The sequence below is a fragment of the Aestuariimicrobium ganziense genome (assembly GCF_015352975.1).
Lineage (GTDB): Bacteria > Actinomycetota > Actinomycetes > Propionibacteriales > Propionibacteriaceae > Aestuariimicrobium > Aestuariimicrobium ganziense.
In genome coordinates this window covers 1-52971 of the sequence record NZ_JACYIZ010000010.1, presented here as the reverse complement: position 1 = coordinate 52971, position 52971 = coordinate 1, and the positions used below count along the sequence as shown (strand labels likewise).

The 52971-nt window shown below is 69.3% G+C and carries 54 protein-coding genes and 1 pseudogene; 23 read left to right on the top strand and 32 right to left on the bottom strand.

The window, feature by feature from the left end; all coding sequences use genetic code 11:
• The first annotated feature begins 39 nt into the window (after positions 1-39).
• The 3 genes from IE660_RS15105 (at position 40) to IE660_RS15095 (ending at position 4239) form a co-directional block, all read left to right on the top strand.
• Positions 40-645 carry a DUF4126 domain-containing protein gene (locus IE660_RS15105; RefSeq protein ID WP_203569209.1) on the top strand — a complete coding sequence of 202 codons (606 nt, stop codon included), beginning with the start codon at positions 40-42 and terminating at the stop codon, positions 643-645.
• A 7-nt stretch (positions 646-652) separates the two neighbouring features.
• Positions 653-1915, top strand: a complete 1263-nt coding sequence (locus tag IE660_RS15100) for an NAD(P)-binding protein (protein ID WP_203569208.1) — start codon at positions 653-655, stop codon at positions 1913-1915.
• 104 nt (positions 1916-2019) lie between these two features.
• Positions 2020-4239, top strand: a complete 2220-nt coding sequence (locus IE660_RS15095; protein WP_203569207.1) for a HelD family protein — start codon at positions 2020-2022, stop codon at positions 4237-4239.
• A 7-nt stretch (positions 4240-4246) separates the two neighbouring features.
• Here IE660_RS15095 and IE660_RS15090 read toward each other — a convergent pair whose 3' ends face one another.
• Complete coding sequence (locus IE660_RS15090; RefSeq protein WP_328701992.1) at positions 4247-5137, bottom strand: methylenetetrahydrofolate reductase; 891 nt, start codon at positions 5135-5137, stop codon at positions 4247-4249.
• A 49-nt stretch (positions 5138-5186) separates the two neighbouring features.
• Between IE660_RS15090 and IE660_RS15085 the strand changes: the two genes are divergently transcribed.
• Positions 5187-6299: a polyprenyl synthetase family protein gene (locus IE660_RS15085; RefSeq protein ID WP_203569206.1), complete on the top strand. Its 1113-nt coding sequence runs from the start codon at positions 5187-5189 to the stop codon at positions 6297-6299.
• 104 nt (positions 6300-6403) lie between these two features.
• Here the strand turns inward: IE660_RS15085 and IE660_RS15080 are convergent, their stop codons facing one another.
• From IE660_RS15080 to IE660_RS15070, 3 genes are read right to left on the bottom strand one after another with little or no spacing between them, the layout of a single operon-like run.
• Entirely contained in the window at positions 6404-6652 is a 249-nt protein-coding gene (locus tag IE660_RS15080) for a hypothetical protein (protein ID WP_203569205.1), read from the bottom strand.
• The gene (locus tag IE660_RS15075) at positions 6649-7398 is read right to left on the bottom strand and encodes a thiamine phosphate synthase (RefSeq protein WP_203569204.1); all 750 of its coding nucleotides are present in this window, start codon (positions 7396-7398) and stop codon (positions 6649-6651) included. The genes IE660_RS15080 and IE660_RS15075 overlap by 4 nt, the downstream gene beginning before the upstream one ends.
• On the bottom strand, positions 7395-7715 hold the full coding sequence (locus IE660_RS15070; RefSeq protein WP_203569203.1) for an MFS transporter: 321 nt from the start codon (positions 7713-7715) through the stop codon (positions 7395-7397). The genes IE660_RS15075 and IE660_RS15070 overlap by 4 nt, the downstream gene beginning before the upstream one ends.
• Positions 7716-7830: 115 nt before the next feature.
• Between IE660_RS15070 and IE660_RS15065 the strand changes: the two genes are divergently transcribed.
• The 3 genes from IE660_RS15065 (at position 7831) to IE660_RS15055 (ending at position 12366) form a co-directional block, all read left to right on the top strand.
• On the top strand, positions 7831-10005 hold the full coding sequence (locus IE660_RS15065) for a Stk1 family PASTA domain-containing Ser/Thr kinase (RefSeq protein WP_235998149.1): 2175 nt from the start codon (positions 7831-7833) through the stop codon (positions 10003-10005).
• Positions 10006-10071: 66 nt separating this feature from the next.
• A complete protein-coding gene (locus IE660_RS15060; protein ID WP_203569201.1) occupies positions 10072-11028 on the top strand; it encodes a DMT family transporter in 957 nt (318 codons plus the stop codon).
• Positions 11029-11076: 48 nt separating this feature from the next.
• Positions 11077-12366: a hypothetical protein gene (locus IE660_RS15055; protein ID WP_203569200.1), complete on the top strand. Its 1290-nt coding sequence runs from the start codon at positions 11077-11079 to the stop codon at positions 12364-12366.
• Positions 12367-12380: 14 nt separating this feature from the next.
• Here IE660_RS15055 and IE660_RS15050 read toward each other — a convergent pair whose 3' ends face one another.
• From IE660_RS15050 to IE660_RS15020, 7 genes are read right to left on the bottom strand one after another with little or no spacing between them, the layout of a single operon-like run.
• Entirely contained in the window at positions 12381-13028 is a 648-nt protein-coding gene (locus IE660_RS15050) for an MBL fold metallo-hydrolase (protein WP_203569199.1), read from the bottom strand.
• 28 nt (positions 13029-13056) lie between these two features.
• On the bottom strand, positions 13057-14115 hold the full coding sequence (locus IE660_RS15045; protein WP_328701991.1) for a threonine aldolase family protein: 1059 nt from the start codon (positions 14113-14115) through the stop codon (positions 13057-13059).
• A gap of 13 nt (positions 14116-14128) precedes the next feature.
• On the bottom strand, positions 14129-15520 hold the full coding sequence (locus IE660_RS15040) for a class II 3-deoxy-7-phosphoheptulonate synthase (protein WP_203569198.1): 1392 nt from the start codon (positions 15518-15520) through the stop codon (positions 14129-14131).
• A 47-nt stretch (positions 15521-15567) separates the two neighbouring features.
• Positions 15568-16221, bottom strand: coding sequence for a response regulator (locus tag IE660_RS15035; protein ID WP_203569197.1), 654 nt, complete (start codon positions 16219-16221; stop codon positions 15568-15570).
• Between the two features lie 16 nt (positions 16222-16237).
• A complete protein-coding gene (locus IE660_RS16495) occupies positions 16238-17377 on the bottom strand; it encodes a sensor histidine kinase (protein ID WP_203569196.1) in 1140 nt (379 codons plus the stop codon).
• Positions 17364-18242: a 1-acyl-sn-glycerol-3-phosphate acyltransferase gene (locus IE660_RS15025; protein WP_203569195.1), complete on the bottom strand. Its 879-nt coding sequence runs from the start codon at positions 18240-18242 to the stop codon at positions 17364-17366. The genes IE660_RS16495 and IE660_RS15025 overlap by 14 nt, the downstream gene beginning before the upstream one ends.
• Positions 18243-18245: 3 nt before the next feature.
• The gene (locus IE660_RS15020) at positions 18246-19019 is read right to left on the bottom strand and encodes a lysophospholipid acyltransferase family protein (RefSeq protein ID WP_328701990.1); all 774 of its coding nucleotides are present in this window, start codon (positions 19017-19019) and stop codon (positions 18246-18248) included.
• A gap of 112 nt (positions 19020-19131) precedes the next feature.
• Here IE660_RS15020 and IE660_RS15015 point away from each other — a divergent pair, with 112 nt between their 5' ends.
• Positions 19132-19581 carry a hypothetical protein gene (locus IE660_RS15015; protein WP_203569193.1) on the top strand — a complete coding sequence of 150 codons (450 nt, stop codon included), beginning with the start codon at positions 19132-19134 and terminating at the stop codon, positions 19579-19581.
• A gap of 122 nt (positions 19582-19703) precedes the next feature.
• Here IE660_RS15015 and IE660_RS15010 read toward each other — a convergent pair whose 3' ends face one another.
• From IE660_RS15010 to IE660_RS14995, 4 genes are all read right to left on the bottom strand, one after another.
• On the bottom strand, positions 19704-20819 hold the full coding sequence (locus IE660_RS15010) for an ROK family glucokinase (protein ID WP_203569192.1): 1116 nt from the start codon (positions 20817-20819) through the stop codon (positions 19704-19706).
• A 43-nt stretch (positions 20820-20862) separates the two neighbouring features.
• Positions 20863-21996 (bottom strand): C40 family peptidase, encoded by a 1134-nt coding sequence (locus IE660_RS15005; protein WP_203569191.1) that lies wholly within the window; start codon positions 21994-21996, stop codon positions 20863-20865.
• Between the two features lie 153 nt (positions 21997-22149).
• Positions 22150-22389 carry a hypothetical protein gene (locus IE660_RS15000; protein WP_203569190.1) on the bottom strand — a complete coding sequence of 80 codons (240 nt, stop codon included), beginning with the start codon at positions 22387-22389 and terminating at the stop codon, positions 22150-22152.
• Positions 22377-22946 (bottom strand): hypothetical protein, encoded by a 570-nt coding sequence (locus IE660_RS14995; protein ID WP_203569189.1) that lies wholly within the window; start codon positions 22944-22946, stop codon positions 22377-22379. Before IE660_RS14995 ends, IE660_RS15000 begins: the two co-directional genes overlap by 13 nt.
• Positions 22947-23095: 149 nt before the next feature.
• On the opposite strand from IE660_RS14995, the gene IE660_RS14990 reads away from it, so the two are divergent.
• Both IE660_RS14990 and IE660_RS14985 read left to right on the top strand, forming a co-directional pair.
• Positions 23096-24856 carry a DEDD exonuclease domain-containing protein gene (locus tag IE660_RS14990; protein ID WP_203569188.1) on the top strand — a complete coding sequence of 587 codons (1761 nt, stop codon included), beginning with the start codon at positions 23096-23098 and terminating at the stop codon, positions 24854-24856.
• A 53-nt stretch (positions 24857-24909) separates the two neighbouring features.
• Positions 24910-25185 (top strand): Lrp/AsnC family transcriptional regulator, encoded by a 276-nt coding sequence (locus tag IE660_RS14985; protein ID WP_203569187.1) that lies wholly within the window; start codon positions 24910-24912, stop codon positions 25183-25185.
• Between the two features lie 248 nt (positions 25186-25433).
• Here the strand turns inward: IE660_RS14985 and IE660_RS14980 are convergent, their stop codons facing one another.
• On the bottom strand, positions 25434-25943 hold the full coding sequence (locus tag IE660_RS14980; RefSeq protein WP_203569186.1) for a peptidylprolyl isomerase: 510 nt from the start codon (positions 25941-25943) through the stop codon (positions 25434-25436).
• 1182 nt (positions 25944-27125) lie between these two features.
• Between IE660_RS14980 and IE660_RS16675 the strand changes: the two are divergent.
• Together IE660_RS16675 and IE660_RS14970 are read left to right on the top strand one after the other, a co-directional pair.
• A pseudogene (locus IE660_RS16675) lies at positions 27126-27293 on the top strand (sunset domain-containing protein); the annotation flags it as partial.
• Between the two features lie 107 nt (positions 27294-27400).
• Complete coding sequence (locus IE660_RS14970; RefSeq protein WP_203569184.1) at positions 27401-28069, top strand: prepilin peptidase; 669 nt, start codon at positions 27401-27403, stop codon at positions 28067-28069.
• A gap of 7 nt (positions 28070-28076) precedes the next feature.
• On the opposite strand, the gene trpD is transcribed toward IE660_RS14970, so the two are convergent.
• From trpD to IE660_RS14955, 3 genes are read right to left on the bottom strand one after another with little or no spacing between them, the layout of a single operon-like run.
• A complete protein-coding gene (trpD, locus tag IE660_RS14965) occupies positions 28077-29153 on the bottom strand; it encodes an anthranilate phosphoribosyltransferase (protein ID WP_203569218.1) in 1077 nt (358 codons plus the stop codon).
• A complete protein-coding gene (locus IE660_RS14960) occupies positions 29150-29590 on the bottom strand; it encodes a DNA-binding transcriptional response regulator (protein ID WP_203569183.1) in 441 nt (146 codons plus the stop codon). The genes trpD and IE660_RS14960 overlap by 4 nt, the downstream gene beginning before the upstream one ends.
• Complete coding sequence (locus IE660_RS14955) at positions 29587-30651, bottom strand: cytochrome c oxidase assembly protein (RefSeq protein WP_235998140.1); 1065 nt, start codon at positions 30649-30651, stop codon at positions 29587-29589. The genes IE660_RS14960 and IE660_RS14955 overlap by 4 nt, the downstream gene beginning before the upstream one ends.
• Positions 30652-30943: 292 nt before the next feature.
• Between IE660_RS14955 and ctaE the strand changes: the two genes are divergently transcribed.
• From ctaE to qcrB, 4 genes are read left to right on the top strand one after another with little or no spacing between them, the layout of a single operon-like run.
• Positions 30944-31597, top strand: a complete 654-nt coding sequence (gene ctaE / locus IE660_RS14950; RefSeq protein WP_456237017.1) for an aa3-type cytochrome oxidase subunit III — start codon at positions 30944-30946, stop codon at positions 31595-31597.
• A 16-nt stretch (positions 31598-31613) separates the two neighbouring features.
• Positions 31614-32420, top strand: a complete 807-nt coding sequence (gene qcrC, locus IE660_RS14945) for a cytochrome bc1 complex diheme cytochrome c subunit (protein ID WP_203569182.1) — start codon at positions 31614-31616, stop codon at positions 32418-32420.
• A complete protein-coding gene (qcrA, locus tag IE660_RS14940) occupies positions 32417-33502 on the top strand; it encodes a cytochrome bc1 complex Rieske iron-sulfur subunit (RefSeq protein ID WP_203569181.1) in 1086 nt (361 codons plus the stop codon). The genes qcrC and qcrA overlap by 4 nt, the downstream gene beginning before the upstream one ends.
• Positions 33502-35220, top strand: coding sequence for a cytochrome bc1 complex cytochrome b subunit (qcrB, locus tag IE660_RS14935; RefSeq protein ID WP_203569180.1), 1719 nt, complete (start codon positions 33502-33504; stop codon positions 35218-35220). The genes qcrA and qcrB overlap by 1 nt, the downstream gene beginning before the upstream one ends.
• A gap of 88 nt (positions 35221-35308) precedes the next feature.
• On the opposite strand, the gene IE660_RS14930 is transcribed toward qcrB, so the two are convergent.
• Together IE660_RS14930 and IE660_RS16490 are read right to left on the bottom strand one after the other, a co-directional pair.
• Complete coding sequence (locus IE660_RS14930; RefSeq protein WP_203569179.1) at positions 35309-35920, bottom strand: isochorismatase family protein; 612 nt, start codon at positions 35918-35920, stop codon at positions 35309-35311.
• Positions 35917-36264, bottom strand: a complete 348-nt coding sequence (locus tag IE660_RS16490) for an MGMT family protein (protein ID WP_203569178.1) — start codon at positions 36262-36264, stop codon at positions 35917-35919. The genes IE660_RS14930 and IE660_RS16490 overlap by 4 nt, the downstream gene beginning before the upstream one ends.
• 63 nt (positions 36265-36327) lie before the next feature.
• On the opposite strand from IE660_RS16490, the gene IE660_RS14920 reads away from it, so the two are divergent.
• The 3 genes from IE660_RS14920 to IE660_RS14910 are packed head-to-tail and all read left to right on the top strand — an operon-like array spanning position 36328 to position 38686.
• Entirely contained in the window at positions 36328-36657 is a 330-nt protein-coding gene (locus IE660_RS14920; RefSeq protein WP_203569177.1) for a nucleoside triphosphate pyrophosphohydrolase family protein, read from the top strand.
• 60 nt (positions 36658-36717) lie between these two features.
• Positions 36718-38175 carry a GuaB1 family IMP dehydrogenase-related protein gene (locus IE660_RS14915; protein ID WP_203569176.1) on the top strand — a complete coding sequence of 486 codons (1458 nt, stop codon included), beginning with the start codon at positions 36718-36720 and terminating at the stop codon, positions 38173-38175.
• A 4-nt stretch (positions 38176-38179) separates the two neighbouring features.
• Positions 38180-38686: an NUDIX domain-containing protein gene (locus IE660_RS14910; RefSeq protein ID WP_203569175.1), complete on the top strand. Its 507-nt coding sequence runs from the start codon at positions 38180-38182 to the stop codon at positions 38684-38686.
• 146 nt (positions 38687-38832) lie between these two features.
• On the opposite strand, the gene IE660_RS14905 is transcribed toward IE660_RS14910, so the two are convergent.
• The 8 genes from IE660_RS14905 to IE660_RS14870 form a co-directional block, all read right to left on the bottom strand.
• Positions 38833-39228, bottom strand: coding sequence for a cytochrome c oxidase subunit 4 (locus IE660_RS14905; protein ID WP_203569213.1), 396 nt, complete (start codon positions 39226-39228; stop codon positions 38833-38835).
• A 41-nt stretch (positions 39229-39269) separates the two neighbouring features.
• On the bottom strand, positions 39270-40997 hold the full coding sequence (gene ctaD, locus IE660_RS14900) for an aa3-type cytochrome oxidase subunit I (protein WP_203569174.1): 1728 nt from the start codon (positions 40995-40997) through the stop codon (positions 39270-39272).
• Positions 40994-41848, bottom strand: coding sequence for an aa3-type cytochrome oxidase subunit II (gene ctaC, locus IE660_RS14895; protein ID WP_268883544.1), 855 nt, complete (start codon positions 41846-41848; stop codon positions 40994-40996). The genes ctaD and ctaC overlap by 4 nt, the downstream gene beginning before the upstream one ends.
• 81 nt (positions 41849-41929) lie before the next feature.
• Complete coding sequence (locus tag IE660_RS14890; RefSeq protein WP_203569173.1) at positions 41930-42292, bottom strand: HesB/IscA family protein; 363 nt, start codon at positions 42290-42292, stop codon at positions 41930-41932.
• A 150-nt stretch (positions 42293-42442) separates the two neighbouring features.
• Positions 42443-43858 carry a phosphoglucomutase/phosphomannomutase family protein gene (locus IE660_RS14885; protein ID WP_207731156.1) on the bottom strand — a complete coding sequence of 472 codons (1416 nt, stop codon included), beginning with the start codon at positions 43856-43858 and terminating at the stop codon, positions 42443-42445.
• Between the two features lie 96 nt (positions 43859-43954).
• Positions 43955-45040 (bottom strand): glycerate kinase, encoded by a 1086-nt coding sequence (locus IE660_RS14880; protein WP_203569171.1) that lies wholly within the window; start codon positions 45038-45040, stop codon positions 43955-43957.
• Between the two features lie 33 nt (positions 45041-45073).
• A complete protein-coding gene (gene pspAA, locus IE660_RS14875; protein ID WP_203569170.1) occupies positions 45074-45373 on the bottom strand; it encodes a PspA-associated protein PspAA in 300 nt (99 codons plus the stop codon).
• Positions 45370-46266, bottom strand: a complete 897-nt coding sequence (locus IE660_RS14870; protein WP_203569169.1) for a PspA/IM30 family protein — start codon at positions 46264-46266, stop codon at positions 45370-45372. Before IE660_RS14870 ends, pspAA begins: the two co-directional genes overlap by 4 nt.
• 258 nt (positions 46267-46524) lie before the next feature.
• On the opposite strand from IE660_RS14870, the gene IE660_RS16020 reads away from it, so the two are divergent.
• On the top strand, positions 46525-47241 hold the full coding sequence (locus IE660_RS16020) for a DUF3043 domain-containing protein (protein WP_203569168.1): 717 nt from the start codon (positions 46525-46527) through the stop codon (positions 47239-47241).
• On the top strand, positions 47241-47459 hold the full coding sequence (locus tag IE660_RS14860; protein WP_203569167.1) for a hypothetical protein: 219 nt from the start codon (positions 47241-47243) through the stop codon (positions 47457-47459). The genes IE660_RS16020 and IE660_RS14860 overlap by 1 nt, the downstream gene beginning before the upstream one ends.
• Here the strand turns inward: IE660_RS14860 and IE660_RS14855 are convergent.
• Genes IE660_RS14855 through IE660_RS14845 form a run of 3 tightly spaced genes read right to left on the bottom strand, consistent with a single transcriptional unit; the run spans position 47429 to position 49697 of the window.
• A complete protein-coding gene (locus IE660_RS14855; RefSeq protein WP_203569166.1) occupies positions 47429-47770 on the bottom strand; it encodes a hypothetical protein in 342 nt (113 codons plus the stop codon). The two genes, IE660_RS14860 and IE660_RS14855, sit on opposite strands and share 31 nt — an antisense overlap.
• Complete coding sequence (gene gcvT, locus IE660_RS14850) at positions 47767-48900, bottom strand: glycine cleavage system aminomethyltransferase GcvT (protein ID WP_328701989.1); 1134 nt, start codon at positions 48898-48900, stop codon at positions 47767-47769. The genes IE660_RS14855 and gcvT overlap by 4 nt, the downstream gene beginning before the upstream one ends.
• Positions 48897-49697, bottom strand: a complete 801-nt coding sequence (locus IE660_RS14845; protein WP_203569165.1) for a sugar phosphate isomerase/epimerase family protein — start codon at positions 49695-49697, stop codon at positions 48897-48899. The genes gcvT and IE660_RS14845 overlap by 4 nt, the downstream gene beginning before the upstream one ends.
• A 159-nt stretch (positions 49698-49856) precedes the next feature.
• Between IE660_RS14845 and IE660_RS14840 the strand changes: the two genes are divergently transcribed.
• A complete protein-coding gene (locus IE660_RS14840) occupies positions 49857-51374 on the top strand; it encodes a leucyl aminopeptidase (protein WP_203569164.1) in 1518 nt (505 codons plus the stop codon).
• Between the two features lie 4 nt (positions 51375-51378).
• Positions 51379-52800 (top strand): dihydrolipoyl dehydrogenase, encoded by a 1422-nt coding sequence (gene lpdA, locus IE660_RS14835; RefSeq protein ID WP_328701988.1) that lies wholly within the window; start codon positions 51379-51381, stop codon positions 52798-52800.
• The last annotated feature ends 171 nt before the right edge of the window (positions 52801-52971 follow it).

Genomic DNA, 52971 nt, shown 5'->3' with positions numbered 1-52971 from the left:
CACCGACCTCGCCCAAGCCGCTTGACATAGGAGAAACCCATGGAGCTGCTGCCACTGACCTTCGCCTCGGGTTGGGCGTCCGGAATCAACGCCTACGCCACCGTGTTCGTGCTCGGGCTGGTGGCGCGCTTCACCAGCCTCGGCGGTGACCAGGTGCCCGCCGGTTTCATGCGCACAGACGTGCTGATCATCATGGGCATCCTCGCGGTGCTCGAACTGGTCGCCGACAAGATCCCCTACCTCGACTCGGTGTGGGACTCGATCTCGACCTTCATCCGCCCGGTCGCCGGCGCGGTGATCGGCGCCCTGATCGGCGGTGCGAACGGTGACCTGCTGACGATCGCCCTGGCCTCGGTCGGTGGCGTCACCGCCCTGCTGTCGCACCTGTCGAAGACGGGGCTGCGGCTGGCGATCAACACCTCGCCAGAACCGGCCAGCAATGTCGGCGCCTCGATCGCGGGCGACGTCGGCGTGGTCTCGGTGGCCAGCCTCGCGGTGATGTACCCGACCGCCGCGGCGATCGTCGCCGGGGTGCTGTTGCTGCTGGGCATCGTGCTCACCGTGATGGTGTGGGCGAGGATCCGGCGCGGCTGGCGGGCGCTGAAGCGCTGGCGCGCCGAGCGCGCTGTCGGCGCCGGCGCCTGAGGTGGCTGTGGCTGAAGGAGCCGCCCGCCCCGGACGGGTGCAGATCACCGGCGCGAACCTGGCCGGACTGGCGCTGGCCGCCCGGCTGGCCCGCCACGGCCACCGGGTGACGGTGGTCAGCGCGGGGGCGCCGGGTGAGCGCGCCGCCGGGTATGCGCTGGGTGGGCACCCCGACGTCATCGTCGATGACCTGCCGCTGGCCACGACCCTGCCCGCGGCCTGGCGCGACCTGGCCAAGAAGTCCGGGCGGCCGATGGCGGGCTTCCTCAACGCCGCCCACCTCGACCTGGTCGAGGCCCCTGCGGCAGTGCACCGGTTCGCCGATGGCACCGAGCTCGCGCTTCCGGCCGATCGGGGAGGTCAGGTCAAGGCACTCGAGGCGGTGTTCGGACGAGCCCAGGCGCTGGCTTGGGCCGGCCTGGTGGACGAGTGCGATGCCCTGTGGCAGGCGCTCAGGCGCCACGGGGCGGAGGCGCCGTTCGTGGCCGACGACGCCCCTGCCGAACTGCAGCCGAAGCTCACCATGGGTCAGCTCGCCGACCGGCTGGACGATGCCCGGCTGCGCCAGTTGTGGCTGTCTGCCGCGAGCCGGGCCGGATCATCCGACCCAGTGAGGGCACCGGCCCTGCTCGCGAGCCGCTGGAGCCTGGAGCGGACCTTCGGTCGGTGGCAGCTGCTCGACCAGGACTCGGGTCTGACCCAGCCCCTGTCGGTGCTGACCGCGCTGTTGCTGACCCGGCTGGACGAGGCCGGGGTCGAGGTGATCGAACTGGTCGACGGCTACGAGTTCACCGCAGACGTCGTCGTCGACTGCCTCGCGGTCGACCCGCCGCGACGCCGCTGGCCATGGCAACCGCGGATCGAGGCGGTACGCCCACCGACGATCGGGCACGAGGTGGTCGACGCCGACGACGCCCTGGGTGGGCACGTGCGCGAGGTGGTCGAGCACTCCCCCTCCGGCCACCCCGTGGTGACCTGGACCCGTCGTCTCGACGCCGACTCGGCGCTGGTCACCACCCACGACCACACGCGTACCGGCGACCCCGATCCGCACTGGGGTTGGGCGGCCGACTCGATTGATGGGTGGATGAGGCGTCCGCCGCTGCACATCGAGGGCGGGCACTGGCAGGTGGGTGCCGCCAGCCACGCCGGCAACGAGCCCTGGGCCGAACTGCTCAGCGCCGCCCTGGTCAGCTACCAGGTGCACGAGCACCTCACCGGCGCCGACATCCGCCCCACCAATCGCGACGCCCCCCGGCCCCCGCGCTGAATGCCCACGCCGACCCAACCCGCAGCGGCGAACCCTGACACCGTCGTGGAACGCAGCCGTGGCGCCCGGTAGGGTGGAGAGTCAGTCAATTTGCGAGGAGCTTTGTGACTTCTTCACAGCCGCCCGCTGGCCGTGCCGGTGCCACCCCTGCGGGGCCCGAGACCGTGCGTCGTGAACTCCAGGCCGAGCAGCGCCATGTCGACCGGGTCTATGAGGCCCTCGACGTGGCCACGGCGTCGGCGCGACAGGTGGCCAAGCAGGGAAGCCAGCTCTACCAGTCCGACCGCACCAACTTCGTGCGTGAGGAGGACGGCACCGCCCTGTTCGAGCGCGACGCCTTCGCCTTCCAGTCCGCTCGCCGGCTGGCCGTGCTCGACGCCGAGCACGAGGGCCTGGTCTTCGGACGCCTCGACCTCAACGAGCCCGAGACCCGCTACATCGGGCGGATCGGCGTCCGCGACGACGACTACGAGCCGCTGGTGATCGACTGGCGCGCCCCGGCCGCCGAGCCGTTCTACCGCGCCACCCCGGCCGAGCCGATGGGTGTCGTCCGCCGCCGCGTGCTGCGCTGCCGCAACGACAAGGTGATCGGCATCGAGGACGACCTGCTCGACGCCGGCTCGAACACCGACCTGGTCGTGGTCGGCGAGGGTGCGCTGATGGCCGCCCTCAAGCGGGCACGCGGTGATGCCATGCGCGACATCGTCGCCACCATCCAGTCCGAGCAGGACGAGGCGATCCGCGCCCCCTACCAGGGGGTGACGGTGATCGCCGGCGGGCCCGGTACCGGCAAGACAGTGGTTGCCCTGCACCGCGCCGCCTACCTGCTCTACAGCCACCGCCGCCGCCTCGAGAAGGGTGGCGTGCTCGTGGTCGGACCGTCGGCGCTGTTCATGAACTACATCGAGCGGGTGCTGCCCAGCCTCGGTGAGGACTCGGTCACCCTGCGTGCGGTCGGTGACCTCGCCCACGACGTGCTCGGCTTCGCCGCCGACGACGTCGACGACGCCGCCGCTGCCACCCTCAAGGGCAGCCTGAGGATGCTCGACGTGCTGCGCGCCCTGGTCCGCGAGCCCGTGGGTGACGCCGACCTCAGGCTGCAGGTCAGCGTCAAGGGTGAGGTGCTGACCCTCGAACCGCGTCGGCTCCGCCAGATCCGCAACGAGGTGCTGGCCCACCAGGTGGTCAACCGGGCCAAGGCGCACGCTCTCAAGCTGGTGCTGAACGCCTTGTGGGACCGCTACACCAATGAGGACGAACTGGCCCGCGAGCAGTTCGACGACCTGGTCGGCTCGTCCGCGCAGTTCACCATGTTCAGCCACGCTTGGTGGCCCTCGCTCGAGGCGGCCGACGTGCTGCTGCGGCTGGCCGACCCCGACGTGCTCGCCACCGTTGCTCCCCGGCACTCCGAGCAGGAACGGGAGGCGCTGGCCTCGTCCTACCGGCAGGTCGCCGAAGGACGACGCGGCTGGACCGTCGCCGACGTCGCGCTGCTCGACGAACTGGTCTCGATGGTGGGACTGCCCGACCACGAGCACGACGAGGACCGCTCTGTGGTCTTCGAGGGTGGCGGCGACGTCGCCGAACTGGTGAGTACCGCCGACCTGCTCAGCCGCCAGCGCGAGGTCGACCCCGACCAGGACCCGTGGGAGACCTATGCGCACGTGCTGGTCGACGAGGCCCAGGACGTCACGCCGATGCAATGGCGGATGCTGCGACGCCGTGGTCCGCAGGCGAGTTGGACGTTGGTCGGTGACCCGGCCCAGAGTTCCTACCCGCACGCCGACGAGACCGACGAGGCGCTGCGCACCCTCGTCGGACGATCGCCGTTCCGCGAGTTCCGGCTGTCGACCAACTACCGCTCCCCCTCGGAAGTGTTCGAGTTGGCCGCGCAGGTGATCACCCGGGTGCACCCCGACGCCGACCTGCCGCACGCCATCCGCACCACCGGCATCCAGCCGCTGCTCAGCGCCACCGACCCGGCGCGGATGATGGACTCGGTCAGCGAGCACGTGAACGAGTTGCGTGGCCAGGTGGAGGGGACGATCGGTGTGGTGGTGCCCCCGTCGCTGTTCGGAGATGTGTCGAAGGCCTTGGCCGAGCGCACCCAGACCGAACCGATCCGCGTGGTCACCCCGTTGCAGGTCAAGGGGTTGGAGTACGACGCCGCCCTGGTGGTCTCACCCGACGACATCGTCGCCGAAGCCCCCGGTGGTGAGCGGGTGCTCTACGTGGCGCTGACCCGCCCGACCCAGCGCCTGGTCACCCTCGACCTGGTCGAGCGGGGACGAGCCCCCGCCCGCTGGCGCGAAGCACTGGTCTGACGGACCCTCACCAGTGCCGCTCCAGCAGCCTCGCGTAGATCTCGCGGGTGGCCTGCGAACGGTTCTGGGTGAAGAAGTGCAGGCCCGGGGCCCCGCCGCGCAGCAGCGTCACCGACAGCTCCGTGGCGATCCTGGCGCCCACCACCCGCACCTGCGCCGGGTCATCGGCGACCAGCTCCAGCCGGTGGGTGACCATCTCGGGCACCTCGTGGCCGGACAGTTCGGCGAAGATCTTCACCTGGCGCAGGTTGGTCACCGGCATGATGCCCGGGATGATCGGGATCGGGCAGCCCAGCGCCCGCACCCGCTCGACCAGGTCGAAGTACTGGTCGGGCTCGAAGAACAACTGGGTGATCGCGAACTCCGCCCCCGCCTGCCACTTCTCCACCAGCAGCCACGCGTCGAAGTCGGGGTCGCGCCGGTCGACGTGCGGCATCGGGAACGCCGCCACACCCACGCAGAAGTCCCCCACCTCCTTGACCAAGCGGATCAACTCGGTGGCGTTGGCCAAGCCTTCCGGGTGCTGCACCCACGGCACGGTCGGCCCACCGGGCATGTCGCCCCGGATCGCCAGGATGTGGTTCACCCCCTGGTCGGCATAGGTCTGGATGACGTTGCGCAACTGCTCGACCGGCTGGTCGACGCAGGTCAGGTGCCCCATGGTCTGCACGTTCGTCCGGGCCTGGATCTCGCGGGTGGCCCGCAGCGTCCGCTCCCGTGTCGAGCCGTTGGCGCCATAGGTCACCGAGACGAAGTCGGGGTTGAGCGGCTCGAGTCGCTCGATCGCCCGCCACAGCGCGCCGTACTCGTCCTCGTCGCGCGGCGGCATGAACTCGAACGAGAACAGCGGGCGGTCTGCCTGGGCAAGCATCTGGGCGATGGTGGGACGGTCGAGCACCCGACCACTCTAGGGAGAACCCGCGCGCCCAACCCAATAGGCTGCCCACGTGGACACCTTCGACCCGCGCGACCCCGTCGGCCCAGCCTTCCGCGATGCCGTCGGTGAGGTGCTCGACAGCTTCCTCGCCGAGCGTGCCGCTGCCCTGCTCGAGATCAGCCCCGCACTGGAGGACCTGACCCGGCGGGCGCTGGAGTTCAGCGCCGGTGGCAAGCGGCTGCGCCCGGCCTTCGCGTGGTGGGGCCACGTGGCGGCCGCCGGCGAACCCGACGACCCGACCGCCCTGCTGCGGGCTTGTGCCTCACTCGACCTGCTGCACGTCTCGGCACTCATGCACGACGACGTCATGGATGGTTCCGACACCCGCCGTGGGGTGCCTTCGGCCCACCGCCAGTACGAGGCGCTGCACCGTGACCTGCCCGGTGGACGAGGTCAGGCCGAGGCGTTCGGACGAGCCGGCGCGATCCTGCTCGGCGACCTGCTGCTGGTCTGGAGCACCGAGTTGTACGACTCGTCCGGCCTGGCGCCTGAGGTGTTGCGCCGCGCCCAGCCGCTCGTCCACGCGGTGCGCTCGGAGGTCACCGCCGGGCAGTTCCTCGACGTGCTGGCCCAGGCCACCGGCGGTCACCCCGGCGACCCGGACGCGCTGCGCCGTGACCTCGCCGTGGCCGAGTTGGTGCTGGAGTTCAAGTCTGCCCGCTACTCGGTACGCCGGCCGGTGCAGATCGGTGCCGCTCTCGGCGGCGGGGACGAGGCGCTGGTCGACGCGTTGGGACGCTTCGGGTCACCGCTGGGACGAGCCTTCCAGCTCAGGGACGACCTGCTCGGGGTCTTCGGCGACAGCCAGGTCACCGGCAAACCGGCCGGCGACGACCTGCGTGAGGGCAAGCGGACGACGCTGATCGCCCATGCCCTGGCCGAGGCCGAGCCGGCGGATGCCCGTCACCTCGACAGCCTGCTGGGTTCGTCCGACCTCGACGAGGAGCAGGTCGACCAGGGCCGGCGGGTGATCGAGTCGTCCGGGGCACGTGCCCAGGTCGAGGCCGACATCCAGACCGGCTGGCAGCAGGCGCTCGATGCGTTGGCCGGAGCCGACCTCACCGAGAGCGGCCGCACCGCCCTGGTCGCTCTGGCCGAGGCGACGGTCCAGCGCCAGCACTGACACTGGGTGGTCGAGCAGGTCGCGGGGACCAACCACTTCCACGCTGGCTGGTCGAGTAGGTCGCGAGGAACGCGCGACCGTGTCGAGACCGGCAGAAACCCGCCTCAGGCCTCGGAGTCGTCCACCTCAGCGTCGGGCGTCTGGTCGTCCTCCGACGTCGCCCGGGTCGACTTCACCGCCTCCTGCGACAGGTGGCTGTGCCGGTTGGGCAGGGTGACCGTGCCGTTCTCGAGGTCGATCTGCAGCGGCCCTCGCCCCCCACGCTTGGTGGGGACGACCGCGATCTTGTCGAAGTCCATCTGCTCCCGGGCGTGACGCTGCCCGGGGTTGAAGATCTCGAAGAAGCCGGTCACTGGGCCCTCGGGCCGTCGTGGGGCCCAGGAGGCGCCGGCGGCTGGCCCAGCAGCGCACCGCCCCCACCGAGGGCTGCCATCACGTACGAGCGCAGGTCGTTGCTCTCACGCCAGACCTGACCGATCCGCTCGGCCAGCGCACCGGCCGCAGCGGCCGGGTCGGCGGCCTTGGTCACCGCCGACGACACCGCGATCCGCACCGCTCCCGCCTCGAGCACCTCGTCGAGGTTGTCGGCGTTGATGCCACCCACGGCGAACCACGGCAGCGAGTTCACGTCGACCACCGGGTGCGCCACGGCAGCCTCGCCGACCAGCCCCAGCCCCGGCACGTTCTCGCCGTAGACCGGTCCGACGAACAGGTAGTCCGCACCGGTGGAGGAGAGTTCCTCGGCACGATGCACCGATCGTCCGACCAACGAGAACTCGCTGAGCTTGGCCCGCGCGCTGGGCAGTTCGCCGTCGCTGGCACCCAGGTGCAGGAAGTCGGCGCCGTAGGCGGCGGCCAGTTCGACGTCGCGTCCGACGACGAGCATTTTGCGGTGGTCGAAGGCGACCTGTCGGGCCGACTCGAGCACCTTGACGCTCTGGTCACGATCAAGACCGGTCTCGCGCACCTGGATCAGGTCGACCCCGGCGTTGAACAGGTCGTTGCAGAGGCGCGCAAAGTCATCGGCCGCGCTCAGGTCGGTGATCACCTGCAGCTTGGCGGTGCGCAGGATCTGGCTGAGGCCCATCAGTGCAGTCACGGCTCAACAATAGGCGGGGGCACCGCCCGGCGACCACGCAAGCTCGCCAAGAGCGCAACCGCGGGCGTCTTGACCGCCGACGCGGCCAGTAGTCCGGCGGGGATTCCCCAGCGTGAGGCCACCATGCCCAGACCCGGTCCCCCGGCGATCTGGCCGAGCGCATCGGCCTGGCCGATGATCGACAGGCTGGTCGCCCGAGCGGACGAGTCGATCTCGCGATTGAGCCACGCGGCGCGCACCGGTGCCGCCACCGACTGGGCCGCACCGATCGTCCACAGGAAGGCCACCGCCACCCAGAAGTTGCCCGACAGCGCCATTGGTGCAACTCGCGGGCCCAAAGGCCTCGTCAAGAGCCCGGCTTGCGCCTAGGATGGGCGCCACGGGCTAGCACGGCCTTCCTTCCCCGACCGTGTCTGGAGTCTTTTCGTGACCATGACCAGCGTCAGCGACCCCATGGTCGGGCGTCTGCTCGACGGGCGCTACGAGATGCTCGCGCGCATCGCGCGTGGCGGCATGGCAACGGTGTACCGAGCCATCGACCGCCGACTCACCCGCACGGTGGCGATCAAGGTCATGCACGACGGCCTCAGTGGCGACACCGACTTCGCCCGCAAGTTCGACCGCGAGGCCCGTTCCGCGGCGACGCTGTCGTCGCCCCACGTGGTGAGCGTGTTCGACCAGGGCGTCGACGACGGCCGCCCCTACATCGTCATGGAGTGCGTCGAGGGCTGCACGCTGCGCAACGTACTGGTCAAGGAGGGGGCGATGGAGCCCCTGCGCGCGCTGGACCTGTTCGAGTCGATCGCCTCGGCGCTGGCCACCGCCCATGAGCACCGCATCGTCCACTGCGACGTCAAGCCCGAGAACGTGCTAATCAGCGACCGTGGCCAGGTCAAGGTCGCCGACTTCGGACTGGCCCGGGCGGTCACCAACGCCACGGCCACCGCCACCCAGGGCCTGCTGATCGGCACGGTCAGCTACATCCCGCCCGAACTGGTCACCCACGCTCGCTCCGATGCCCGCTCCGACGTGTACGCCGCCGGCATCATGCTCTACGAGATGCTCACCGGCACCAAGCCGTACGCCGCCGACGTGCCGATCAACGTGGCCTGGATGCACGTGCACAACGACGTACCACCGCCGAGTGCCCAGATGGTCGACGACACCGACTCGCGCCGGATCATCCCGCCCTACCTCGACGCCCTGGTGCTGGCCTGCACCCGCCGGATGCCGTCGGACCGTCCTCGTGACGGTCGCGTGCTGTTGCACCTGGTCCGTCGTGCGCGGCGTGCGCTCAACCGCGGCATCATGGACGACCCCGCGCTGACCGAAGAGATGTCGGCATCGATGCGGCACGACCCGGCCACGCTCGAGAGCACCGTTCCCGACCCGCACGCCGGCGAGGACACCGACCCTGGTGGCATCGTCGCCGTGGTCGCTCCCCCGGTGCCGGTCAGTCATCGGGTGGTCAGCGCTGGCAGCCCGGTCTCGTCGCACTCGTCGTTGTCGGCTCCCACCGGTGGGTTCCGCGTGCGCTCGTCCACACCGATCAGCCCGGTCGACGCCGTGGGCTGGTCCGGTGGCACCGTCGTCCCACCACCGCGGACGAGCCCGGGTTCGCCCCGTTCCGCCACCCGGCAGCCAGTACCGCGCACGCGCACGCCTCGCTCGGCACTGACGCCGATCTTCCCCCACATCTCCCACGACCCGGTCCACAAGCGTCGTCGGCGTGGCCTGCTCATCCTTGTGCTGGTGCTGCTGTTGGCCATCGGTGGTGGCGTCGGCGCCTTCGCCTGGTTCGAGAAGCAGAGTTGGACCTCGGCACCCACCCTGGGTGGCCTGACCCAGAACGAGGCCCAACAGTTGGCCACCGCCAACGGGTTCACCATCACCTTCGACCCCGAGTTCTCCGAGACCGTCCGCAAGGACACGGTGATCAGGATGAGCCCGGAGCCCGGCGCCCGGGTCAAGAAGGGATCGGGTCTGCACGCAGTCGTCTCGTCCGGACCGGAACGGTTCACCATGCCCAAGCTGACCGGCATGGCGCTGGAGGGCGCGAAGGCCGAACTGGTCAAGAACAACCTCGTCGTCGGCAAGGTGACCCAGGCCTGGCACGAGTCGGCCAAGAAGGACACCGTGGTCAGCGCCTCACAGCAGGCAGGCAGCCCGCTCAAGCGCGGCACCACCGTCGACCTCGTGGTCTCGAAGGGCCCCCAGCCGATCCCGATCACGTCGTGGGCGGGCAAGAAGACCACCGAGGCCAAGGCCGCCCTCGAGAAGGCCGGCTTCAGCGTCAGCATCACCGAGAAGAACTCCGACACCGTCGCCAAGGGCCTGGTCATCTCCCAGACCCCCGACAAGGGCGAGGGCGCCAAGGGCACGAAGGTCAGCCTGGTCTCGTCCAAGGGCCCGGTGATGGTGCAGGTGCCGCGGGTGGCCGGTGCGGACGAAGCCACCGCCCGCACCCGTCTGGCCAACGCCGGACTCAAGGTCTCGGTGGTCTACACCACTCCGGCGTGGCTGCGTCTGAACGTGGTGGCAGGGCAGGATCCGGCCGCCGGGAAGATGGCCGTCAAGGGCTCGACCGTGACCATCTGGGTCAGCTGATCTGACGCAAACTATCCCTGCGTTGCGTCAACTTGACGAAAGATATTGCGGCTCTATCCTTGATCCGTGACACGATTCCGCGCCCCTCGCCTCGCCGTCCCCTCGCTCGTCCTGATGGCGATGCTGTGGGGTTCGACGTTCGTCGTCACCAAGGGCATGGTGGGCCGGATCGGCTCGGCCGACCTGACCTTCGTCCGCTTCGGGCTGGCCCTGCTGGTGCTGGTCGCCGTGGCGCCGCGGGCCCTGCGGATGAGCCGCCGCACGCTGGTGCACGGGCTGCTGCTGGGGTCGGTCTTCACGGTCGGCCAACTCCCCCAGACCTATGCCCTGGAACACGTGGACGCCTCGGTCGCGGGCTTCTACACCGGGCTCTACATGGTGCTCACGCCGTTGCTGGCCTGGCTGATCCTTCGTCGCCGGGTGTCGTCGGTGGTCTGGGGCGCGGTCGCGCTGGCCACGGCTGGTCTGGTGCTGCTGTCGGTCACCATCGACCCAGCCACCGGCCTGCAGTTGGGCACGTTCGGCTGGGGTGAGTTCATCCTGGTGCTCAGCGCGGTTGGGTTCGCCGCCCACATCGTGATCGCCGGGCACCTCTCCACCCCCGACACGGCGATGAGCCTGACCATCGTCCAGACCGCCGTGCTGGTGGCCACCTCGCTGCTCCTGTCCACACCCGACGGACTGCAGGTGCCCGCCGGCGTCTCCGACTGGTCGGCGATGCTCTACCTGGCCGTGGTCTGTGGCGCCCTGTCGCTGTACCTGCAACTGTGGGCCCAGTCACATGTCGAGGCCACCAAGGCCTCACTGCTGATGGGCACCGAGCCGGTCTGGGCGGCCACCCTCGCGGTCGCCTTCGGGGGCGAGTTGGTGACCTGGCAGATGGTGGCCGGCGGTCTGGCGATCAGCGCCGCCATCGCACTCGTGATCGCACCCCCCGGACGCCGCCGTGGTGGCATCGGCCTGCCGGTGCGCAGTGCTCTGCGCCAGCCCAGGCAACTGGGGGACGCCCCCGCGCGTCGATAGCCTTGTAGCCGGGTCTTCGATGCCGGACCCGACATCGAGGAGGACGCCGTGGAGTTCGTCATCATCCTGCTCGTTCTGGCCGGTGTGGCCATCACGATCGGGGTCATCTGGTACATCCAGCGCCAGCGCTACATCCAAGCGTTCGAGTCGCTGGGCTGGACCTTCGTCAACACACCGTCGATCGAGATCGCGCACGGACTCAACATGCCCCCGTTCGGTCTGGGCTTCGATCGCCGGGTGGACGAGCAGGTGATCGGGACGACCAGCCGCGGGGTGCCCTTTCAGGCGTTCGAGTACAAGGCCTCGAACTACTCACTGGGCGGCTTCGTGGTGGCCATGCCGTTGGGCCACTCGATGCCGGAGTACCACCTCGTGCCCACGCCGCGTGAGCGCAACGGGTCGATGACGCTGATCGTGCAGGAGTCGCCCACCCACCGGACGCTGTCCACCGTTCCCGAGTTCGGGCACGCCGTCGACTCGGTGATCGGGCCGCTGCTCGGCGGCTTTCCTGCAGGCACGGTGGTCGACCTGTCCATCGACCACGATCAGTTGGTGGCCCACGGTGCACCCACCGACGCCGCGGGCCTGCAGCCCTTCGTCGAGGCGCTGGGTCCGATCGCGACGGCGCTCAACGCCGCACCGCTGTCGTCGTTCGTCGGGCCCGAGCGACCGGTCGAACTGGGCTGGTACAACCGTCCCGACTGGATCTACCGGGTCAGGGACGACGGCATGCTGCAGTCGGTCAACCACACCGGTGGCGGCTCCAACCACGAAGCGACCAACGTCATCTTCTGCAACACCGCTCCCCTGCCGTTCGTCCGGTTGACCCACAAGTGGACGACCACGCGCACGGTCACCGAGTCCGACGGTGACGGGGGAACTCGTACCCGCACCGTGACCGACCACCACAGCGAGGAAATCTTCGAGTACCACCCGACCTTCCCGTTCCGGGACTTCAAGGTCAACGCGGGCTGGTTCGGCGGCAGGCGCACCTTCGAGTCCGAGGACTTCAACGAGCAGTTCACGGTGCGGGCCAGCGACCCCCGGTTCGCCCACGACATCTTCCACCCGCGGATGATGGAGTACCTGATGGCCACCCGTCCCGCACCGTTCGTCCACGACGGACAGGGCCGACTGACCATCGACCTGTCGGGCAACACCGCCAGCATCGAGGCCGCCACCGACTTCCTGCTCGGCTTCTTCGCCCGGGTGCCCAACTACGTCTGGGAGAACCTCGGGCTGTTCACCCCGCCGCTGCCGCTGTACCACGCCGTGGACGAGGGCGTGCGTACCGCCCTCGAGCAGGTGCAGCAGCAACGGATGCCCTACCGGCAGTGACCTGACCGCCCGGTTCAGTACTGGCGCGGCGACCAAGGGCCGTGGTCACGCAGGTCGTGCATGATCGTCCCGGTCATGTCGTCCAACCGGTTGTGCACCAGGGCGAAGCCCCGCTCGCCGAGCAACCCGTGGTGGATGCAGAAGCCGTCCTCGGCGCCGACCTCACGGGTGAAGTCGATGGTCTCCTTCATGGCCGCCCACGGTCCGTACGCCGGGATGGCCACCACGTCGATGCCCTGGGGTGCTGTGTCGAGTGCGTCGCCGGGGTGGAAGAAGCGTGGCTCACCCTCGGCCTCGACCACCAGGCCCACGTTGCCGATCCGGGGGATGTCACGGTGGATCACCGCGTGCAGTCCGCCGACGGCACTGATCCTCACCCCGCCCAGGTCGACCGTGGTGTCGGCCGCGATGCCCTCGCCGCGGGGCAGGTCGACCACGTCGAGCACGCTCGGCTCGACCCAGACGGCGGCATCGGGGTTGGCACGGATCAACTCCGGTGCGTGGTCGGGGTCGCAGTGGTCGCCGTGCTGGTGGGTGACCAGAATCGCGTCGAGGTCGGTCAGGCCGTGCCAGTCGCTGGAGAAGTTGCCCGGGTCGAACAGGATCCGACGTCCGGAGACCTCCACCAGCACGGTCGCATGTCCCAGGTGCGTGATCTCCATGCACCCACACTAGGTGCGCCGGACGGCCTCAGGGCTGGTCGGTGATCAGTTGCCCCACGACGCGGCCGGCCTCGCGGCAGGACTGCTCGTCCACGTCGAGGTGGGTGACCGCCCGCAGCATCCGCGGGCCCAGTGCCGAGACCAGGACACCACGCTCGGCGGCCGCCGCGGCGATCGGTGCCGCGGGCCCCGGGGTGCGCAGCACCACGATGTTGGTCGGCACCTGGGCCGGGTCGACGGCGTCGGGGACGAGCGCGGCCACCTCTTCGGCGAAGCCCTTGGCGGCGGCGTGGTCGTCGCGCAGCCGCTCGACGTGGTGGTCGAGGGCGTACAGCCCGGCCGCTGCGAGGATGCCGGCCTGGCGCCACCCCGCCCCCAGCCGCTTGCGTTGCACCCGGGCCCGGGCGATCTGTTCGGACGAGCCGACCAGCACCGAGCCGACCGGGGCACCCAGCCCCTTGGACAGGCACAGGCTGACGGTGTCGAACAGTTCGGCGTACTCACCGATCGTGATCCCGGTCTCGACGTGGGCGTTGAACAGTCGGGCTCCGTCCAGGTGCAGCCCGATGTCGACGGCACGACAGCCGGCGCTGACCTCACGCAGGTGCTCGATCGGCTGGATCGTCCCACCGCCGAAGTTGTGGGTGTTCTCGACCTCGACGCAGGTGGTCGAGACCAAGTAGGGCCCGGCATCGGGAGCGAGCATGGCTTCGATGTCGGCCCAGTCGGCCACACCGGCGGGCTGCCCGTCGCGCCCGGAGGTCCAGGTGCGCATGGTGATGCCGGCCAGCGCGCCGTGGGCACCCATCTCGGCCCGGGCGATGTGGGCCTGGGCGTCGCAGAGCACCTCCTGGCCGGGCGCGACCTGCAACCAGACCCCCAGCTGGTTGGCCAGCGAACCGGTGGCGCAGAACAGCGCCGCCTGCTTGCCGGTCAGGCCGGCCACCCGCTCCTCGAGGGCGTGGATGGTGGGGTCCTCGTCGTAGACGTCGTCACCGACCGGTGCTGCGGCCATCGCCTCGCGCATCGCCGGTGTGGGACGAGTCAGGGTGTCCGAACGCAGGTCGGCCAGCACGTCGGCGGTCACGGCTCGACCCGGTTCACAGGTCGACGCGGGCCTGGAAGGCCTGCACCGGGTTGTCACGGTTGAGTCGTCCGGCCGACAGCCGCTCGGCGACCATGAAGGCCAGCTCTAGCGACTGGTTGCGGTTGAGCCGGGGGTCGCAGGCAGTCTCGTAGCGGTTGACCAGGTCGTGCTCACCCAGTTCGTCGACCCCGCCGACACACTCGGTCACGTCGTCGCCGGTCAGCTCGATGTGCACCCCGCCGGGCCAGGTGCCCAACTCCTCGTGCACGTCGAAGAAGCCGTTGACCTCGTCCACGACCTCGCTGAAGGCGCGGGTCTTGAAGCCGTTGGCGGTCTCGAAGGTGTTGCCGTGCATCGGGTCGCACACCCAGACCACCTTGCGTCCGGTGGCCTCGACGGCCTCGATCACCGCCGGCAGCTTCTCGCGCACATTGGGCGCACCCATCCTGATGATGAAGGTGAGCCGGCCGGCCTCGTGGTCGGGGTCGAGCCGCTCGGCGAGCGCCACGGCGTCCTCACCGCTGGTGGACGGGCCGAGCTTCACCCCGATCGGGTTGCGGATGTGGCGCATCAGCTCGACGTGGGCACCGTCGAGCTGACGGGTGCGCTCGCCGATCCACAGCAGGTGGCCCGAGGTGTTGTAGGGCGTCTGGGAGCGGCTGTCGATGCGGGTCATCGCGTGCTCGTACTCCAGCAGCAAGGCCTCGTGGCTGGCGTAGAAGTCGACGGTCGACAGCTCGTCGTCGTCGATGCCGCAGGCCACCATGAAGGCCAGGGCGCGGTCGATCTCGGCGGCGAGCTGCTCGTAGCGGCTCTCGACGTTGGAGTTGCGCACGAAGGTCGAGTTCCACTGGTGGATGCCGCGCAGGTCGGCGAACCCGCCCTTGACGAAGGCCCGCACCAGGTTGAGCGTGGCCGACGAGGCGTTGTAGACCCGCAGCAGCCGCTCCGGGTCGTGCGCCCGCGCCTCGGCGGTGAAGGGGAACCCGTTGATGGCGTCCCCCCGGAACGCGGGCAGGGTGACGCCCTCGCGGGTCTCGGTGTCCTTGGAGCGCGGCTTGGCGTACTGGCCGGCGATCCGGCCCAGCTTGACCACCGGCACCTGGGCGGCGTAGGTCATCACGACGGCCATGCTCAGCAGCACCCGCAGCTTGCCCATGATGTTGCTGGCATTGACCCCGGCGAAGGTCTCGGCGCAGTCGCCGCCCTGCAGCAGGAAGGCGCGCCCGTCGGCGACCTGGGCCAGCTGGTGGCGCAGCTCGTCGCACTCGCCGGCGAAGACCAGCGGGGGCATCGTCCGCAACCGCTCGACGGCGGAGTCACGCTGGTTGGCGTCCAGATAGGTGGGCTGCTGCAGCATCGGGAGAGCGCGCAGGTCAGCCAGGGACGGGAACAGCGGTGACATGGCGTGCAGTCTAGTCACGCCCGGACGAGGTCAGGACGCACGTCCGATCAGGGTTCGCCGAGCCCCTGTTCGATCGCGTACAGGGTCAGCTCGACCCGGTTGTGCAGCTGCAGCTTGCGCAGCACGTTCTGCACGTGGTTCTGCACGGTGCGGTGCGAGACCACCAGTTCGTCGGCGATCTCGCGGTAGGCCATGCCCTTGGCCACCCGGCGCAGTACCTCGACCTCGCGGGCGGTGAGCACCGGCCCCTCGTCGTCGTGCTGGTGGGCGACGTTGACCATGCGCCGGAACTCACCGAGCACCAGCCCGGCCAGGCCGGGGGTGAACACCGCGTCACCGTCGGCGGTACGGCGCACCCCGTCGATCAGCTCGGCCTTCGAGGCGCTCTTGAGCAGGTAGCCCAGCGCACCGGCCTTGACCGCCCGCAGCACGTCATCGCGCTCGCCGGAGGCCGACAGCACCAGGATGCGCATCTCGGGGAACTCGTTGAGCAGGATCTCGGTGCAGGTGGCCCCGTCGGGCTGGGGGATCTGCAGGTCCATGACCACCACACCCGGACGCGCGGCGCGGGCTCGCTTGAGGCACTCCTCGCCGGTGTGGGCGACGGCCACGATCTCGAATCCCTCGCTGACCAGGTCCTCCGACAGCGCCTCGATCCACATCGGGTGATCGTCGACCAGCATCACTCGCTTGTTGTCCATGCTCACCTCGTCAACCTCACTTCGGAACCCTCAGCTCCCATTCAAGCCCACGAGAGGGTTGCGTCTTGACGGTGGCCTTTCCCCCCAAGGTCTCGATACGGCCCAGGATCGACGCACGCATGCCCATCCGGTTGGAGTTCATCGCGGTGGCCAGCTCGTCGCGTGACATGCCCACACCGTTGTCGCGGATCGAGACCACCAGCTCGTCATCGGTCTCCTCGACCAGCACCCAGGCCTTGGCCTCCTCACCGGCATGGCGCCGTACGTTGAGCAGCACCTGCTGCACAGCAGCCTCGAGCTCGATCGCCTTGCCTCGCGGCAGGAACACCTGGCCGGCCATCATCGAGACGGTGACGCGGTCGCTGCCGTGCGCCCCCATCATCGGGGTGACGTCGACCTCGGTGCTCTCGTTGACCACCTCTTCGCCGGCCTGCGGAACGCTGCGGTCCTGCAGGGCGGCGCGCAGCTGAACCTCCTGGTTGAGCGCCAGCCGGGCCAGCCGGGCACCGCGGGGTCCCAGCTCGGGGGCCTCCCGCTCGACCAGTGACAGCACCTGCAGGGCTCCGTCGTGGACGATGCGGGCCATCCGGTCGCGCTCGGCCAGAACGGCGGCCCTGGCCAAGGTGGCGTCACGCTGGGCGATGGTGGCGCGCAGCTGACCGACCAGACGCCCCACACCCCAGACCAGCAGCACCAGACCGATGCCGGCACTCAGGGCGGGCGACTGCCGCGTGGGCTGTTCGAGGAACTGCACCATGCCCATCAGGGCGCCGGCGAGGATGCCGTAGCGCACGCCGAACGTGAGCGCGAGCGCCAACGGAGAGATCACCGGCCAGAACACGGTGATCGGCATCAGCTGTTCTCCCCCGCCCGACAGCAGCACAGGCGACAGACCCAGCAGCGTGATGCCAAGCAGGAACTCGGTGACCAGCATGGGAACAGTCCGTCCTCGCCCACGGGAGTCCATCCAGTGCATGATCAGGCTCCAGCTGATCATCACCGCCCCGGCCAGACCCGGGACCACCAGGGCATCCCAGCGCAGGGCGTTGACCAGGGCGGCGTGCAGGGCCAGCGCCACCCGCAGCCACGACAGGGTGTTGTAGGTCGAGCGCAGCAGGCGGTACTCGCTGCTCCACTGCGGCTCAGAGTTCGGCACGACCCGGTCCTTCGGCGACCTCACTCGCGGACACCTGCGTCGCCGGGGCGTTCTGGTCGCGTCGAGCGGCCTCCTCAGCATGGCGGCGGGCCTGCTCGGCCGCTTCGGCGGCGCGTCGGGCCAGGTCCTCGACTTCGTCGGCGACCATCTGTCGGTGCCGCTGGACGGCTGCCCGATCGGCCTCGCGCTGGGCGGCGGCAGCCAGTCGGCGTCCCTGCCGGCGCAGCCGGGCCTGTTCGCGGTGCTGGTCGCGGGCGGCGGCGGTGGACGAGTCGCGGTAGTCGACCTCACCCAGCGTGCAGATGGCCGCCATCACTTCGTCGGTGACGCCCCTGGCCAGGGTCCGGTCGATCGGCAGGCCGTGGTGGCGGCTGAAGTCCAGTGGCTCACCGAAGCGGATGGTCGAGTTCAGCCCACGGGTGATGACCACGGCAGGCACCACCGGCACCTTGGCGAGCAGCAGCAGCGCCCCGAGCCCGGCTCGTCCCTTGTGCACCGCCCCGTCGGGCGAGGTGGCTCCTTCGGGGAAGACCAGCAGGGCCTGCCCCTGGCTGAGCCTGGCCAGCGCGTCGTCGAGGTCGTCGTCGTCCCTGGCCTGCCACGGGGTCTGGGCCGTGGGGCTCTGGGCCGGAGGTCGCGCCGAGACCGTGATGGTGGTCAGCCGTCGTGGGGAGGTGGCGTTGATCAGCCTGTTGTCGAGCAGCCCACCGTGGTGGCTGGCGATCACGACCGGACCCGAGGTCGGCACGTTCTCGATGCCCTCCACCTCGGTCTGCGCCGCGATCAGCGGGTTGCCGACCGTGGCCAGAGCCCGCCCGGTCAGGGACGAGGCAGTGCGCCTGAGCGCGCGGGGCAGTCGGGGCACCGCTCACTGCCCCCCGTCGGCCGGGCGGTCGTCGCCAGGGCTCTCGGCCTGGGGACGAGCAGCACCCGGGTGCTCGAGCATGTGGGGGGTGAGGTCGGCGCCCTTGAGGTCGCCGAACTTCACCCGGGTCGAGTAGACGTCGACGTAGGTCTGGCCGGTGAGTTGCTGAATGGCGGCCATCACCTCGTCGGTGACCTGGCGCAGCACCTTGAGCTCACCCTGCCGGCCGGCGAGCTCGCTGAATCGCAGTGGCGCGCCGATGGTGATGTGGGGCCGCCAGATGGTGGTGATGCCCAGCGGTCCCTTGGTGAAGCCGGTGTCGCGCATGCCCACCGGGACGACCGGCACGTCGTTCTCCAGCGCCATCCTGGCGACGCCGGTCTTGCCCTTGTAGAGGTTGCCGTCGGGTGAGCGGCTGCCCTCGGGGAAGATCCCGACCAGGCCGCCGTCACGCAGCACCTCGTTGATCGGGGTGAGGCCGGCGGCGCTGGCGCGTCCCCCTGACCTGTCCATGGGCACCTGGCCGACCGCCTTGAGGAACCAGGCGACGGCCTTGGCCTTGAGGCTGCCCTTGCCCAGGAACAGTTCGGCCTTGGCCGGGAACACCATGGGCCGGGTGATCAGTGCCGGCAGCAGGAAGGTCTCGCCGGTACCGATGTGGTTGGCGGCCATGATCGCCCCTTGGGGCGGGATGTTCTCCTCACCGGTGATCGTGGGCTGGAAGAGCAGCTTCGACCAGGGCCGCACGAATCCGTACTTGAAGAACGCGTACCACACCTGTCGACTTCTCCCTCCGGGCCCACACCCGCGCGAGCTCACGCTTCGACGGTGACCACATCGGTGGTCCGGCCACCCCCATCGTGGCATCCCTCGGCCTACTGTGGACATTGTGACGCACCCCAGCGACCCGGATGAGGTCGACCGCCGCTTCGCTGAACTGGTCGAGAGGCAGTTCGGTGAGACCACGCGCGGGCGTGGGGTGCCCGAGGTGGCGCCTCAGGTCAGCCCCACTCAGGCCTCCCCCAGCCCGGCGCCCTCTAGCCCGCCACCGCCCGCACCACCGCCGGTTGATCAGAACTTCGACCTGTGGCTGGACGACGACGTCGACTACCGCGAGGTGCCGCGTCAGCAGTCCAGTTGGTCGCTGCCGGTGCTGCTGGGCTTCCTCACCTCGGTCGGTGGACTGATCCTGTTGTTCCTGGTGCTGTTCGGCATGGGTCTGGACCGCTGGCTGGTGTGGCTGGCCGTGGCCGGGATGGTCGGTGGCGTGGCGGTGCTGATGTGGGTGGCGTTGAACCGGCATCCCGACGAGGACGACCAGCCGGGCGCCCAGGTGTAGCGAGCGGCCGGTCGGCAGAACTGCCTCGCCACAGCACCGGAGCGTGGGGGCGCTTCAGATCTGGTCGCGCCTCAGCCCTGGTCGCGCCTCAGCCCGGGTCGCGCCTCAGCCCTGGTCGCGCCTCAGCCCTGGTCGCGGGGAGCGCCCAGCAGGCGCTCGGTGCGCCGCTCGAGCCGGCGCTCGCGCTCGGGGCGTGTGCCCTCGACCGCCATCAGGTCACGCAGCCGAACTCGACGCGGGCGGCTGCTGCGGCGGCGCGGCCAGAACCCTCGGGCCACACCGGGGGGCTCGACGATCGAGTGCCTGGCGAGGTCGGCGGCACCGACCAGGCCGGCATCGTTGCGGAAGGTGGCCACCGAGATGCGCGCGACCGGGCGGAACCCTCGTCCAGTCAGGGTGCGCTCGAAGGCGGCCCGGGTCGGCTCGAGCAGCAGGTCACCTGAGGCGCTGACTCCCCCGCCGATCACGAACAGGTCGGGGTCGATGGCGGCAGCCAGGTTGGCCAGGCCTCGCCCGAGCCAGGTGCCGACGTCGGCGATCAACTCGCGGGCCACCGGGTCACCACCCACCGCTGCAGCGGTGATGTCAGGACCGGTGAGTCGCTCGGGGTTGCCGTCGGGGGCCGCTGCCAACAGCGTGGCTGACTGCGGCGCCTTGGCCGCGATCAGAGACTTGGCGTCACGCACCAGCGCGTTGCCCGAGGCGTACTGCTCCCAGCAGCCGCGGTTGCCGCAGGGGCACCAGTGACCCTCTGGGACGATGAGCATGTGGCCGAACTCCCCGGCCATGCCGTAGCGGCCGCGGAACAACCGGCCGTTCATCACCATGGCCCCGCCGATGCCGGTGCCGAGGGTGACGCAGACCATCACGCTGGACGAGCGCCCCGACCCGAATCGGTACTCGGCCCACGCGGCGGCGTTGGCGTCGTTGTCGACCAGCACGGGCAGCGCGATCCGGCTGCTCAGGCGCTGTTTGAGGGGTTCGTTGCGCCAGGCCAGGTGGGGCGAGAAGCGCACCACTGCCTGGTCGGTGTCGACCCAGCCGGCCGCACCGATGCCGACCGAGGCGACCCGATGGGTCTTGGACAGCTCGGCGACGATCGAGCAGATGGCGTTCTCGACCTCGGGGGCGCTGTGCGAGGGTGTCGGCAGTTGCACACGGCGCAGGATCTCGCCGTCGGGAGTGACCACCCCGGCGGCCACCTTGGTTCCGCCGATGTCGATCCCGATGCTCAGCACGCCAGACACCCTAGCCCGAGCAGGCCGTTGCGAACCTCAGGCCTCAGCCGACTCGCCGGGCCCCCATGAAGGGCATCGAGTACAGGCTGGTGATGTTGACGTCGGTGCGCGGGTTGGCGGCGTGGACGATCTTGCCGTTGCCGATGTACATGCCGACGTGGCTGATGCCGCTGTAGTAGAAGACCAGGTCACCCGGCTGCAACTGGCTGGCGCTCACCCTGACACCGGCGCCGTACTGCGCCTGAGAGGTGCGCGGCAGCGAGATGCCGGCCTGGCGGTACGACCAGACCATCAGGCCCGAGCAGTCGAACACCGACGGGCCGGTGCCACCGGAGACGTACTGGTAGCCGAGGCGGCTTAGCGCGGCGTTCACCGCGGTCTGGGCGCGGCTGCCGGCCGGTGCGGGGGCCGGCGCCTCGTCCTTCTTCGGTGGCGTGGTGGTCTTCGAGTTCGAAGAGCTCGAGCGGCTCGGTGAGGTGGTCGAGGTGCGGTTGGCCGAACGTGAGTTCGCTGCGGCCTCACGGGCGGCGATGGCGCGGCGCTGGGCCTCGGCCTTCTCGGCCTGCAGGCGGGCCAGGCGCTCCTGCTCCTGCTTGGTGAGCTTGTCGAGCAGCTTCTTGGCCTCGGCCTCCTTGGCCTCGTGGCCACTGATGATCTTGGCCTGCTCCTGCTTGGCGGTGGCGATCTCGTTGCGCTTGGTGACCAGGTCGGCCTTGGTCTGGTTGACCTTGGCCTGCTCGACCTGGTACTGCTGGACGAGCCCCTGGCTGCGGGTGCTGACGCTCTCGAGGGTGGCCAGCTGCTTCATGAACGAGGCGTCATCGGGCGAGGCGAGCAACTGGGCGGCCTGGCCGAGTGAGCCACGCTGGTGCTGGGTGAGGGCGATCCGGGCGACGACACCCTTCATCGACGAGACCTTCGACTCCTGCGCGGAGAGGTCCTTGGTGAGGGTGGCGACCTGCTTGTTCGCCTTGGTGAGCTGGTCCTCGAGCTTGGCGTACTGCAGATCGAGCACGGAGTGCTCCTGCTCGAGCTTCTCCAGAGCCTTCTGTGCTTCCTTCACGGTGTCGGGCTCGGCCTGGGCAGGGGCTGCCTGCATCACCAGACCAGCGGCAGCCAGGAAGGCCACGGCGGTACCAGCCACTCGATTGCCCACGGAAGTCCGCAGTGAAGTCACCTTCGCTCCTTGTCACCGGCACATTGGCTGGCTTCGTCGTGGTGTCGGCCGAGCGGGTCACGGCCAGACTGAGAAAAGCTTAGGCGAATCTCAGGCGCTAATCCAATCTTCGGGCGCGATTCGCGCAGCCCGGTCGGCTGTCCGACCAGGGCCTCACATGGCCTGCGAGCCGAGGTCGTCCCCGCGGTCGTCGAAGACGGGCTCGAGCCTCTCGACCAGCCGGAGCGGTGGCAACAGCCCGCCCATGGCCAGGGCGCCCATGGCGCCCGCCTCCTCACCGGAGAACTCGTGGGCGCTGACCGGCGGTCCGCCGAGCAGCGCCGTCATCAGGCAGTCCGAACAGGCCAGGTCGCGCATCTCGCAGGTGCCGCAGTCGACGATCAAGGGATCCATGCCCTCAGTGCAGCAGTCGCCCCTGACAAAACCGTCAGCAGGCGCCCGCTGCTCACAGGCCGCGCTCCCCGAACCACTCCAGCACCTGGGGCAATGAGCCTCAGGTAGGTGTCGTAGGTGTGGCCACCGGAGTCCATGATCAGCAACGCCATGCCCGGCAACGTCCTGGCGTGCTGGACGAACAGTCCGGTGTCCGGCCCCCTACCCTGCGGGTCTCCCACCGGGTCACCCCATGCGGACTTGTCGAGCTTGCTCACGATGGTGAGGAACTGGGCCCCGGCGGTGTGCCCACCCTTGACCATGGGCAGGATCGAGTAGCGGTCAACCAGCGCCCTGTCCGCGGCCAACCGGGGGTCGGCGTACATCGGGTGGAAGTAGCCACCCATCGACGCTCCGGCGCCGAACTGTGCGAGCAGCACCGCGAGCACGGTGCCCAGCGCCCCCAGCCCGGCCCTGCCGCGAACGCGACGACGCCACCTCACCCATCCGAGGACGAGCGGGATGGCCAGCGCCGCGGTGGCCACGAGGACGAGGAGCGAGGTGGAAGTGAGGCCCACGTCTTGCGAAGGTACGCCTGCTGCCACGCCCGCCCAAGTCTCACCGGAGATTCTCAGCCGCATCTTCGTCCCCCCACCGGGCAGAGCGAGCAGACCGCCTGCACGCAAAGCCTGCACGAAGTGTCAGTGGCTCGCCCTAGCTTGCCTGCATGCCCGTCACGACGCACCCGGCCAGACCTGGCGAGAGGCCCAGCCAGCCGAGCTTCGACGACCTCGGTCAACACCTCTCGCAGGTGACCTTCGTGGTCGTCGACCTCGAGACCACCGGCGGTGGCATCGACTGCAGCATCACCGAGATCGGCGCGGTCAAGGTGCGCGGCGGCAAGGTGCTCGGCGAGTTCCAGACCCTGGTGAGACCGACCACCCACATTCCACCGCTGATCGCAGTGCTCACCGGCATCACCAACCAGATGGTCGCCGACGCCCCGCCGCTGGGCAGCGTGCTGCCAGCCTTCCTGGAGTTCGCCCGAGGGTCGGTGCTGGTGGCTCACAACGCCGGCTTCGACACCGGCTTCCTCAAGCGGGCCTGCACCGCCCTCGGCCATCCCTGGCCGGGGTTCGCCGTGGTCGACACCGTCGCCCTGGCCCGGCAGGCCCTGCTGCGCGACGAGGTGCCCAACTGCAAGCTGGCCACGTTGGCGACCTACTTCCACGCCGAGGTCGAACCCAACCACCGTGCCCTCACCGACGCCCGCGCCACCGTCGACGTGCTGCACGGGCTGCTGCAGCGGGTGGGCAACCTCGGCGTCGACACGCTTGAGGACCTGCAGGAGTTCACCCGCCAGGTCTCACCCCAACGACGCGCCAAGCGCACTTGGGCCGCGACGGTGCCCGAGGCACCCGGGGTCTACTGGTTCCACGCCGACCTGCCCGACGACGCCGGTGGCACCCGGCGTGAGGTGCTCTACGTGGGCAAGTCGGTGAACCTGCGCCGCCGGGTGCGCAGCTACTTCACCGCGGCCGAGACCCGTCCACGGATGGACGAGATGGTGCGGGTCTCGTCCGGCGTCAGCCACGTGGTCTGCGCCACCGATCTGGAGGCCGAGGTTCGCGAGCTGCGGATGATCTCGGCCCACGCACCCCGCTACAACCGGCGCTCGCGCCGGCAGGACCGGGTGCTGTGGGTGCGGCTGACCCGAGAGCCGTTCCCCCGGCTGTCGATCGTGCGGCAGGTCAGTGGCGATGCCCTGCACTGGGGGCCGTTCAGCAGCCGTCAGGCCGCCGAGCAGGGCTGTCTGGCGCTCTACGACACGTTCCCGATCCGCCAGTGCACCAAGCGGTTGTCGGCCTCGCGACCCAGCGGCGCCTGCGCCCTGGGTGAGATGGGACGATGCCCCGCCCCCTGCGAACTCGGCCCGGCGGTCGAGGAGTACTCGACGGTGGTCGAGCAGTTGCGCCACGCGCTCGAGAACGACGTGCGCCCGGTCGTGCGCGCCGTGGGTGGCAGACTCAGCCGGCTCGCCACCCAGCACCGCTTCGAGGAGGCCGCGGAGCTGACCCGCCGGCTGGGCACCTACACCGCGACCACACGCCGCATGCACCGCATCCAGTCGGTCGCCAGGTGCGCGCAGATGGTGGCGGCGCGTCGCATCGACAGTGGCTGGGAGGTGCACGTGATCAGGTACGGACGACTGGCCGCCAGCGCCCACTGCCCCCACGGCGGCGTGCCCCAGGCCGTGGCCCGTGAGGCGGTGGCCACCGCCGAGACCGTGCCGGCGCCGGTGGCAGGGCTGCCCGCGGGATCGGTCGAGGAGTGCGAGCGGGTGGCCAGTTGGCTCGAGCTGCCCGGCGTCCGGTTCCTCGAGCTGGACGGCGAGTGGTCATGGCCCGCCCACGTCGGCCTCACCGAGGGGGCCCTGACCGCACTGGCCGACGTGACGCTGGCTGAACCCGGCTTGGCCAGCGCCTGAGCGGTCCTCCAGCCGGGGCACCCCGGCCGCAGTCGAAGCCCTAGTATCGAGCCATGATCACCGCCATCGTCTTCGTCCAGGCCGACGTCTCGCAGATCCCCGAGGTGGCCGAGCAGATCGCCGCGATCGACGGTGTGAGCGAGGTCTACTCGGTGACCGGGTCGATCGACCTGATCTGCCTGGTCAGGGTCGCCCAGCACGAGCAGATCGCCTCGGTGATCGCCGACCGGCTCAACAAGGTGCCCGGCGTGCTCGAGACCGAGACCCACATCGCCTTCCGCAGCTACTCACGCCACGACTTGGAGTCGGCCTTCTCACTGGGCAGCTGAACACGGCTGCTGTACCTGCNCGCCTTCCGCAGCTACTCACGCCACGACTTGGAGTCGGCCTTCTCACTGGGCAGCTGAACACGGCTGCTGTACCTGCCTGCTGCTGATCCGGGGGCAGACGAGAATCGGGCCCGTCAGGGGCGGCAACAGCCACCCCGACGGGCCCGACGTCTGCGGGTCGAGTCGCCTCAGGCGATCTCGACTCGGGCGATCTCGACTCGGGCGATCTCGACTCAGGCGATCTCGACTCAGGCGATCTCCACGCTCTCGATCACCACGTCCTCGACCGGACGGTCCTGGCGGCCGGTGCGCACGCTGGCGATCTCGTCCACGACCTTCTTGGACTCCTCGTCGGCAACCTCACCGAAGATGGTGTGGCGACGGTTGAGGTGCGGGGTCGGGGCGACGGTGATGAAGAACTGCGAGCCGTTGGTGCCGGGGCCGGCGTTGGCCATGGCCAGCAGGTAGGGCTTGTTGAACGACAGTTCGGGGTGGAACTCGTCGCCGAACTGGTAGCCGGGGCCGCCGTAGCCGGCGCCGAGCGGGCAACCGCCCTGGATCATGAAGCCCGAGATGATGCGGTGGAAGATCAGCCCGTCGTAGAACCGGCCGGTGGTCTGCTCGCCGGTCTCTGCGTGGGTGTACTCCTTGGTGCCGTTCGCCAGGCCGACGAAGTTCGCGACGGTCTGGGGCGCCTGGTCCTCGAACAAGTCGATGGTGATGTCACCGTGGTTGGTGTGCAGGATGGCCTGGGCCACGTCTGTTCCTCTCGACAGGGGTGCACCGCTCAGGTGCCTGAGTGGACGAGCCTAGCGGCCGTCAGCGTCGCCTCACACTTCCAAGGGCGCTTCACCCACCTCGCCCGCACCCATCGCGGGCACCCGTCCGCACCCATCGCGGGCGCTCGTCCGCACCAAAATCGAGTTGCCGCACCAACGTTGGGGCGGGGACTCGAGTTTGGTGCGGGGGAAGCGCCAGGACCCCACCCTGAAGGGTGGTCGGTTCAGCCGAGGGTGATGGCCGACCCTGAGTCTGCCCCCAACTCCGGGCGGTGCTGTTGGTTGGTCGAGTAGCGTGGATCAACGCTCGACCACGAGCAGGCTCGATCACGAGCACACACTCAACCCATCGGAGGAAAAGTGTCCCGCAAGAAGGACCTGCGCAAGGCCGCCGAGAAGACTCAGCACTCCGCCGCCGAAACCGCAGCGCTCGCCGTCGAAGAGGCCGTGAGCTTCCTGGCACCCTATGTCGAAGCCGCCCGCGACTCGGTCGCCCCTGCCGCCAAGCAGGCTGCGGAGCGTTCGGCCGACCTCGCCCACAAGGCGCGCAAGAACATCGACCCCTACGTCCACGACGCGATCGACCGGGTCAGCCCGGCCGTCGACACCGCCAAGGCCAAGGTTCAGGCTGACCTGATGCCCAAGTTGGTCGACCTGCTGCACGAGGCCGAGAAGCACCCCGCAGTGCGCGAGGCCGAGAAGCGTGGCGCCGCGACCTTGGCTGCCGTGCGTGGCGACCTGGCCCTGCCCGAGAAGAAGCGCAAGGGCAAGGTCGGACGCACCATCGCCAAGGTGATCGCCGCCACCGCACTGCTCGCCGGTGCCGCCGTGGCCGTGAAGCAGTTCCTCGGCAGCAAGGACGAGGGCTGGACCGCACACCAGCCGAGCCCGGCCTACACCCCCAAGGCCGAGACGTTGCTCGACGACGCTGCGGCACCCGAGGCCGATGCCCCTGAGGCCCCCGTGGCGGACGTCACCGAGTCGACCGCGACCGAGGCCTACGACGACGGCGCCGCCCCCGGCACCACCGAGGACCCGGTCGCCGAGGATGCCGTGATCGCCGAACCCGACGTGGTGACCGAGGGCGAGGCCGACGACGAGATGGTGGCCGAGGGTGGACCGGTGTTCAACCAGGCCGACACCACTCGTCATGGCGAGGGCTCCTGGATCGGCGATGACAAGCCCGAGGGCTACGTCATCAAGGGCAACGAGCGCTCGATGAAGTACCACGTGCCCGAATCGGGCGGCTACGACCGCACCAACGCCGACGTCTGGTTCGTCTCCGAGGAGGCCGCGACGGCTGCCGGGTTCACCCGCGCCCAGCGCTGATCCTCACCTGACCGCGAAGCGGCCCGATCCCCACAGCGGGGGTCGGGCCGCGTCTTCGTCCACAGGTCACGACCGGGTCGAGCCGGGCGGGCACTAGCGTTCGCAGCATGTCCGCTCCCCCGCTCGCGCTGGCCGTCGTCCTGACGCTGGTCGCGACGGTGGCCAGCTGGTTCTGGGTGCACCGGATGCCCGAGCCGGACGACGCGGCCGAGGTGGGCAAACGCCCTTACGCCAGCCTGGGGTGGCCCTGGTGGGTGTCCACGGTGGTACTCAGCGTGGTGCTGGCCTGGTGGACGCACGATCAGCCGGCGGCCTGGGTCTGGCTGGCGTGGTGCTCGGTGGGTCTGGTGCTGGTCGCTGTCGACCTCGCGACCACCTACCTGCCGGCTCGACTGCAGCAGGTGCTGACCGGTCTCGTCGTGGCAGGGCTGGTGGCGGCGGCTGCAAGCGGCTCGTGGACGACAGTGGCATCGGCGGCACTCGGGGGGGCGCTGGCAGCCGGAGGGTTGTTCTGGCTGGTGTGGCGGTTCAGCTCCGCCTTCGGGTTCGGCGACGTGCGGCTCGCCTTCACCCTGGGTGCACTGGCCGGCGCGCACGGCTGGGCGTTCTGGTGGACGAGCCTGCTGCTCGGCACCGCGCTCGGAGCCGTTGTGGGACTGGTCACCAGCGTGGTGCGGCGTCGACGCCCCCACCCGTTGGGATCAGCCTTCGCCTACGGGCCCTGGCTGTGGGCAGGCCCTTGGTTGGCGTTGGCCTGGGCCGACCTGATGCCTTGACGGCTGCTCAGGCGACACCGGCCCGGGAGCGCTCGATCCAGCGCTCCAGCAGGGCATTGCCGGCTCCGGAGTCGACCGCCTCGCCGGCCCGCTGCAGGGTGCCCCGCAGCTGTTCGGTCAGGTCACCGTCGAGGTCAGGCCCGTCATGGGCGAGCAGCGCGGCCGCCGCATTCAGCAGGACGATGTCGCGCACTGGTCCGGTCTGACCGGCGAGCACGTCACGCACCACCTGGGCGTTGTGGGCCGGTGGGCCACCGACCAGGTCTGCCGGTGCGGCCGGGCTGATGCCCAGGTCAGCCGGGTTGATCGTGGTCTGCACCAGCTGTCCACCGTTGAACAGCCACACGTCCGACGTGGTGGTCGTGGTGAGCTCGTCCAGACCGTCAGAGCCGTGGAAGACCAGTCCTCGCGTGCCACGGGCAGCCAGGACGCCGGCCATCTTGGGCGCCATCGTCGGGTTGGCCACACCGACGGCCTGCGCCAGCGGCCTGGCCGGGTTGGCCAGCGGACCGAGGAAGTTGAAGGTGGTCTGCACGCCCAGCTCGCGCCGCGCTGCAGCTGAGTGCCGCAGCGACTGGTGGTAGAGCGCGGCGAACAGGAAGGTGATGCCGACGTCGGCGAGCACCCCCGCCTGTGCCGAGGCGGGCACCTCGAGCGCCACACCCAGCTCCTCGAGGCAGTCCGCGGTGCCACACATCGAACTGGCCGCACGGTTGCCGTGCTTGACCACCTTGGCGCCGGCGGCGGCGGCCACGATGGCGGCCATCGTCGAGATGTTCACCGTGTTGGCGCGATCGCCACCGCTGCCCACGACATCGACGGCGTCACGGTCGAGCTCGATCTCAGCGGCGTGGGCGAGCATGCCCTCGCTGAGCCCGGTGATCTCGTCGACAGTCTCGCCCTTGGCCCGCAGTGCCACGGCGAAGCCCGCGATCTGCACCGGCGTGGCGCTGCCGCTCAGGATCTGGTCCATCGCCCACTGCGCCGTCGAGGAGTCCATGTCCTCGCGCTGCAGCAGGCCGGTCAGCACCTGCGGCCAGGTGAGCGACGGCTGCGCGGCCTCGGTCTGCTGCTCGGCGCTCACTGGGTGATCGGTTCGGCGTAGGCGCCGGTGGTCTCGCCCGAGCGGGCCCGACGCACCATCTGCGCCAACTGGCCGGGAAGCTGCACCGGGTCGACCGGGTGGGCGCTGATCGCGTCGGCCTTCGACCAGGTGGCCAGCCATGCGTCAGCGACCCGGGCCACCAGCAGCAGCACCGGCGGGCAGTTCGGGATCTCGTCCTTGATCTGGTAGGCCAGCCCCATGCCGCCCTCGGGGGTGGCTTCACCGTCGAAGATCAGGGCGTCGTAGCGACCCTGGTCGAGCGCGCGGATGGCCGCTGGTCCGGTCGCGACCTCGAACACCTCGACCTCGCTCAGGTCTGCGGCGATCCGGCGCCCCAGGGCCAGCTTGACCTCCTGGCGCACGGTGCGGTCATCGGAGTAGACCAGAACCCTGAGCGGTTCGGTGCTGTTGCTCATCGCTCGTCCTCACGACTGGTGGTGGCCTGACCAGCGCGGTCAGGGTCGTCATCGGCATCGTATCCGGTGCTGACGAGTTGGGCAGCCGTGTGAGCGGGCGTGGTGGTCGACGTCGCGGTGGTGGACGACGCGGCGCGGCGGGCGGCCAGCGCCTCTTCGCGGTCGAGGGCCCGGTCGACCCGTCTGGCCTCCCGTTGCGAGTCGCGCACCCACTGCACGGCCAGCGCGCTCATCACCGAGAACATGGTCAAGTCACCGGTGGCCCACAGGATCCCGCCGGCCCAGGACTGGTCGCGTTCGGGGCTGATCCCCCAGGTGCGCTCGAAGCCCAGGTACCACTCCTCGGCGACCAACTTCTTGGCGCCCATGATGATCACGCCCATGAAGGCGTGGAACGGCATGGTCAGGAACACCAGCAGCAGCCGGATCGGGTGCGGCAGCTTCACCGGCACCGGGTCGACGCCCAGGATCGGGATGAAGAAGGCCACGCCGATGTAGACCATCCAGGCGTGCATGATGTCGTGGGCCAGGTCGTTGCGCAGGGTGTACTCGTACAACCCGGTCGGGTAGAGCGCGAACGGGTAGACCACCATCGCCAGCGTGGTCAACGGCGGGAAGGTCAGCACCTTGGCCACCCACGAGTGCAGAACGGCCAGCAGCCAGCGGTGTGGACGAGGCGGCAGGGTGCGCAGCAGCAGGGTGACCGGGGCCGCTTGGGCGATGTTCACCCCCGCCAGCATGGTCAGGATCATGTGCTGCACCATGTGCACCCAGAACAGCACGTTGTCGTAGATGGCCACGAAGCTGAACGAGGCGATCGACAACCAGCCCATGCCGAAGATCCAGGCAATGGTGCGCAGCACCGGCCAGCGGTCACCACGCCGGTGCAGCCGCCACACCCCGTAGAGGTAGGCCAGCCCGATCACCACGATCGGCACGCCTGCACCCCACGACCACTCCCAGCCGGTCACGTAGCGCCAGCCGACCAGCGGGACGATGTCGTCGCCGGGCTTGGCGTGCAACGGGAGCATCACCGACAGGGCCGACCACGACAACGACATGCCAGCCATTGTGGCAGCGTGCGACAGGCCGCCGGTCCACTGGTCGGGCTCACACCCGACCGGGCGGGCACGACACGCCCGCCCGCGCCTGGGACGGGCCCTCTCACGGAGTCGTCCGCGCTCGTGGGCGCGGGCGAGAAGCGCTGTGATCGAGGTCACATCGGGGTGGGTTCCATCCGCATTCCGGGAAGGGTGGGTCGCAGAGGTGACCCCGTCGCGCTTTTGCGGCAATAATGAGCCCGTGGCTACTACTCCGCGGACGTCCAGTGCTCTCCCAGTGCCCCATGGCGCCGTGCATCCGATCGCCCCGGCGCGGATGCACAAGCCGACGGGACGTCCGGAGCTGGTGCCGTTGGGTACGTGGATCTGGCTGGCCAGCGACCTGATGTTCTTCGCCGCACTGTTCGCGGCGTACTTCATGATCCGTCAGTTCACCAACGACCTCGCAGCCACCCCCTCGGAATCCCTGTGGGCGCAGATGACGACCCACCTGAACTTCCCGTTCGCGCTGGCGAACACCACGATCCTGGTGCTCTCGTCGATCACCTGCCAGATCGGCGTCCACAACGCCGAACACGGCAAGGTCAAGCGCAGCGGAAGCCTGTTCAACATCGCCCAGTGGGGCATGCGCGAGTGGTACATCCTGACCTTCCTGATGGGCTCGGTCTTCATCGCCGGCCAGGTCACCGAGTACGCCGAGCTGATCCACGAGGGCTGGACGATCTCGTCCAACGTCTACTTCTCGGCGTTCTTCCTCGCCACCGGCTTCCACGGCATCCACGTGCTGGCAGGGTTGTTCGCCTTCCTGTTCACCCTGGCCCGCACCTACATGACGCGAACCTTCACCCGAGAACAGACGGTGACGGCGATGGCGGTGTCGTACTACTGGCACTTCGTCGACCTGATCTGGATCATCCTGTTCTCGGTGATCTACCTGCTCCGCTGACCCGAAAGAAGAGACCATGCGTTTCCTGACCAGAAGGCGGCGAAGCAAGGCCGCGAAGCCACTGGCCATCCTCATGGCGCTGTTCGCGATGGGTCTGCTGTACTCGGTGGCCTCACCCGCGACCCAGTCGTCGGCCGAGACCGCCAGCCCCGAGCAGATCGCCCGCGGCAAGGCCATCTTCGAGCAGACCTGCTCGTCGTGCCACGGCCTCAACGGCGAGGGCACCAGCGAGGGACCCACCCTGATCGGCGTCGGCTCGATGGCCGTCGACTTCCAGATGGGCACCGGCCGCATGCCGATGGCTCGTCCCGAGGCCCAGGCGCCCGCGAAGCCGACCGACTACTCCGCTGAAGAGATCGCCGCCGTGGCCGCCTACGTGCAGGCCGAGTTCGGTGGTGGCCCCCAGGTGCCGACCTCAGACCAGTACAGCGCCGACGGCATGACCTCTGAGAAGCTGGCCCGTGGTGGCGAGCTGTTCAAGACCAACTGCTCGGCCTGCCACAACATCGAGGGCACCGGTGGCGCCCTGCCCAACGGCAAGTACGCGCCGTCGCTGGAGAAGACCTCCGACAAGCACATCTACGAGGCCATGCGGACCGGTCCGCAGCAGATGCCGGTGTTCGCCAAGGGCACCCTGACCGATGAGGACACCCGCGAGATCATCGGGTACCTGCAGACCCTGCACGCCCAGCCCGAGCAAGGCGGCCTCCACCTCGGTGGCCTCGGCCCGGTCGGCGAGGGCTTCTGGGCCTGGGTGCTCGGCGTCGGCGGTCTGTCGCTGGTGGCCGTCTGGCTCGCGAAGAAGGGTGCACGCGCACGATGAACACCGACCACTGCCCCGCACGCCACGCCGCGCACGACGTGGCAGTCGTCGACGACACCCGTCCGGTCGCCGACCCCGGTCTCGAGGAGCACGTCGAGCGCTGGACCGACGTGAACCCCAGCGCGGGCAACCGCGCCTACCGCCAGGTGCTGGGCATGCTCGCGCTGGTGCCACTGCTGTCGATCATCTTCGTGGTGATCTACTTCGCCGTCCCGCGCGACATGGAGGTCCGCTTCCTGGGCTGGCACTCCAACGCCATGCACGTCGGCCTCGGCCTGACCGCCGGCCTGGCCATCCTGCTGATCGGCCTGGCCTGCATCCACTGGGCCAAGCAGTTGATGAGCGACGTCGAGATGGTCGAGGAGCGCCACGACGCCAACTCCTCGCCCGAGGAGCGCAAGGAGTTCCTGGCGGCCTTCCAGGCCGGTGCCGACGACTCGGCGCTGGGACGACGCAAGCTGATCGGTGGCGCTCTCGGCGGCGCGCTGGGCATCATCGCGATCCCGGCCGTCGTCACGCTGGCCGACATGGGACCGCACCCCGGTCCCGGCACCCGTCGGGCGACCATCGAGAAGACCATCTGGGCCGAGGGTGTCCACCTGGTCAACGACGTCACCTACGCCCGGCTCAAGGCCTCCGACCTCGAGGTCGGTAGCCTGGTCAACGCCGAGCCCGAGACCCTCAAGGAACTCGAGGGCGCCCACCTGCACATCGAGAAGGCCAAGGCGGCGATCGTCATCGTCCGCATGGAGCCCGACTCGATCAAGATTCCCGACTCCCGCCGCGACTGGCAGGTCGGCGGCATCCTGGCCTACTCCAAGATCTGCACCCACGTGGGTTGCCCGATCAGCCTGTGGGAACGCCAGACCCACCACCTGCTGTGCCCCTGCCACCAGTCGACCTTCGACCTGGCCGACTCGGGCGTGGTGGTCTTCGGCCCCGCCGCCCGGGCACTGCCGCAGCTGCCGATCGCGGTCGACGCCGACGGATACCTGGTCGCCAAGAGCGACTTCACCGTCCCGGTCGGCCCCAGCTACTTCGAGCGCGATTCCCGCGACGACTTCAAGAAGGGTGACAACTGATGGCAAGGCCCGCAGAAGTCGCCAAGACCTCACCTGCGCTCGAGACCAGCACCCCTGAGAAGCCCGCACCGCTGGGTGGCATGGGTGGTCCGCTCGGGTGGGCCGACGACCGGCTCGGCATCGCCGCGCTCGGCAAGAAGAACCTGCGCAAGGTCTTCCCCGACCACTGGTCGTTCCTGCTCGGCGAGATCGCGCTCTACTCGTTCATCGTCCTGCTGCTCACCGGCATCTTCCTGACCATCTGGTTCCGTCCGTCGATGGCCGAGGTCGAGTACGCCGGCTCGTACCAGCTGCTCAAGGGCGTCCACATGTCCGAGGCGATGGCCTCGACGCTCGACATCTCCTTCGACGTGCGCGGCGGACTGCTGGTGCGCCAGATCCACCACTGGGCGGCCCTGCTGTTCGTGGCGGCTGCCATGGCCCACCTGCTGCGCGTGTTCTTCACCGGCGCCTTCCGCAAGCCGCGTGAGATCAACTGGCTGATCGGTGTCGGCCTGCTGAGCCTGGCCACCATCGCCGGCTTCACCGGCTACTCGCTGCCCGACGACCTGCTCTCGGGCACCGGTCTTCGGTTCGTCGACGGCCTGATCCGCTCGATCCCGCTGATCGGCACCTGGGCGGAGTTCTTCGTCTTCGGTGGCGAGTTCCCCGGGCACGTGGTGATCTCGCGGCTCTACATGGCCCACATCCTGCTGATCCCGGGCATTCTGCTCGGTCTGATCAGTGCCCACCTGGCGCTGATCGTCTACCACAAGCACACCCAGTACCCCGGCCCTGGCCGCACCGAGAAGAACGTGGTCGGCTACCCGCTGTTCCCGGTCTACATGGCCAAGGCCGGCGGCTTCTTCTTCGTCGTCTTCGGCGTGCTGGTGCTGATGGGTGGCCTGATGCAGATCAACCCGATCTGGAAGTACGGCCCCTACAACCCCGCTCAGGTGACCGCAGGCTCGCAGCCCGACTGGTACATGGGTTGGGTCGAGGGCGCGGTGCGCATCATGCCCGGTTGGGAGTCGCACATCGGCTCGACCACCTGGTCGTGGAACGTGTTCCTGCCGGCCGTGGCGCTGATGGGCCTGTTCTTCACCCTGCTCGGGGTGTGGCCGTTCGTCGAGGCGTGGATCACTGGCGACAAGCGCGAGCACCACATCCTGGATCGTCCCCGCAACGCCGCCACCCGCACCGCGCTCGGTGTGGCCGGCATGACCTGCTACGCGATGTTCTGGATCTCAGGTGGCAACGACATCCTCGCCACGATGTTCCACGTCAGCCTCAACGCCGTCACCTACTTCATGCGGGTCGCGGTGTTCGTGGCCCCGGTGATCGCCTTCATCATCACCAAGCGGATCTGCCTGTCGCTGCAGCGGGCCGACGCCGAGAAGGTGCTGCACGGCAGCGAGTCGGGCATCATCGTCCGCTCGCCCGAGGGTGGCTACTCCGAGGCGCACGTGCCGATCACTGCGGACGAGGCGTTCTCGCTCACCCAGCACGAGCGTGCCGAGATCGCGGTGCCGACCCCCAACCTGGACGACCGTGGCGTCAAGACCAAGGGCAAGCGGGTCTCCGGCCTGCGGGCCCGGTTGGCGCAGTGGTTCCTCGGGGACGAGATCGCTCCCCCCACCAGGGCCGAGATCGAGGCGGCGCGCCACCGCACGCCCACCTCACCCGACCTGCCTGAGGTCGAGGCCGACGAGCAGCGAGAGTTGGCCGACCGCCACTGAGAGACATCGACACCAGAGCGTCGAAGGCGGGGAGTTCCGAGAGGGAACTCCCCGCCTTCGTCGTTGTCGAGACGTGGTCTGCGTCGGCTCAGCTCTCGGTCAGCGGCTCACCCTCGATGGCGCAACCCGCAGCCGACATCTCACGCAGGGCCGCAGCGGTCGACTCCGGGGCAACACCAGCGGTCATCTGGGCGAGCACAGTGACGCGCAGGCCCTCAGCACGGGCGTCCAGCGCCGAGGCCCGCACGCAGTGGTCGGTGGCGATGCCGACGATGTCGAGTGAGCTGATCTGCTCGTCGTGCAGCAGTTCGGCCAGGCTTCGTCCGTCGTCGGTGGTGCCCTCGAAGGCAGAGTACGAGGGGCGTCCCTGCCCCTTGCGCACCTCGACCCGGATCGCGAGGGTGCTCAACTCGGGGTGGAACTGCGCGCCCTCGGTGCCGGCGACACAGTGCACCGGCCAGGTGTCGACGTAGTCGGGCTCACCGTCGAAGGCGAAGTGGCCACCGTTGTCGTTGTCGCCGTCGTGCCAGTCCCTCGAGGCAACCACGAGTTCGTAGTGTCCGGTCGTCCTGTCCAGGTGCTCAGAGATGGCGCGGGCCACCGCGGTGCCACCGGAGACGGCCAGTGCGCCTCCCTCGGTGAAGTCGTTCTGGACGTCGACGACCAGCAGTCCTCGACCTGATCCTTGTGCTGGGCTCATGGCTCCATCGTGACACGGGCCAGCTGTTGCTCGTACCGGGTGGCGAGCACGACCAGGTTGGTGCGGTACTCGCTGATCCGGCAGCCCAGCCCATTGGGCTTCACCGCGATCTGCTCGTCGTGCCAGTACGGGAGCGCCCGATCGATCAGCGGATGGTCGCCCGAGTGCGACAGCACGCGCCACCACGCCACCTCATGGCCGTGGTCGCGCATGATCGCCCCGACCCGCCTGGGCGACGTGCCGCACAGCTCGGCCAGGTCGCCGTAGCTGACCACCTGGCCGGCCGGCACCAGCTCGACGGCGAGCAGCACCCGCTCGACCAGGTCGCTCGGCGTCGAAGGCATACCGCCCATCCTGCCGCAGGCCGCTCGTCCGCGCGGTGCCCCGGGTCGCCCTAGGGTGGGGCCGTGGACTTCGACGAGTACCAGCGTCTGGCGCTGCGCACGGCCTCACCCCGCACCGCCCCCCACGAACTGCTGCACTTGGTGCTCGGGCTGGTCGGTGAGACCGGCGAGGTCGCCGAGAAGTTCAAGAAGTGGGTGCGCGACGACGCCTCGGACGAGTCGCGCATCGACCGTGCCGACCTGACCAAGGAACTCGGCGACGTGCTCTGGTACGCCGCCGTGCTCGCCGACTACCTCGACATCTCCTTCGACGAGATCGCCCGGCTGAACATTGACAAGCTGGCCTCCAGGGCCGAGCGTGGCGTGCTCGGCGGGTCGGGCGACCACCGCTGAACCAGTACCCCTGCCTCGTTCCGTTCCGCGCTTCTCGTCCGGCATGGGAGAATCGAGCCCGTGCGTTTCCTCAATGAACAGCCCCGCCACGACCTCACCTACAGCGACGTCTTCATGACGCCCGTGCGCTCGAGTGTCGGCTCACGGCTCAACGTCGACCTGACCAGCACCGACGGGCTGGCCACTCCCCTGCCGCTGGTGGTGGCCAACATGACCGCCATCTCAGGTCGCCGGATGGCCGAGACCATCGCCCGCCGCGGTGGCATCGCCGTGCTGCCCCAGGACATTCCCACCGACATGATCGCCAAGTCGATCGGACGGGTGAAGCGGGCCCACACCGTGTTCGACACCCCGATCCGGGTCGACCGCACCACCACGGTCGGTGAGGCCACCACACTGCTGGTCAAGCGTGCCCACGGCGTCGTCGTGGTGGTCGAGGACGACCGCCCGGTCGGCATCGTGTCGGCCTCGGAGGCCGACGGCGTCGACAGGTTCGCCCAGGTGCAGGAGGTGATGACCACCGACCTCACGCTGGTCTCACCCGACGCCACTCCCGAGGAGGTCTTCAACACCCTCAGCGCCCAGCACCAGAAGGTGGCGCTGGCGGTCGATGGCGATGGGCGCCTGGTCGGGCTGATCACGCCGAAGGGCGCGCTGCGAGCCACCCTGTACACCCCGGCCCTCGATGCTGATGGACGCCTGCGCGTGGCCACCGCGGTCGGTATCAACGGCGACGTGGCCGGACGCGCGAAGGCCCTGCTCGAGGCGGGCGCCGACGTGCTGGTGATGGACACCGCCCACGGCCACCAGGAGAAGATGATCGAGGCTCTCCGCCTCGTCCGTGACGTTCGCGACGAGTTCGAGGCGTCAACTGGTCGACGTACGCCGATGGTGGCCGGCAACGTGGTCACCGCAGCCGGCACGCAGGACCTGATCGAGGCCGGCGCCGACGTGGTCAAGGTGGGTGTGGGACCGGGCGCCATGTGCACCACCCGGATGCAGACCGGGGTGGGTCGTCCGCAGTTCTCGGCGGTGCTGGAGTGCGCCGCGGCCGCGGCCGAGGAGGGCAAGGCGATCTGGGCCGACGGCGGTGTGCGGCACCCGCGCGACGTGGCCCTGGCGCTGGCCGCGGGTTCGGGCTCGGTGATGATCGGCTCGTGGTTCGCCGGCACGCACGAGTCCACCGGCGACATGCTCGTCGACCACCAGGGGCGCCAGTACAAGGAGTCGTTCGGCATGGCCTCGGCCCGCGCCGTGCGGCACCGGACGATGCGCCAGAGCGCCTTCGAACGGGCCCGCGCGGGACTGTTCGAGGAGGGCATCTCGTCCTCGCGGATGTATCTCGACCCGGCCCGTCCCGGCGTGGAGGACCTGGTCGACTGGATCACCTCGGGCGTGCGGTCGGCCTGCACCTATGCCGGCGCCAGCAACCTCGCCGAGTTCTACGAGAAGGCCGTCGTCGGGGTGCAGTCGAGCTCGGGCTACGACGAGGGACGACCGCTGCACGCGAGCTGGTGACCCGGTGATCCCCGCCTACCACGCCGCCCTGCGCGCCAAGATCGGCAACGACCTCATCTGGGCGCCGGGTGCGGCGGTGCTGGTGCTGCGCGAGGGTGCCGACGGGCGTCAGGAGCTGCTGGTGCAGCAACGCAGCGACACCGGGGCCTGGAACCCGATCTGCGGATCGGTCGACCCCGGCGAGGATCCCGACGTCTGCGCTGTGCGCGAGGCGATCGAGGAGACCGGTGTCGCCATCGAGGTGACCGCCCTGCTCTCGGTGAGGGCCCTGCCAGTCAACGTGCTGCCCAATGGGCACGTGTGCCAGTACCTCGACCACACCTTCCTGGGACGACCGGTGGCCGGCGGTGCCGAGGCCCACGTCGCCGACGACGAGTCGCTGCAGGTGCACTGGGTGCCGGTCGACGAACTGCCCCCGATGGAGGCACGCTTCACCGACACCTTGGCCCGGGTCTTGTCCGGCGACCTGAGCACCCGCTTCGGAATGGACGACCGGCTGCTGCCCAGCTGAACGCCAGCAACCCTGTCCCGCGACCGTCCGAACACGGTTTCGGCGATTGCCGCGACTACCCGGCAATTGCCGAAACTGAGTCCACGTGCAGGCGGCGGGCAACGCAAAGGGCGCGCCCCGTGATGGAGGGCGCCCTTCAGCGATGCTCAGTGGGCGTAGTCGCCGCGGTAGTACTCGAACACCAAGCCCGACAGGGCCCAGACGCCCAGACCGAAGCCGATGGCGCTGATCCACCAGCCGAACACGATGCCCACGAACAGCAAGGTGATGCACAGGCTCAGCCAGAACGGCCAGATGCTCTTGGGCGGGAAGAAGCCCAGCTCACCGGCCGCCTCGTGGATCTCGGCGTCGTGGTCGTCCTCAGGACGCTTGCCGACCTCCTTGCCGACCAGCAACAGGTAGACGAACACCATGCTCGAGAGCAGCGTCGACAGCAACAGCGCCACGGTGCCGACGACCTCGTAGGTCATGAACCAGTAGACGGCGGTGACGACCAGGAAAAACGCGGCCAGGAAGATGAAGATCCAGGCCTCGGCGCGCAGGGCGGGGCCGCTGCGCTTGACCGGGGTGCCGATCGGTTCGGTCATGCCTTGGCTCCTTCATGGGCCTCGTCGCCCTCGATGCTCTGGGCGATCGCAGGGGCGGGATGGTCGTCACGAACCTCTTCGGCAAGCTCGGGGAACTTGAGGTCGAAGGCCGGGTAGGGCGAACGGATGCGGGGCAGCTTGGTGAAGTTGTGCCGCGGCGGCGGGCACGAGGTGGCCCACTCCAGCGAACGTCCCCAACCCCACGGATCGTCCACCTCGACCTTGGGGTTCTTGCGCGAGATGTAGACGTTCCAGATGAACGGCAGGAAGCTCACACCCAGCAGGAATGCCCCGAAGGTCGAGATCTGGTTGAGCAGGGTGAAGCCCTCCCAGTCGCCGTAGTCGGCGATCCGTCGCTGCATGCCTTCGACACCCAGCCAGTGCTGCACCAGGAAGGTGGTGTGGAAGCCCACGAACAGCAGCCAGAAGTGGATCTTGCCCCAGGTCTCGTCGAGCCTGCGTCCGGTGAACTTGGGCCACCAGAAGTAGAAGCCCGCGAACATCGCGAACACCACCGTGCCGAAGAGCACGTAGTGGAAGTGCGCCACCACGAAGTAGGTGTCGGAGACGTTGAAGTCCATCGGCGGCGAGGCCAGGATGATGCCGGTCAGGCCACCGAACAGGAACGTGGTCAGGAAGCCCAGCGCCCACAGCATGGGGGTCTCGAAGCTGATCGAGCCTCCCCACATCGTGCCGATCCAGTTGAAGAACTTCACACCCGTGGGCACCGCGATCATGAAGGTCATGAACGAGAAGAAGGGCAGCGAGACCGCGCCGGTGACGAACATGTGGTGGGCCCACACCGCCATCGACAGGGCGCCGATCGCCAAGGTGGCGAAGACCAGGCCGACGTAGCCGAAGACCGGCTTGCGGCTGAACACCGGCAGCACCTCGGTGATGATGCCGAAGAACGGCAACGCGATGATGTAGACCTCGGGGTGGCCGAAGAACCAGAACAGGTGCTGCCACAGGATCGCGCCACCGTTGGCGGGGTCGAGGATGTGCGAACCGAGCACGCGGTCAGACAGCAGGACGAGCAGACCGGCGGCGAGCACCGGGAACACCAGCAGCACCATGATCGAGGTGACCAGGATGTTCCAGGTGAAGATCGGCATGCGGAACATGGTCATGCCGGGGGGACGCATGGTCATGATCGTGGTGGTGAAGTTCACCGCGCCCAGGATCGTGCCCCAGCCCATGATGTACAGGCCGGCCACCCACATGTCGCCACCGACACCGGGTGAGTGGATCGCGTCCGACAACGGCACGTAGGCGAACCACCCGAAGCTGGCGGCGCCGCCGGGGGTCAGGAAGCCGGCGCAGGCCAGCAGCGAGCCCATCAGGTACAGCCAGTAGGCGAACATGTTGAGCCGCGGGAAGGCGACGTCAGGCGCACCCAGCTGCAGCGGCATGATCCAGTTGGCGAACCCTGCGAACAGCGGGGTGGCGAACATCAGCAGCATGATCGTGCCGTGCATCGTGAACAGCTGGTTGAACTGCTCCTGGTGCATGAACTGCATGCCCGGCGCGGCCAGCTCGAGCCGGATGCCCAGCGCCAACAGGCCACCGAAGGCGAAGAACGCCAGGGACGTGATGAAGTACAGCGTGCCGATCTTCTTGTGATCGGTCGTGGTCATGTAGTCCCAGACCAGCGCACCCAGGCGCCGCGACTTCACGGGAGCGTCGGTGGCGGCAACGGACGTGGTGCGTGCGAGGGTGCTCATTCGCCCTCCTCCTTGGTGGCCGAGGCGGTCGGGGTCGAGGGCAGGTGGGTGGCAGCCGCCGGGGGCAGGATCTCACCGGTCTTGCCCTCGCTGGCCAGCTTCTTGAGGTGGGCGTTGTAGTCGTCGACCGAGACCACCTTCACCTTGAACAGCATGTTGGCGTGGTAGGTGCCGCACAGCTCAGCACACTTGCCGTCGTAGTCGCCGATCTTGCTGGGCGTGACGTCGAAGGAGTTCGGGTGGCCCGGGATGACGTCGAGCTTGAAGTAGAACGCCGGGATCCAGAACGAATGGATGACGTCGGCGGAGGCGAGGTTGAACCGCACGGTCTCACCGACCGGCAGCACCAGGGTGGGCAGGTCTGACATGGTGCCGACGGTGTGCACGGTGGCGCCCACGTCGGGGTTGTCCTGCTCCATGTAGTTGAAGGTCCACGACCACTTCTGCGCCACCACGTTGATGGTGTGCGGCGGGGCGTCCTCCTTGGCGAGCACCGTGTTCTGGGCCCGGATGGTGAAGAAGAACAGCACACCGATGATCAGGAACGGCACCAGGGTGTAGAGGATCTCCATCGGCAGGTGGTACTTGGTCTGCCGGGGCACCTCGTTGCCGGGACGCCGGCGGTACCTGATGATCGCGTAGAAGATCAGGCCCCAGACCAGCACGCCGATGACCAAGGACGCGATCCACGCGCCCACCCACAGGTTGCCCATCGCGGGGGCCTGGTCACTGGCCGGCTCGAGCAGGCCGAAACGACGCCACTGGGCGGCCGTCTCGCTGCTGCAGCTCGTCAGCGCAGCCATGGCGACCACGCCCGCCACGGCCCTTCCCAGATGCCTACGCACACGCATTCCACTCACCCCCGCAGAGTAACGCATTTGGCGCCCCCAGTCGCGTCACCGATCAGGGGCAGGAGTACCATCTGCCAGCGATCAGTGGAAGCTGTCGCCACAAGCGCAGGAACCGCCCGCGTTGGGGTTGTCGATGGTGAAGCCCTGCTTCTCGATGGTGTCGACGAAGTCGATGGTCGCGCCGGCCAGGTAGGGGGCGCTCATCCGGTCGGTGACGACGTTGACCGAGTCGTAGGTCTTGACCACGTCGCCATCGAGGGACCGGTCGTCGAAGTAGAGCTGGTAGCGCAGCCCCGAGCATCCGCCCGGCTGCACAGCCACGCGCAGCGAGAGGTCGTCGCGACCCTCGCCGTCGATCAGGGCCTTGACCTTCGAGGCAGCCTCGGTGGTCAAGATGATGCCGTCGCTGACGGCCTGCGGGGTGGTCTCGGTGGTGGTGGTCATCGTGGAGTCCTTGTCAGTCGCGATCGAGGACGACTCGTCGTCCGCCTCGTTGTGGGCAACAATGCAGCCGTCCGCAGCTATTCCCCGCACATGCTACCCGGCCGTGACCAGCGCACGTCGTCCTCGCGGACGGGCGAGCCAATCGCAGGCTCAGCGCACACCCAAGTGGGTGGCAAACGTCGCGCTGGCCTGCTCGGCCTGCTCTCGCGTCGGCATCTCGCTGAAGATCCGCAGAAGGGGCTCGGTGCCCGAGAACCGGACGACCACCCAGCCACCGTTGGTGAAGCGCACCTTGCATCCGTCGAGCCAGCTCACCTCGGCGACCTCGAGGTCGAAGGTCGGCAGGTCGCGGTCGACGAACAGCCGGCCCTGGATCTCGTGCTTGCGCGAGGCGTTGAACGCGTAGTCGTCCTCGACCATCACCAGTTCGCCGTACTCGGCGACCAGGTCGGCGTAGATCTCCGAGAGCTTCTTCTGGCGCACCGCGATCATCTCGACCAGCAGCGAGGCGGCGTAGATGCCGTCCTTGCCCTTGATGTGGCCGCGAACAGTCAGGCCGCCGGAGCTCTCGCCGCCGATGATGGCGTCGTTGGCCTCCATCGCCGACGAGATGTGCTTGAAGCCGACGGGCACCTCGATGCAGCGCTCACCGTGGGCCTCGGCCACCCGGTCGAGCAGGTGGGTGGTGGCCAGGTTGCGCACCCCCGGGCCCTTCCAGCCCTTGACGGTGAGCAGGTAGTGGTAGAGCAGGACGAGGATCTGGTTGGGATGCAGGAAGTGCCCTTGGTCGTCGATGATGCCGAGCCGGTCGGCGTCACCGTCGGTGCCGATGCCCAGGTCGGCCCTGCGGTCGACCACGGTCTGGGTGAGGGCGCGCAGGGTGTCGACGTTGGGTGAAGGAAGACGTCCCCCGAACAGGGTGTCGCGGCGGTCGTTGATCACCTCGACCTGGCAGCGGGCGGTGACCAGGATGGTCTCCAGGCAGGTGCGCGAGACGCCGAACATCGGGTCGAGGACGACCGAGAGGCCACTCTTGCGGATCGCGGCCATGTCAACCTGGTCGATGATCGCGTCGATGTAGTCGTTGAACGAGGTCAGCACGGTGATCAGCCCCTGCGCGACCGCCTCGTCGGCCTCCATGGTGACCACGTCGTCCTCTGAGAGGGCGTTGACCTGTTGCTGCAGTTCATCGGTGGTCTCGGCATCGGCGTCACGTCCACCGGCGGTGAAGACCTTGATGCCGTTGTAGAGCGCCGGGTTGTGGCTGGCGGTCACGGCCAGACCGTAGGGGGCGCCGATCTCGCGGGTGGTGAACATCACCAGTGGCGTGGGGGCCGGACGATCGACCATCTGCACGTGGATGCCGTTGGCGGCCAGCACCTGGGCGGCCCACCAGGCGGCCTCTCGGGACAGGAAGCGCCGGTCGTAACCCATGGCGACCTCACGCTTGGCGTCGGGTTCGAACAGGATGCGCTGGGCGAGTCCCTGCGCCAGCAGCGCGACGTTGGCCTTGGTGAACCCGTCGGCGATGATGGCACGCCATCCGCCGGTGCCGAACTCGATCATGCCCCCCACGCTAGGGCGGTGGTCAGGGCCGATGCGCAGAGCGCGCACCCCGGTTGCGCGCTCGCGCGAGCGGTTCGCACGCCGTGTCGGCGAGGGTCACCACGACCAACTGGCAGCGACCCTGCGGGCCAGCACCAACAGGTCGTCCTCGCTGACCGCAGGCTGGGTGGCGTCGGCAGCCGCGCCGTGAGCGTGCACGGGATAGGCAGCCTCGACGCCGATCGAGCGCAGTTCTCGAGACGAGATGAAGTTCTGCCCGGCGATCACCACCAAGGGCCGCAGCACCTGCTCGGCGACCTCACGCACCTCGGTGAGCACGTCGCCGCCCATCGAGCCGAAGTCGAGTCGGTCGCCGCCGGTGACCACCAGGTCGGCGTGGGCGGCGGTGCGGTCGAGACCGGACAGCTCGCGGCACAGGCCAGGACCTGACACCACGCGACCGCCCAGGGCAAGAACTGCCCATCCCACTCCCCCGACGGCACCCGATCCCGGAGCCTGGGCGAGGTCGCCGGCTCCGGCAGCAGCAGCGAGGTCGACCAGGTCCTGGTCGAGTCGCAGCATGGTGGCCGGGTCGGTGTGGCCGTGGGCGTGGGCCGCGCGCGAGGTGATGCCGCGCAGTCCCACCAGGGGAATGGTCAGTTCGTCCGCGGGGATGGCGAGCACCAGGTCAGCGCCCCGAAGCCTGCCGCGCACGGGGTCGAGGTCGAGGGTCTGCCCGGCCAGACCACCTGCCTCGAAGCCGGTGACCAAGCCCAGGTGGCGGAGCATTCCCAGTCCGCCGTCCTGCCAGGTCGGTTCGGCGACCTCGAGGACGATGCTGGTCAACGGCTGGTCGTCGTCAAGGTCGGCGAGCGCGGCCGCCAAGGCCTGCCCGACCACCGATGAACTGCCGTGCCAGTGCGGTGGCGGGGACGCCTCGAGGGGTGCGTGCAGGCTCACGCAGAGCCTGATCCCCGACTCACCTTCGCCACGGGCGATCGTCACGGCGCGGTCGGCGACCTGCACCAGGTCCTCGTCGGCACCCCACAGGTCTGCGAGCGCTTCACCGAGCCCGGCGCCGGCCTGTCCGATCGGGACGACGGCCACCTGGGCACCCCGTTCGGCCCAGGCTCGTCCGATCGCTGCACCGGCCGCCGACGACCGGATGCCGGGGTGGCGGTCGGTGACGACCACCACCCTCACGTCGTCACGCCTGCGTCTGCCGCCACCAATCCGTCAGACGACGTCGTCGGGAATGAGGCCGTCGTCGGACTCGCGAGCATCGAGGAACTCCTGCATCTGCTGCAGCGACACCGCCGAGTCGGGCAGGATCAGGTCGGAGTCGGCCAGCACGTCGTCGGGCACCTGGGTGCCGCGGCTGCGCACCTCGTCGAGCAGCTCGGTGAGCACGCTGGTCAGCGTCTCCTGGTCGCTGTCGGTCAGGGCGGCCTCGATCCGGTCGTCCAGATCATTCAGCTCGGGGAGGTCGGCCGGGTCGATCGTCCACTGGCCCTCGCCGATGATGCGGACGATCATGCCTGCTGCCCTCCCTGCGGAGCCTGCGGCTCGTCAACGGCCGGCGGCTGGTAACCGCCCTGGTCGCCGCCCTCGGCGGGAGTGGGAGCGTAGCCGGGAGCGGTCGGCTGGGCGTAGCCCTGGTCGGGACGAGCCGGCGTCTGCACCGAACCCGGGCCGATCTCGGCCTGGGGCTGGGCGGGGCCGCTGCCGAGCGACAGCTGCGCCTTCATCGCGGCCAGCTCGTTCTCGACCTGGGAGGTCGAGGCCAGCGAGTCGAGCTCGCGGGTGATGTCGTCCTTGTAGGTGCCGGTCGGATCCTCGAGCGCACCGGAGGCGAGCAGCTCGTCCACGGCCGAGGCACGGGCCTGCATCTGCAGGGTCTTGTCCTCGGCACGCTGGATGGCCAGGCCGACGTCGCCCATCTCTTCGGAGATGCCGGTGAAGGCCTCATTGATCCGGGTCTGGGCCTCGGCTGCGGAGTAGGTGGCCTTGATCGTCTCCTTGCGGGTGCGGAAGGCATCGACCTTGGCCTGCAGGCGGGTGCTGGCGCGCACCAGCTTCTCCTCCTCGCCCTGCAGGGCCGCGTGCTGGGTCTGCAGGTCGGCCAGCTGCTGCTGCAGGCCCGACTTACGGGTCAGCGCCTCGCGGGCCAGGTCTTCACGGTTGGCCTCGAGGGCGCGCTGGGCCGACAGGGTCAGCTTGTCGACCTCGCCGTTGAGCTGGTTGGCCTGGATCTCGACCCGCTTGCGGCTGGTGGCCACGTCGGCGACCCCCCGGCGAACCTTCTGCAGGAGCTCGAGCTGGCGCTGGTAGGAGTAGTCGAGGGTCTCGCGGGGATCTTCGGCGCGGTCCAGGGCCTTGTCGGCCTTGGCGCGGAAGATCGTGGCGATGCGAGCAAAGATGCCGGCCATGTACGGGGTTTCCTTCCACAAGGGTGTGTCGGCGACCACACGCCACCGACCATGCAGTCCCTAGCTTAGGTGGCCGAAGTGGCGCACGTCAGGGCACCAGCGGACGATCCGGGGACGAATGGGGGTAGTCCCCCGGGGTGAGGGCTGGCCGGATGCCCCTGTGGGACGATCTCGCGGCTGCATCTAGGATGGGCCTGACCGGCGGCACCAGGTACCGCCAGCCCTGTGCAGGGCCACACCGACACGACTGGGAGAACCGTGGCACTCTTCCGCCCCTACGAGCGCACCACCCCCAAGAAGACCGAGTCCACCGAGACCGCTGCGACGCAGTCGAAGGCTGCGGCCACCGTGGCGCCGTCCAGCCGGAAGTCCGCCAAGCCCGCGCGGGTGCCGGTCGCCGAGAAGGCGCCGACGTCGGTCGCGCCCGCCAGCGAGTCCACCTCGTCCGAGGCGGTGGGGACGACGGCCAAGGTGCGCAAGGGGTACACCCCCAAGAAGGCGCACGCCACCCCCACGCGTGAGCAGGCCGAGGCCGCTCGCCAGGAGCGGATCAATCCGGTGCTGTCGCCCAAGGACCGCAAGCGCCGGGCCCGAGAGGTCAGGGCCGAGGCCCGCGCCGAGGCGATGCAGCGCATGGAGGACGAGCCGATCAAGGTGCTGCTGCGCGACTACATCGACGCGCGCTGGACCGCGACCGAGTTCATGATCCCGATCATGATCCTGCTGCTGGCGGCCAACATCGCCTTCCTGCAGTCGCTGGTGATGACCCAGATCATCTCCGCGGTGGTGCTGGTGGTGTTCCTGGTCTGGTTCGCCAACGTCTACATCGTGTGGCGCGGCTTCAAGAAGGTGGCCCGTGAGCGCATCAAGAACCCGAACTTCCGGGGTCTGCTGGTCTACGCCAATGGCCGGATGATGACGATCAGGCGCTTCCGTCGCCCCGGTCCGCGAATCCCGCGTGGGGGCGAGTACTGATGGCCTGGATCTGGAGCGCCGAGCCCGGCCCGGGCACCGAGGTGACCGCTGAGGACCTCGAGGCGGCCGGCATCGGCACGAGGTTCGACGACCAGGCCGCCGCCGAGGCGTGGCTGGCCACTGACTGGGAGGTGCTCGCCGACCTCGGCGTCACCGAGGTGAGCCTGTTCGAGGAGGACCGGCTGGTCTACGGTCCGATGTCGCTGCTGGCCGAGTGAGCTCGCAGGCGGCGGTCCATCGCCACCAGCACCACTGAGAAGGCGATCAGCCCGACGCCGGTGCCGATCACGGTGGGACGAGACGCGCGCGCCGAGGCCTGCCGCTGCTCGTAGGTCTGCACCTCGTCCGAACTGGGATCGGTGAGCGTTCCCTTGCGGCAGGTGTCACCGGGTTGCATCACCTGCCCACGACAGGTCACGGGGCCCTGGCCGACCACGAACAGGCCGACCAGGACCACCACGACTCCGAGCACGCCGACGGCGATGTTCAGCCAGTGCTGCCGGCGGTGCAGTGCACCAGCGATGCTCACGCCTCGCGCACCCCGGGCTCGACGAACGGCGGCTTGACCACCTCGAACTGCTCGACCCGGTTGCGCACCTGCACCCCGACCTGGGCCCCGGGTTCGATCGAGGCGTCGACCAGGGCGAGCCCGATGCCCTGCTTCAGGGTCGGCGAGAAGGTGCCCGAGGTGACCTCACCGATCGGGGCACCGGACTCGTCCACCACGACCATGCCGGGACGAGGGATCCCTCGCCCGAGCGCCTTGAGGCCACGGCTGCGCCTGGCTGGGCCGGCCTCGCGGATCGCCCGCAACGCCTCCGACCCCGGGAACGGCTGGGTCTTCTTCCACCCGACCGCCCACGACAGCCCGGCCTCGACCGGGTTGATCGATGGCGAGATGTCGTTGCCGTGCAGCGAGTAGCCCATCTCGGTGCGCAGGGTGTCGCGTGCGGCGAGCCCGCAGGCCCTGATGCCGTACTGCTCGCCGGCGGCCATGGCCTCGTCCCAGACCTCGCCGGCGATCGCCGAGGGCACCACCAACTCGTAGCCGCGCTCACCGGTGTAGCCGGTGCGGCACACGGTGAACGGCAGTGGTCCGTCAACGGTGTCGCGCTCGACGAACTCGAAGCTCATGTAGTCGTGCCCGGTGGGCAGAACCATGGCCTGGAGCACCTCGTCCGACCTGGGGCCCTGGATCGCGATCACCGCGAAGTCGTGGTGCAGGTTGGTCACCTCGATGCCGTCGGGAGCGGCGGCATCGAGGATGTCGACCACCTCAGAGGTGTTGGCCGCGTTGGGGATGACCAGCACCTCGTCATCGCTGACCAGGTAGCAGATCAGGTCGTCGACCACGCCGCCGGTGTCGTTGCACAGCATCGAGTACTGCGCCTTGCCCGGGACGATCTTGCGCAGGTCGTTGGTCAGGCACCGGTTGAGGAAGTCGATCACCCCTGCCCCGGCGACGCTGGCCTTGCCCAGGTGCGACACGTCGAAGATCCCGACGGAGTCACGCACCGCGTGGTGCTCGGCCAGCACGCCGGAGCCGGCGTACTCCAACGGCATGGTCCATCCGCCGAACTCGGCGAACTTCGCGCCGGCCTCGACGTGGCGCTGGTGAAGGGGTGACTGGAACAGGTGCGAGGTGGGAGCCCCACTCACCCGAGGGTCTCCTTGAGCCAGGCGTAGCTCTGCGTGATGCCGTCGAAGGTGTCACCCTCGTAGTGGTCGAACTCGATCACGGCGTAGGGGATGTCGAGGTCGGCGGCGAACACGTCGGCGAGCTTCACATCGCCCTGGCCGGCCGGGGCCTGGTCCTTGGGCAGGTTGGCGGCGGTGGTGCCGGGACGCAGGGGGCCGTCCTTGGAGTGCACCGCGATCACCCGATCGCCGAGGCGGGTCAGCAGCTCGATCAGGTCGGCGCCACCGGCCTGGGCCCAGTACAGGTCGACCTCGAGCTTGACGTCGGGATCGAGCTGCTCGACGAACAGGTCGTAAGCCGGACGGCCGTCGATCTCGGCGGTGAACTCGTGCTCGTGGTTGTGGTAGCCGACCTTGAGGCCGTAGTCACGGGCCTGCACGGCGCGCTCGTTGAGCTTGGTCGCGGTGCGGGTGACGTCCTCGGCGGTCTGCCACTTGGCGGGCGCGACGAACGGGTCGATGACAACCTCGACGCCCAGCTTCTTGGCGGCCTCGAAGGTCTCCTCGACCGGGGGCACCGAGAGCAGGCCGTCGGGGGTGGCGACGCCGGCGTCCTCGATCAGGATGGCGTGCGCGGTGGGCGACTTCAGACCGTACTTGTCGAACGCTGCCTTGAGCTCGTCGACCCGGGTGACGAAGTCGAACGCCTCGACCGTGGTCAGGCCGATGTCGGCGATCTTGGCCAGCGATCCGTCGAGGTCGGCTGCCAGTTCAGGATGGATCGAGTACAGCTGTACGGAGATCTCCGGGGTGCTCATGGGTTCCTCACTTCGTCGTGTCGGTCAACGGCTGGCTCGGCAGGTGGGACACCGGGACGAACCACTGTCGAGCACCAGCCTAGTCGTCCAGACTGACGGTGCGCCGCCGAGGTGGCCACTCGGTAGGCTTCCTGACGAGCCGTCCACCGAAAGGGAACCATGTCAGCGCTGTCGACCCATCGCGCCCCCCAGCTCACCCTCACCGGCCAGGTGCCGTCGTCCGTCGACGTGCTGGTCGTGGGTGTGGCCAGTTCGAACGACAAGGACGTCGTCGTCGGCGTCCCCGCAGACCTCGAGAAGGGCTGGGCCAAGAAGCTGCCCGGTGACCTGACCGACCTGGTCGCCGACCTGGGCGGCAGCTCCAAGGCCAACGATGCTGTCGTGCTGCCCAAGGGGCTGCTCGGCCAGAGCGTCGTCGCCGTCGGCGTCGGGCCGGTCGAGGTGACCCCGAACGCGCTGCGCGAGGCCGTCGGCGTCGCCGTGCGCAAGGCCGCCGGACTGGCCAAGGACGCCGACGTCAAGGTCGCCGTCTCGCTCGACGCCACCGACCCCGAACTGCTCGCCGCGATCGCCGAGGGCGCCCTGCAGGGCGCCTACACCTTCACCAAGGTCAGCGGCGCGGACGCCCCCACGCGCGTCACCGAGGTCGCCGTGGTCTCGGCCGCCAAGGGCCGCGACGTGAACCGCACCGTCGAGGAGTCGGTGAACCTGTCGGCCGCGGTCAACCTGGCCCGCGACTGGATCAACGCCCCGGCCAACCTGCTCTACCCCGAGGTCTTCGCCAACGAGGCCCGCGACCAGTTCAAGGGCATCAAGAACGTCACCGTCGAGGTGCTGGACGACAAGACCCTGGCCCGCGAGGGCTACGGCGGTCTCAGTGCCGTCGGTGGCGGCTCGTCGCGTGGCCCCCGCCTGGTGCGCGTGGAGTACAAGCCGCGCGGCGCCAAGCAGACCCTCGCCCTGGTCGGCAAGGGCATCACCTTCGACTCCGGTGGCCTCAACATCAAGCCGTCCGAGGGCATGTACACCATGAAGTGCGACATGTCCGGCGCGGCCGCGGTGCTGGCCGCCACCAAGGTGATCGCCCAGCTCGGGCTCAACGTGCACGTGATCACCTACGCCGCCATGGCCGAGAACCTGCCCAGCGACACCGCCTACCGCCCCAGTGACGTGCTCAGCATGTATGGCGGCACCACCGTCGAGAACGTCAACACCGACGCCGAGGGACGCCTGGTGATGGCCGACGCGCTGGCCCGCACCAAGGGCGATGCCGCCGACCTGGTGGTCGACGTGGCCACCCTCACCGGTGCGTGCATCGTCGCCCTCGGCAACCGGATCGCGGGCCTGATGGCCTCCGACGACGAAACCGCCGACCGCATCCTCGACGCGGCCGAGGTGGCCGGTGAGCAGTTCTGGCAGCTGCCGATCCCCGACCAGCTGCGCGCCACCCTCGATTCCAAGGTCGCCGACCTCAAGTCCGGTGGACCGCGCTGGGGTGGGGCGCTGACCGCCGCCGCCTTCCTGCAGCGCTTCGTCGCCGAGGGCCAGTCGTGGGCACACCTCGACATCGCCGGCCCGGCCTGGAACGAGGAGTCGGCCTGGGGCCACGTGTCCACCGGAGGCACCGGCTTCGCCGTCTCGACCCTGGTCGCGCTCGCCGCCGGCATGGAGGGCTGAGGCGGTGGCCTCGTCCTCGACCGGGAGCGCCACGCTGACCGCCAGCCACGACCTGGTCGTGCTCGGCGGCGGCAGCGGCGGCTACGCAGCAGCGCTGCGGGCCGCCCAACTGGGGCTCGACGTGGCCCTGGTCGAGGCCGACCTGCTCGGCGGCACCTGCCTGCACCGAGGCTGCATCCCCACCAAGGCCCGACTGCACGCCGCACACGTGGCCGAGGCCACCCGTGACGCTGCCCGGGTGGGGGTGCGGGCCAGCTTCGAGGGTGTCGACCTCGAAGGGGTCAACGCGTTCTCCGACCAGGTGGTCGGCCGACTGCACAAGGGGCTCCAGGGGCTGGTCTCCTCTCGTGGCATCGCGCAGGTGCACGGCCGAGGACGCCTCGTGGTCGACCAGACCGGCCCGGCGGTGCAGGTCGGCGACACGCTGGTGCGTGGCCGGCACGTGGTGTTGGCCACCGGCTCACGGCCCCGCACACTCGGGCTGCCGATCGACGGCGAGCGGATCATCACCTCAGACCACGCGATGACCATGACCTCGCTGCCGCGGACCGCGATCGTGCTCGGTGGCGGGGTGATCGGGGTGGAGTTCGCCTCGATGTGGGCCTCGTTCGGGGTCGAGGTGACCATCGTCGAGGCACTCGACCGGCTGGTGCCGGCCGAGGAACCGACCATCGCCAAGGCGTTGCTGCGAGCCTTCGGGCGGCGCGGAATCACCGTGCACACCGGGGTTCCAGTTGCCGGCGCGACCGCGGGTGACGAGGGTGTCGAGGTGGCCCTGCAGAACGGCACGACGCTCTCGGCCGACCTGCTGCTGGTGGCGGTGGGACGAGAGCCGGTCAGCGACGACCTGGACTTCGAGCAGGCCGGCATCACGCTGCGCGGACGCCACGTCAGCGTGGACGAGAACCTGACCACCTCGGTGCCGCAGGTCTCGGCCGTGGGCGACCTGGTCGCCGGACTGCAACTGGCCCACCGCGGCTTCGCCCAGGGCATCTTCGTCGCCGAACGCGTCGCCCACCTGCAGGGTCACACCCGCGAGCGGCCTCGTCCGGTGCGCGAGGACCAGATTCCCCGGGTCACCTACTGCTCACCCGAGATCGCCTCGGTCGGGCTCACTCGCGCCCAGGCCGAACGCGACGGTGCGGTCGAGGTGGTCGAGTACCAACTCGGCGGCAACGGACGCTCCCAGATCGTCGGGACGAATGGCTTCGTCCAACTGGTGCGCCGGGCCGACGGCGCTGTCGTCGGTGTGCACATGATCGGCGACGGCGTCTCGGAACTGATCGGCGAAGCAGCCCTGATCACCGCCTGGGAGGCTCGTCCCGACGACTTCGGCGGACTGATCCACGCCCATCCCACCCAGGGGGAGGCAATCGGCGAGGCGATCATGGCCCTGGCCGGGGCGCCCCTGCACGCCCACTCCTGAGGCCGGTGCCCCTCCCGGCGGCGGTGGCTGCGCCACCCAGCCGCGGGGGCTAGGCTGACGGAGGTAACCACAGCAAAGGAGCTTCCACTCTCATGTCGACCGAAGTCACCCTTCCCGCACTCGGCGAATCCGTCACCGAGGGAACCATCTCCCGCTGGCTCAAGCAGGTCG

Excerpts from the sequence above, each read along its gene's own strand:
- IE660_RS15035 (WP_203569197.1), bottom strand. The coding sequence starts at position 16,221 with ATGGACAACAAGCGAGTGATGCTGGTCGACGATCACCCGATGTGGATC.
- IE660_RS14885 (WP_207731156.1), bottom strand. The coding sequence starts at position 43,858 with ATGATCGAGTTCGGCACCGGCGGATGGCGTGCCATCATCGCCGACGGG.
- IE660_RS14990 (WP_203569188.1), top strand. The coding sequence starts at position 23,096 with ATGCCCGTCACGACGCACCCGGCCAGACCTGGCGAGAGGCCCAGCCAG.
- IE660_RS14890 (WP_203569173.1), bottom strand. The coding sequence starts at position 42,292 with ATGACCACCACCACCGAGACCACCCCGCAGGCCGTCAGCGACGGCATC.
- IE660_RS14840 (WP_203569164.1), top strand. The coding sequence starts at position 49,857 with ATGTCAGCGCTGTCGACCCATCGCGCCCCCCAGCTCACCCTCACCGGC.
- IE660_RS14845 (WP_203569165.1), bottom strand. The coding sequence starts at position 49,697 with ATGAGCACCCCGGAGATCTCCGTACAGCTGTACTCGATCCATCCTGAA.
- IE660_RS14955 (WP_235998140.1), bottom strand. The coding sequence starts at position 30,651 with ATGTCGTTGTCGTGGTCGGCCCTGTCGGTGATGCTCCCGTTGCACGCC.
- IE660_RS15000 (WP_203569190.1), bottom strand. The coding sequence starts at position 22,389 with ATGGATCCCTTGATCGTCGACTGCGGCACCTGCGAGATGCGCGACCTG.
- ctaD (WP_203569174.1), bottom strand. The coding sequence starts at position 40,997 with ATGAGCACCCTCGCACGCACCACGTCCGTTGCCGCCACCGACGCTCCC.
- IE660_RS15105 (WP_203569209.1), top strand. The coding sequence starts at position 40 with ATGGAGCTGCTGCCACTGACCTTCGCCTCGGGTTGGGCGTCCGGAATC.
- IE660_RS14860 (WP_203569167.1), top strand. The coding sequence starts at position 47,241 with ATGGCCTGGATCTGGAGCGCCGAGCCCGGCCCGGGCACCGAGGTGACC.
- ctaC (WP_268883544.1), bottom strand. The coding sequence starts at position 41,848 with ATGCGTGTGCGTAGGCATCTGGGAAGGGCCGTGGCGGGCGTGGTCGCC.
- IE660_RS14960 (WP_203569183.1), bottom strand. The coding sequence starts at position 29,590 with ATGAGCAACAGCACCGAACCGCTCAGGGTTCTGGTCTACTCCGATGAC.
- IE660_RS15070 (WP_203569203.1), bottom strand. The coding sequence starts at position 7,715 with ATGGCGCTGTCGGGCAACTTCTGGGTGGCGGTGGCCTTCCTGTGGACG.
- IE660_RS15050 (WP_203569199.1), bottom strand. The coding sequence starts at position 13,028 with ATGGAGATCACGCACCTGGGACATGCGACCGTGCTGGTGGAGGTCTCC.
- IE660_RS16490 (WP_203569178.1), bottom strand. The coding sequence starts at position 36,264 with ATGCCTTCGACGCCGAGCGACCTGGTCGAGCGGGTGCTGCTCGCCGTC.
- qcrC (WP_203569182.1), top strand. The coding sequence starts at position 31,614 with ATGCGTTTCCTGACCAGAAGGCGGCGAAGCAAGGCCGCGAAGCCACTG.
- qcrB (WP_203569180.1), top strand. The coding sequence starts at position 33,502 with ATGGCAAGGCCCGCAGAAGTCGCCAAGACCTCACCTGCGCTCGAGACC.
- pspAA (WP_203569170.1), bottom strand. The coding sequence starts at position 45,373 with ATGATCGTCCGCATCATCGGCGAGGGCCAGTGGACGATCGACCCGGCC.
- IE660_RS15065 (WP_235998149.1), top strand. The coding sequence starts at position 7,831 with ATGACCAGCGTCAGCGACCCCATGGTCGGGCGTCTGCTCGACGGGCGC.
- IE660_RS14970 (WP_203569184.1), top strand. The coding sequence starts at position 27,401 with ATGTCCGCTCCCCCGCTCGCGCTGGCCGTCGTCCTGACGCTGGTCGCG.
- IE660_RS14985 (WP_203569187.1), top strand. The coding sequence starts at position 24,910 with ATGATCACCGCCATCGTCTTCGTCCAGGCCGACGTCTCGCAGATCCCC.
- qcrA (WP_203569181.1), top strand. The coding sequence starts at position 32,417 with ATGAACACCGACCACTGCCCCGCACGCCACGCCGCGCACGACGTGGCA.
- IE660_RS14930 (WP_203569179.1), bottom strand. The coding sequence starts at position 35,920 with ATGAGCCCAGCACAAGGATCAGGTCGAGGACTGCTGGTCGTCGACGTC.
- IE660_RS15040 (WP_203569198.1), bottom strand. The coding sequence starts at position 15,520 with ATGTCACCGCTGTTCCCGTCCCTGGCTGACCTGCGCGCTCTCCCGATG.
- IE660_RS14870 (WP_203569169.1), bottom strand. The coding sequence starts at position 46,266 with ATGGCCGGCATCTTTGCTCGCATCGCCACGATCTTCCGCGCCAAGGCC.